At 47.6% G+C, this 56,890-nt stretch carries 61 protein-coding genes and 1 riboswitch (1 of these 62 cut by a window edge); of the genes, 37 read left to right on the forward strand and 24 right to left on the reverse strand.

Annotated elements, in window-relative coordinates; genetic code table 11:
- Positions 1 to 145 precede the first annotated feature (145 nt).
- The 9 genes from HMPREF3119_RS03980 to HMPREF3119_RS04010 all read right to left on the reverse strand — a co-directional run bounded on the left by HMPREF3119_RS03980 (position 146) and on the right by HMPREF3119_RS04010 (position 6,031).
- A complete protein-coding gene (locus tag HMPREF3119_RS03980; RefSeq protein ID WP_070578519.1) occupies positions 146 to 511 on the reverse strand; it encodes a hypothetical protein in 366 nt (121 codons plus the stop codon).
- 18 nt (positions 512 to 529) lie between these two features.
- A complete protein-coding gene (locus HMPREF3119_RS03985) occupies positions 530 to 814 on the reverse strand; it encodes a hypothetical protein (RefSeq protein ID WP_070578522.1) in 285 nt (94 codons plus the stop codon).
- A 2-nt stretch (positions 815 to 816) separates the two neighbouring features.
- Positions 817 to 1,701 carry a DNA cytosine methyltransferase gene (locus HMPREF3119_RS03990; protein WP_210388494.1) on the reverse strand — a complete coding sequence of 295 codons (885 nt, stop codon included), beginning with the start codon at positions 1,699 to 1,701 and terminating at the stop codon, positions 817 to 819.
- Positions 1,702 to 1,732: 31 nt separating this feature from the next.
- Positions 1,733 to 1,876, reverse strand: coding sequence for a hypothetical protein (locus tag HMPREF3119_RS19335; protein ID WP_168162276.1), 144 nt, complete (start codon positions 1,874 to 1,876; stop codon positions 1,733 to 1,735).
- Between the two features lie 15 nt (positions 1,877 to 1,891).
- Complete coding sequence (locus HMPREF3119_RS03995) at positions 1,892 to 2,131, reverse strand: helix-turn-helix transcriptional regulator (protein ID WP_024472865.1); 240 nt, start codon at positions 2,129 to 2,131, stop codon at positions 1,892 to 1,894.
- 40 nt (positions 2,132 to 2,171) lie between these two features.
- Positions 2,172 to 3,224, reverse strand: a complete 1,053-nt coding sequence (locus HMPREF3119_RS04000) for a RecT family recombinase (protein WP_070578528.1) — start codon at positions 3,222 to 3,224, stop codon at positions 2,172 to 2,174.
- A 48-nt stretch (positions 3,225 to 3,272) separates the two neighbouring features.
- Positions 3,273 to 4,970, reverse strand: coding sequence for a PD-(D/E)XK nuclease-like domain-containing protein (locus HMPREF3119_RS04005; RefSeq protein ID WP_070578531.1), 1,698 nt, complete (start codon positions 4,968 to 4,970; stop codon positions 3,273 to 3,275).
- Positions 4,954 to 5,112, reverse strand: a complete 159-nt coding sequence (locus tag HMPREF3119_RS19340) for a hypothetical protein (protein WP_168162277.1) — start codon at positions 5,110 to 5,112, stop codon at positions 4,954 to 4,956. Before HMPREF3119_RS19340 ends, HMPREF3119_RS04005 begins: the two co-directional genes overlap by 17 nt.
- A 328-nt stretch (positions 5,113 to 5,440) precedes the next feature.
- Positions 5,441 to 6,031 carry a helix-turn-helix domain-containing protein gene (locus tag HMPREF3119_RS04010; RefSeq protein ID WP_036407682.1) on the reverse strand — a complete coding sequence of 197 codons (591 nt, stop codon included), beginning with the start codon at positions 6,029 to 6,031 and terminating at the stop codon, positions 5,441 to 5,443.
- Positions 6,032 to 6,162: 131 nt separating this feature from the next.
- Here HMPREF3119_RS04010 and HMPREF3119_RS04015 point away from each other — a divergent pair, with 131 nt between their 5' ends.
- The 25 genes from HMPREF3119_RS04015 (at position 6,163) to HMPREF3119_RS04135 (ending at position 28,327) form a co-directional block, all read left to right on the forward strand.
- Positions 6,163 to 6,381, forward strand: a complete 219-nt coding sequence (locus HMPREF3119_RS04015; protein ID WP_036425894.1) for a hypothetical protein — start codon at positions 6,163 to 6,165, stop codon at positions 6,379 to 6,381.
- Between the two features lie 330 nt (positions 6,382 to 6,711).
- Entirely contained in the window at positions 6,712 to 7,737 is a 1,026-nt protein-coding gene (locus tag HMPREF3119_RS04020; RefSeq protein ID WP_070578535.1) for a DnaT-like ssDNA-binding domain-containing protein, read from the forward strand.
- On the forward strand, positions 7,706 to 8,179 hold the full coding sequence (locus HMPREF3119_RS04025) for a replication protein P (RefSeq protein WP_070578538.1): 474 nt from the start codon (positions 7,706 to 7,708) through the stop codon (positions 8,177 to 8,179). Before HMPREF3119_RS04020 ends, HMPREF3119_RS04025 begins: the two co-directional genes overlap by 32 nt.
- Positions 8,180 to 8,385: 206 nt before the next feature.
- A complete protein-coding gene (locus HMPREF3119_RS04030) occupies positions 8,386 to 8,808 on the forward strand; it encodes a hypothetical protein (protein WP_070578541.1) in 423 nt (140 codons plus the stop codon).
- Positions 8,798 to 9,160 (forward strand): RusA family crossover junction endodeoxyribonuclease, encoded by a 363-nt coding sequence (locus HMPREF3119_RS04035; protein ID WP_070578544.1) that lies wholly within the window; start codon positions 8,798 to 8,800, stop codon positions 9,158 to 9,160. The genes HMPREF3119_RS04030 and HMPREF3119_RS04035 overlap by 11 nt, the downstream gene beginning before the upstream one ends.
- 256 nt (positions 9,161 to 9,416) lie before the next feature.
- Entirely contained in the window at positions 9,417 to 9,797 is a 381-nt protein-coding gene (locus HMPREF3119_RS04040; RefSeq protein WP_070578546.1) for a hypothetical protein, read from the forward strand.
- On the forward strand, positions 9,794 to 10,153 hold the full coding sequence (locus HMPREF3119_RS04045; RefSeq protein WP_070578549.1) for a phage protein NinX family protein: 360 nt from the start codon (positions 9,794 to 9,796) through the stop codon (positions 10,151 to 10,153). Before HMPREF3119_RS04040 ends, HMPREF3119_RS04045 begins: the two co-directional genes overlap by 4 nt.
- On the forward strand, positions 10,150 to 10,494 hold the full coding sequence (locus tag HMPREF3119_RS04050; protein WP_070578552.1) for a hypothetical protein: 345 nt from the start codon (positions 10,150 to 10,152) through the stop codon (positions 10,492 to 10,494). Before HMPREF3119_RS04045 ends, HMPREF3119_RS04050 begins: the two co-directional genes overlap by 4 nt.
- A gap of 24 nt (positions 10,495 to 10,518) precedes the next feature.
- Positions 10,519 to 11,127 carry a hypothetical protein gene (locus HMPREF3119_RS04055; protein WP_070578555.1) on the forward strand — a complete coding sequence of 203 codons (609 nt, stop codon included), beginning with the start codon at positions 10,519 to 10,521 and terminating at the stop codon, positions 11,125 to 11,127.
- 52 nt (positions 11,128 to 11,179) lie between these two features.
- Positions 11,180 to 11,740, forward strand: coding sequence for a terminase small subunit (locus HMPREF3119_RS04060; protein ID WP_070578558.1), 561 nt, complete (start codon positions 11,180 to 11,182; stop codon positions 11,738 to 11,740).
- The gene (locus HMPREF3119_RS04065; protein ID WP_070578561.1) at positions 11,740 to 13,224 is read left to right on the forward strand and encodes a terminase; all 1,485 of its coding nucleotides are present in this window, start codon (positions 11,740 to 11,742) and stop codon (positions 13,222 to 13,224) included. The genes HMPREF3119_RS04060 and HMPREF3119_RS04065 overlap by 1 nt, the downstream gene beginning before the upstream one ends.
- 187 nt (positions 13,225 to 13,411) lie before the next feature.
- Entirely contained in the window at positions 13,412 to 13,618 is a 207-nt protein-coding gene (locus HMPREF3119_RS04070) for a hypothetical protein (protein ID WP_004239577.1), read from the forward strand.
- A gap of 15 nt (positions 13,619 to 13,633) precedes the next feature.
- Positions 13,634 to 15,295 (forward strand): portal protein, encoded by a 1,662-nt coding sequence (locus tag HMPREF3119_RS04075; RefSeq protein WP_070578565.1) that lies wholly within the window; start codon positions 13,634 to 13,636, stop codon positions 15,293 to 15,295.
- Positions 15,292 to 15,615: a Bbp19 family protein gene (locus HMPREF3119_RS04080; protein WP_070578568.1), complete on the forward strand. Its 324-nt coding sequence runs from the start codon at positions 15,292 to 15,294 to the stop codon at positions 15,613 to 15,615. Before HMPREF3119_RS04075 ends, HMPREF3119_RS04080 begins: the two co-directional genes overlap by 4 nt.
- Positions 15,612 to 16,274, forward strand: coding sequence for a peptidase (locus HMPREF3119_RS04085; RefSeq protein ID WP_070578570.1), 663 nt, complete (start codon positions 15,612 to 15,614; stop codon positions 16,272 to 16,274). The genes HMPREF3119_RS04080 and HMPREF3119_RS04085 overlap by 4 nt, the downstream gene beginning before the upstream one ends.
- Positions 16,275 to 16,287: 13 nt before the next feature.
- On the forward strand, positions 16,288 to 17,268 hold the full coding sequence (locus HMPREF3119_RS04090) for a major capsid protein (protein WP_070578572.1): 981 nt from the start codon (positions 16,288 to 16,290) through the stop codon (positions 17,266 to 17,268).
- A gap of 54 nt (positions 17,269 to 17,322) precedes the next feature.
- The gene (locus HMPREF3119_RS04095) at positions 17,323 to 17,754 is read left to right on the forward strand and encodes a Bbp16 family capsid cement protein (protein WP_070578575.1); all 432 of its coding nucleotides are present in this window, start codon (positions 17,323 to 17,325) and stop codon (positions 17,752 to 17,754) included.
- A gap of 8 nt (positions 17,755 to 17,762) precedes the next feature.
- On the forward strand, positions 17,763 to 18,065 hold the full coding sequence (locus HMPREF3119_RS04100; RefSeq protein WP_070578578.1) for a hypothetical protein: 303 nt from the start codon (positions 17,763 to 17,765) through the stop codon (positions 18,063 to 18,065).
- A 49-nt stretch (positions 18,066 to 18,114) separates the two neighbouring features.
- Positions 18,115 to 18,426 carry a capsid staple protein gene (gp10, locus tag HMPREF3119_RS04105; RefSeq protein WP_070578581.1) on the forward strand — a complete coding sequence of 104 codons (312 nt, stop codon included), beginning with the start codon at positions 18,115 to 18,117 and terminating at the stop codon, positions 18,424 to 18,426.
- A complete protein-coding gene (locus HMPREF3119_RS04110) occupies positions 18,426 to 19,031 on the forward strand; it encodes a phage connector family protein (RefSeq protein WP_004239566.1) in 606 nt (201 codons plus the stop codon). The genes gp10 and HMPREF3119_RS04110 overlap by 1 nt, the downstream gene beginning before the upstream one ends.
- Entirely contained in the window at positions 19,031 to 21,493 is a 2,463-nt protein-coding gene (locus HMPREF3119_RS04115) for a phage tail protein (protein WP_070578584.1), read from the forward strand. The genes HMPREF3119_RS04110 and HMPREF3119_RS04115 overlap by 1 nt, the downstream gene beginning before the upstream one ends.
- 3 nt (positions 21,494 to 21,496) lie before the next feature.
- On the forward strand, positions 21,497 to 21,961 hold the full coding sequence (locus HMPREF3119_RS04120) for a hypothetical protein (protein WP_070578588.1): 465 nt from the start codon (positions 21,497 to 21,499) through the stop codon (positions 21,959 to 21,961).
- A complete protein-coding gene (locus tag HMPREF3119_RS04125; protein WP_024472887.1) occupies positions 21,961 to 22,533 on the forward strand; it encodes a hypothetical protein in 573 nt (190 codons plus the stop codon). Before HMPREF3119_RS04120 ends, HMPREF3119_RS04125 begins: the two co-directional genes overlap by 1 nt.
- A gap of 11 nt (positions 22,534 to 22,544) precedes the next feature.
- Positions 22,545 to 25,379, forward strand: a complete 2,835-nt coding sequence (locus tag HMPREF3119_RS04130; RefSeq protein WP_070578592.1) for a hypothetical protein — start codon at positions 22,545 to 22,547, stop codon at positions 25,377 to 25,379.
- The gene (locus HMPREF3119_RS04135) at positions 25,379 to 28,327 is read left to right on the forward strand and encodes a hypothetical protein (protein WP_070578595.1); all 2,949 of its coding nucleotides are present in this window, start codon (positions 25,379 to 25,381) and stop codon (positions 28,325 to 28,327) included. Before HMPREF3119_RS04130 ends, HMPREF3119_RS04135 begins: the two co-directional genes overlap by 1 nt.
- Here the strand turns inward: HMPREF3119_RS04135 and HMPREF3119_RS04140 are convergent, their stop codons facing one another.
- Entirely contained in the window at positions 28,328 to 29,200 is an 873-nt protein-coding gene (locus HMPREF3119_RS04140; protein ID WP_051456263.1) for a hypothetical protein, read from the reverse strand.
- A 108-nt stretch (positions 29,201 to 29,308) separates the two neighbouring features.
- On the opposite strand from HMPREF3119_RS04140, the gene HMPREF3119_RS19070 reads away from it, so the two are divergent.
- The gene (locus HMPREF3119_RS19070) at positions 29,309 to 29,611 is read left to right on the forward strand and encodes a hypothetical protein (RefSeq protein ID WP_139144830.1); all 303 of its coding nucleotides are present in this window, start codon (positions 29,309 to 29,311) and stop codon (positions 29,609 to 29,611) included.
- Between the two features lie 37 nt (positions 29,612 to 29,648).
- Here HMPREF3119_RS19070 and HMPREF3119_RS04145 read toward each other — a convergent pair whose 3' ends face one another.
- From HMPREF3119_RS04145 to HMPREF3119_RS04155, 3 genes are all read right to left on the reverse strand, one after another.
- Positions 29,649 to 30,404 (reverse strand): ORF6N domain-containing protein, encoded by a 756-nt coding sequence (locus HMPREF3119_RS04145; protein WP_071992724.1) that lies wholly within the window; start codon positions 30,402 to 30,404, stop codon positions 29,649 to 29,651.
- A 313-nt stretch (positions 30,405 to 30,717) separates the two neighbouring features.
- Entirely contained in the window at positions 30,718 to 31,575 is an 858-nt protein-coding gene (locus tag HMPREF3119_RS04150) for a hypothetical protein (protein WP_051456265.1), read from the reverse strand.
- 478 nt (positions 31,576 to 32,053) lie between these two features.
- Entirely contained in the window at positions 32,054 to 32,305 is a 252-nt protein-coding gene (locus HMPREF3119_RS04155) for a hypothetical protein (RefSeq protein WP_036425944.1), read from the reverse strand.
- Between the two features lie 157 nt (positions 32,306 to 32,462).
- Here HMPREF3119_RS04155 and HMPREF3119_RS04160 point away from each other — a divergent pair, with 157 nt between their 5' ends.
- Positions 32,463 to 34,661, forward strand: coding sequence for a hypothetical protein (locus HMPREF3119_RS04160; RefSeq protein ID WP_070578598.1), 2,199 nt, complete (start codon positions 32,463 to 32,465; stop codon positions 34,659 to 34,661).
- Between the two features lie 117 nt (positions 34,662 to 34,778).
- Here HMPREF3119_RS04160 and HMPREF3119_RS04165 read toward each other — a convergent pair whose 3' ends face one another.
- A complete protein-coding gene (locus HMPREF3119_RS04165; protein ID WP_070578601.1) occupies positions 34,779 to 35,783 on the reverse strand; it encodes an acyltransferase in 1,005 nt (334 codons plus the stop codon).
- 225 nt (positions 35,784 to 36,008) lie between these two features.
- On the opposite strand from HMPREF3119_RS04165, the gene HMPREF3119_RS04170 reads away from it, so the two are divergent.
- The 7 genes from HMPREF3119_RS04170 (at position 36,009) to HMPREF3119_RS04200 (ending at position 42,613) form a co-directional block, all read left to right on the forward strand.
- A complete protein-coding gene (locus HMPREF3119_RS04170; RefSeq protein ID WP_036425953.1) occupies positions 36,009 to 36,380 on the forward strand; it encodes a putative holin in 372 nt (123 codons plus the stop codon).
- A complete protein-coding gene (locus HMPREF3119_RS04175) occupies positions 36,370 to 36,657 on the forward strand; it encodes a phage holin family protein (RefSeq protein ID WP_036425955.1) in 288 nt (95 codons plus the stop codon). The genes HMPREF3119_RS04170 and HMPREF3119_RS04175 overlap by 11 nt, the downstream gene beginning before the upstream one ends.
- A 3-nt stretch (positions 36,658 to 36,660) precedes the next feature.
- The gene (locus HMPREF3119_RS04180) at positions 36,661 to 37,137 is read left to right on the forward strand and encodes a structural protein (protein WP_051456267.1); all 477 of its coding nucleotides are present in this window, start codon (positions 36,661 to 36,663) and stop codon (positions 37,135 to 37,137) included.
- A complete protein-coding gene (locus HMPREF3119_RS04185; RefSeq protein ID WP_036425958.1) occupies positions 37,137 to 37,631 on the forward strand; it encodes a hypothetical protein in 495 nt (164 codons plus the stop codon). Before HMPREF3119_RS04180 ends, HMPREF3119_RS04185 begins: the two co-directional genes overlap by 1 nt.
- 696 nt (positions 37,632 to 38,327) lie before the next feature.
- The gene (locus tag HMPREF3119_RS04190) at positions 38,328 to 38,972 is read left to right on the forward strand and encodes a hydrolase (protein WP_004237401.1); all 645 of its coding nucleotides are present in this window, start codon (positions 38,328 to 38,330) and stop codon (positions 38,970 to 38,972) included.
- A 107-nt stretch (positions 38,973 to 39,079) separates the two neighbouring features.
- Positions 39,080 to 40,948, forward strand: coding sequence for an amidohydrolase (locus HMPREF3119_RS04195; RefSeq protein ID WP_070578607.1), 1,869 nt, complete (start codon positions 39,080 to 39,082; stop codon positions 40,946 to 40,948).
- A 72-nt stretch (positions 40,949 to 41,020) separates the two neighbouring features.
- Positions 41,021 to 42,613 (forward strand): MFS transporter, encoded by a 1,593-nt coding sequence (locus HMPREF3119_RS04200; RefSeq protein WP_070578610.1) that lies wholly within the window; start codon positions 41,021 to 41,023, stop codon positions 42,611 to 42,613.
- A 75-nt stretch (positions 42,614 to 42,688) separates the two neighbouring features.
- On the opposite strand, the gene HMPREF3119_RS04205 is transcribed toward HMPREF3119_RS04200, so the two are convergent.
- Positions 42,689 to 44,821, reverse strand: coding sequence for an autotransporter domain-containing protein (locus HMPREF3119_RS04205; protein ID WP_004237398.1), 2,133 nt, complete (start codon positions 44,819 to 44,821; stop codon positions 42,689 to 42,691).
- A 1,361-nt stretch (positions 44,822 to 46,182) separates the two neighbouring features.
- Here HMPREF3119_RS04205 and HMPREF3119_RS19630 point away from each other — a divergent pair.
- Together HMPREF3119_RS19630 and HMPREF3119_RS19635 are read left to right on the forward strand one after the other, a co-directional pair.
- On the forward strand, positions 46,183 to 46,746 hold the full coding sequence (locus tag HMPREF3119_RS19630) for a hypothetical protein (RefSeq protein ID WP_015422669.1): 564 nt from the start codon (positions 46,183 to 46,185) through the stop codon (positions 46,744 to 46,746).
- Complete coding sequence (locus HMPREF3119_RS19635; RefSeq protein WP_081263611.1) at positions 46,707 to 47,600, forward strand: phosphatidylinositol-specific phospholipase C; 894 nt, start codon at positions 46,707 to 46,709, stop codon at positions 47,598 to 47,600. The genes HMPREF3119_RS19630 and HMPREF3119_RS19635 overlap by 40 nt, the downstream gene beginning before the upstream one ends.
- 91 nt (positions 47,601 to 47,691) lie before the next feature.
- On the opposite strand, the gene HMPREF3119_RS04220 is transcribed toward HMPREF3119_RS19635, so the two are convergent.
- The 3 genes from HMPREF3119_RS04220 to HMPREF3119_RS04230 all read right to left on the reverse strand — a co-directional run bounded on the left by HMPREF3119_RS04220 (position 47,692) and on the right by HMPREF3119_RS04230 (position 50,063).
- Positions 47,692 to 47,922, reverse strand: coding sequence for a YadA C-terminal domain-containing protein (locus HMPREF3119_RS04220; protein WP_004237393.1), 231 nt, complete (start codon positions 47,920 to 47,922; stop codon positions 47,692 to 47,694).
- A 272-nt stretch (positions 47,923 to 48,194) separates the two neighbouring features.
- The gene (locus tag HMPREF3119_RS04225) at positions 48,195 to 48,917 is read right to left on the reverse strand and encodes a vWA domain-containing protein (RefSeq protein ID WP_004237392.1); all 723 of its coding nucleotides are present in this window, start codon (positions 48,915 to 48,917) and stop codon (positions 48,195 to 48,197) included.
- 99 nt (positions 48,918 to 49,016) lie between these two features.
- Entirely contained in the window at positions 49,017 to 50,063 is a 1,047-nt protein-coding gene (locus HMPREF3119_RS04230; protein WP_070578616.1) for a hypothetical protein, read from the reverse strand.
- An 82-nt stretch (positions 50,064 to 50,145) separates the two neighbouring features.
- Between HMPREF3119_RS04230 and rlmA the strand changes: the two genes are divergently transcribed.
- Positions 50,146 to 50,961 carry a 23S rRNA (guanine(745)-N(1))-methyltransferase gene (gene rlmA / locus HMPREF3119_RS04235; RefSeq protein ID WP_036417684.1) on the forward strand — a complete coding sequence of 272 codons (816 nt, stop codon included), beginning with the start codon at positions 50,146 to 50,148 and terminating at the stop codon, positions 50,959 to 50,961.
- A gap of 51 nt (positions 50,962 to 51,012) precedes the next feature.
- On the opposite strand, the gene mntP is transcribed toward rlmA, so the two are convergent.
- From mntP to HMPREF3119_RS04265, 6 genes are all read right to left on the reverse strand, one after another.
- Positions 51,013 to 51,582: a manganese efflux pump MntP gene (gene mntP / locus HMPREF3119_RS04240; protein WP_004237389.1), complete on the reverse strand. Its 570-nt coding sequence runs from the start codon at positions 51,580 to 51,582 to the stop codon at positions 51,013 to 51,015.
- Positions 51,583 to 51,627: 45 nt separating this feature from the next.
- A riboswitch (yybP-ykoY riboswitch) is annotated at positions 51,628 to 51,786 on the reverse strand.
- 157 nt (positions 51,787 to 51,943) lie between these two features.
- Positions 51,944 to 52,402 carry a DUF986 family protein gene (locus HMPREF3119_RS04245; RefSeq protein WP_004237387.1) on the reverse strand — a complete coding sequence of 153 codons (459 nt, stop codon included), beginning with the start codon at positions 52,400 to 52,402 and terminating at the stop codon, positions 51,944 to 51,946.
- Positions 52,403 to 52,510: 108 nt separating this feature from the next.
- Positions 52,511 to 53,368 (reverse strand): PTS mannose transporter subunit IID, encoded by an 858-nt coding sequence (gene manZ / locus HMPREF3119_RS04250; protein WP_070578619.1) that lies wholly within the window; start codon positions 53,366 to 53,368, stop codon positions 52,511 to 52,513.
- 13 nt (positions 53,369 to 53,381) lie between these two features.
- Complete coding sequence (locus tag HMPREF3119_RS04255) at positions 53,382 to 54,179, reverse strand: PTS mannose/fructose/sorbose transporter subunit IIC (protein ID WP_070578622.1); 798 nt, start codon at positions 54,177 to 54,179, stop codon at positions 53,382 to 53,384.
- 63 nt (positions 54,180 to 54,242) lie between these two features.
- Entirely contained in the window at positions 54,243 to 55,226 is a 984-nt protein-coding gene (gene manX, locus HMPREF3119_RS04260) for a PTS mannose transporter subunit IIAB (RefSeq protein ID WP_210388495.1), read from the reverse strand.
- A 482-nt stretch (positions 55,227 to 55,708) separates the two neighbouring features.
- Positions 55,709 to 56,890, reverse strand: the 3' portion of a protein-coding gene (locus HMPREF3119_RS04265; RefSeq protein ID WP_015422671.1) for an L-serine ammonia-lyase. 183 nt of this gene lie beyond the right edge of the window; the window shows 1,182 of its 1,365 coding nt (coding positions 184-1,365); its start codon lies off the right edge, out of view — the gene reads right to left on this strand; its stop codon occupies positions 55,709 to 55,711.

Consider the following 56,890-nt stretch of genomic DNA (forward strand, 5'->3'; position numbering starts at 1 on the left):
CCGCACACACTAATTCAACATTCCGCACAGCCATTACCTGCACTGCGCGGCTCTCACATTCTTCGAGCGTATAAATATCATCGGTAACAGGCACAGCAGAGCCGTGCATCACCAGTAGTAATACAAATCCGATTGTCATGGGTTGTTATTTCAGTGAAGTTGTCCGCATGAAGTCATAATGAGCAGGGTGGTTTTTATTAAACTCATCCTCTGTCATGTTATTTTCAATTAATAGTGACAGGAACTCTTTTGGTGAGTCCGTATAAAATAAATCACACTCAGCATCCCATGAATAATATTCCTGGTCTATTTCGTTGAATATATTCAGACCATTCATATTTGAGTAATCAGGCTTGATGTTATTGTCATACTGAAACTGGTCGTATGCAGCCAGGGTTTCCATTACTTTCACTGCTTCAGTAACCGACTCAACATCGACATTGAATGCTTCCCCAGGAATCTGTGGAATGTGCCACACCTGTAATTTTGGTCTGTAAATTTCGTTATCCATCACCCCTCCTGAATCTGCTTAATTAACCTTGTTAGCTGAGAATGTTGGCTCATATTCGCGCTCAACTTCAAACATGCCGATATATTTACCGTCAATCCACAGCATGAATAATAAAGGCCAATGACGCTCCCACCCGTCGCATCTGTCGTGAAAATCTTCTGCGCATGTTTCTATGCAAAATTCGAAGTCGTCATCATCAGCGCTGAAATTATGGTCGTCTGATAATTCACAGCGGAGATTCTCAGTGACGGATGCCGGGTCTTCATCTTTTTTACACGCAACGCAATACTGAATTATTGCCATATTCAATCCTCTGTTATCAGCATATAAGCCCTTATGAATTCTTCCGCGACCGGCGCGGCGATGGCATTTCCGTAGGCGCGGAGTTTTCCCACTCGACCGGCAATCCCATCAGCCAGCGGGAATGTTCCGGATTCAACTGGCCGCCACTTGTCATCCCGGCAGAGTAACCAGTCAGCATCTCGCCAGTAGCCGTTCGTCGGACTGGCAGTGTCATTTTTGACTGCTGCGTCAAGCTGCTGCCCGTCATTCCCGGCGTTATTCCAGTTCCTCCCCGTTCTCCATCCGAGGCGCTCGCTGTTGTCCAGCCTGCCAGCTGCGCGGCCGTTTGAATATTCATTCCTCCCTGCCTGCCGCTTGTTCCAACTCCGCGCCCGCTTCCCGCCAAAGGTATCGGCCACCCAGAACAATCTTTGCCTGATATGCGGCGCACCGAAGCCCGCAGCGCATAAATCAACTGCGCCGACGGCGTAGTTCTCTGTTTCCAAGTCAGTCTGAACAAGGTCGAGCCATCCGAGGCCGTCTTTACTTGCAACCTGTTCACCAAAGATAACGCCAGGCTTGCACTCGCTGATGAGGTGGAAGAATGCAGGCCAAAGGTGCCGCTCGTCAGCAAACCCATTTCCTTTGCCTGCCGCGCTGAAAGGCTGGCACGGACAACTTCCTGTCCAGACTGGTTTATCATCCGGCCATCCTGCACGGCGCAGGGCGAGTGACCACACTCCGACACCGGCGAAGAAGTGGCATTGTGTGAATCCGCGTAAGTCATCTGGTGTGACATCTTCAATACTCCTTTCGTCCACTACACCCGGCGCTATATGACCGGCAGCAATGAGATTCCGTAACCACTGAGCAGCGAACGGGTCGATTTCGTTATAGTAAGCAGTCATTGTTATTTCCTCAGCATCCCTGCATTACGCTTCATCCTGAAACGGTGGGGTTATTGGAAGGGGATACAATCAGCTGCCGGGTATCACCATCAATCACGCAGATAACGCCGCTGATGGCGCACCAGAGTGCGATTCCGTGCAGTGACAGGGCGACACTGTTGATATCAATAATCATACGGTTATCTCCGTGTTAATGATTTTGGCGAACAAGTCGATTCGCATCGATGGCATTATCCGGTTTAACCCGGTTGCGCATGCGATTAGCGACCCACTGCCGGACTTCGCTTTCTTCCCAACGGACCGCTCGTTTCGAGAAGTAACTTCTCTTTGGAAAATCACCTGCTTTTTCCAGGTGGTATATGGTGGTTCTGGATAATCCGACGATGCGCTTCACTTCTTTGAAGTCGATAGGTTTTTTTAATGGGATCATGGTGTGTTCTCCGGGCGGGGGATTTCTCCCCCGGTAAAAATTATTGATATTCAGGCTTCATATCACTCAGCGTCATACTGAATTGCTCATACAGTTCAGCGCCGAGCTTCGTTTTACGGGCATTCAGCAGCTGTTCCACTTTCTGAAATGCTTCTGCGGCTTCCGGTGTGCCGGGTTCCGGCAGAGAATTGATCTCCGCTTCCAGCAGGTTGCGTGAATCAATAACGTGATATGCCTGAACCGCTTTGTTTTTCAATTCGGTGAACAGGGTGATGCCCATGGCCTTTTTACCTTCATCAATCCGGCTACGGATATCTTTCACAGCATCCAGTGTTTCGGCGGTATCGATAGCGCGGCGGATTGCCTCAGCGTCGAATTCTTCAACCAGTTCACCGGTGACTTCTTTTACCGGCTCCGGCTGCTGTGGCTTTGTCTGCTGGTGGGATAATTCGCTGAGTGTTACGCGCTCTTTCGGTGGGGTGACGTCTTTCATGGCGCGTTCCTGAATCTCGTCCGGTGTGTAAACGCCCATAATCACTTCCGGGCAATACAGGCGTGACCAGTATTTTATTGCCAGATAGGCGATCTGCTGCTTCGGCATATTTGTCCAGAGCGGTGAGTTGCGCGTCTGGACATCAGCCAGATAAACCGGCTCACCCCAGGTTATTTCACTGTCACCACGCAGCACAGCGCCAACTTCAACATAGAGGCCAGACTCATCGCGGTTTTTGTCTTTTTTCCCGACAATTTTTTCCCATTCGCCGCCGTAGCGGTAATGGAACCGGCCATCAATAGCGGTTGAACTTGTGATTGCGGCATTGACCAGTTGAGCTTCGTAACCGAGTGTTCCGTTAATAACATGGGTTTTCTGACCAACAACGAAAGGGTCCATGCCCCAGCGGGCGGACTGCATTGTTATTGCCAGGCAATCAGAGGGTTTACCCTGTAAATGTTTCGGTACCGTCACGGTGCCGGACGCCATTAACTCGGCAAAGCGCATCAGGCGATCCATTGAATCCGGATTCATCAGCAATGAGGTGTTATTCATAACGGTCGGTGGTGTACTGGATTGAACAGTTGTTACTTCTGACATAGTGAAATCTCCGGCCCGGCTATTGCCGGGCATAAAATAGAGTGGGTATTAAGCGGCATCCATTTGCAGCGATTCCAGGCGGCGCATATCGAAATCGCTCAGGCCGATAGTGAGCGTGGTGGTGACCGGTCCCGGCCATACATCGGTGTCCATAGCCTGGCGGATATCGCGAAGTGTCTTTTTGTATTCCAGGCGGCCGAGTTCCAGTAAATCCGGAGAGGCTTCGACTACCGCGACCCAGTTGTAATTTTCGTCTTTGTTGACGAAGATCCAGAAGAACTGGTCGAGTTCGGCAATATCGCAGTACATGGCCGCACTGACGTGATAATCGCGGTTGAGTATTTCCCGGCGGATCATGGCTTCGATGGCATCCTGCTTGAAACGTCCAAGTGATACCGATTTCATGTCGAACCCGATACGGCTGTCCGTGGTGGAGATTTCAAGGTCTGGCCGGACACGTACCTCAAGGCCGGTATCTTCATCAATACCGTAATAACTGACTTCTACGGCGCGGCCCGGATGATTAATCAGCGGTCTGATTTCAGGGTGTTGGTAGACAGCCTCCTGCATGGCTTTGCCGAGCTTTAACTGATCACCGGTGATTCGGATACGTGATTCATCTGCCTGCCATGCCTGCATTAATTCATCAGCGAAAACGGTTTCCGGGGATACGGCTTTGATTCTGGTGATAAGGTCCTCTTTCTTACCCGAGGTGAGCAGTGGGTCCGGCTTACTGCGTTCTGCTTCCACCAGCTCAGGGTTTATCGCTTCCAGTTCCCGAATCATATCGATACGTCCGCCGGATGTTTTCAGCGGTACCGGCAGGGTGTTATTGAACATTTTTATGCAGGCTTTCATTGCCGCGGCGGTGTGCTTTTCGTGCTCCGGAATGGTACGGAAAGCATCAGGCAACGCAACATAGAGAGAACCGATTTCTTCAGCGTTACCGGACAGAGATAACGGCTGCGGCAGCGTGGCGTTATGCGCCTCAATCTCTGCTTTCAGTTCGTCGTTGCTCATCACCGACGCCAGACCGGCGTTATAACTCTCTATCCATTTTTTCATAGAGTCGGTATTGGTCAGTGCATCAGCCGGGATAACCGGCGGCAGGCTGAATTCCGTGTCCAGCTTTTCCGGCTCCAGCACCAGAGTATGAAACAGGCTACCGAAATCCAGCGCCTCTGAGCGTTCACGCTGAATCACTTTCGTGATATGGCGGCGCTGGTAATACATCAGGCTGATCCGTGCATCTTTCAGCATGGTGCTGCTGATGCCGTTCGATGCGTGATACGTTTCGTTAGGGATATCAGGATAGCGGCCCGGTTCAAAGTGTGGTGGCTCTGCGGCTACCTGACAGTCATTATCGGTCATCACCTCATCCTGTTGATAAACGGTTTGTTTATCATTTTTTGCAGCAGAATGATCAGCGGCCACGCACAGTGATTCAAAATACTGCTTTTTGTCGCTGGTGGCAGGGTACTTATCCATATTCATGATGACATGTGCCAGCGCTTCAATGCATTGCTCATCCGGCAGTGATTGTAAGCAGGTTGATGATGTGGCAGCGAGGCCAACACGGAAAATAATGTTGTCGTATTTCTCCAGTGCCTGGTTCGATTTATCACCGTTTATACGGGCAATCAGGTCTGTCGTTGCTTTCACTATATCAATGCATGTCTCGCTGCTGGCCAGCATTATCGCCGCAGCTAAATTGGCGTCCATACGTTCTTTATTGGTTGTTGCCATTGTGCTCACCTATAAGTTGATCTGTCCGTGCGGCGGTTTTGGTGGTGAAAGCCCACTTAATGCCAGCGCGGAATGATTTAAACTGCTGTTGTTTGCCGCACACGATAAAAACGTGCAGGCCGTTGAGAATAAAAAATGTCATGTTACCCACCATTTGAATAAACCATTTGTTTATGTTTTGGCGTATAGCAAAACCGGCGGTTATCGCCAGTTCATGTAATTTTTCACGTTCCGATCCCGCGTTCCGGTTCTACGGGTTAGCGAGGACATTCTGCTGCATCAGAATTAGGGATTGTGTTGCAGTCTCGATTGTTAAAGAGCATGACCAATATGGTCAACTCGATATGAATAATAACCCGTAACTGGACGTTGTCAACAATAAAAAACAATAAAAGATAAACAAATTGATTATCATGACAACGAAAAAAAGCCAGCTCGAGGCTGGCCAATTTCGCATCTGTCTGAGTTTATTACCGGTTTTTCTTTATGATGAACTCGATAAAGTCCTGGATCTGTTCTTTCTCTGCCGGTGACAGTGCGGCATACCGTTTCTGGTCATACTTAATGACGTCGGTATCGTTGGACGGGATCAGCAGCTCATAGGCTTTACGGCCCAGTGCCTTGGCAATGGAGTCCACGCTGTCCACGGTGGCACTGGTTTCATTCTTCACGATACGGTTAATCGTTGACTGGCCCAGCCCGCTTTTAACAGACAGCTGAGTCTGTGACTTCACGCCGTCTGTCAGCATAAAGGTACTGATGTTATCTGCCAGTATTGCGCCGATCTCGGTCGGTGAATAGATATCGTCGGTGCTTTCTGCCGGCCGGTTGTAATGGTCGGTATCCATCCAGTATTTTTGCACCCGCGTGACATGTTCTATCTTCCTGGCAACCGCGTCACTGATATTACGGTGGCTCTTCAAATCGGATGAGGAAAGATAGCGTGAAATGATGTTCGGGGCGAAACCCAGCGCATCGGCCAGCGCTTTCTGTCTGCCGTCGTAATACTTCTCCAGAATGAAGATGAGGTTATCTCTCCTTATCTCATTGATATTTTTCATATGGGTTGCCTGATTAAAATGTATTCGTAAATGTTTATCTGATTCCGCCATTAAACAGAATCATGACCTTGTTGGTAAATGACCATGTTGGTTATTATTCTCAGAATGTTTAACGATAGAACAGGAAAAATATGGAAGATTTCAATTTTCATGCATTCTGGAATGGTCTTAACAAAGAAGATCGTGTTGCGTTCGCAGAGAAAGCCGGAGTAACTGTCGGTTATATCAGGACACACCTGAGATACGCCCGCAGACAGCCGGGACTGAAAACTATCAGGCGATTACACCAGGCATGTACTGAGCATGGTGCAGCAGTGACAATGGAAGAGCTGATACGGTTCTTCGAGTGATGAATATATGAGGCCGCCTTGTGCGGCCTTTTTACTTTCTGGTTATATGCAATAAACAATTATGCATTTAAGGTTGATCTATTTTTAAAATATGACTAGCATTTACACATACACACAATTCAGCGGGGTAATGATGGAAATTATCAGCAGGAAAGAAGCGGCATCAAAAGGGCTTAGTAAGTTTTTTACGGGCAGGAAATGTAAAAACGGCCATGTTGCAGAGCGCTACGTTTGTAACGGGGTATGCGTTACCTGCAATTTTGAAAACTCGACAACCTATCGCTCTGTATTAAAGCAGTTAATCAACAGTGCTAAGTGAGTGGTGCTTTTATGCGTGACTACGGGAAAGTTTCACCACAATTCTGGATAGGGAAGACCGGTAAAGAGATCAGGGAAAAAGGTCACGAAGCTCTTATTGTTTCTATGTATTTGCTTACAAATCCTCATGCCAATATGACAGGTATGTATTACCTCCCGGTCATTTACATGGCGCATGAAACCGGGCTGGGTTTGGAAGGGGCTTCGAAGGGGCTTCGAAGGTGCATCGAAGCGGGGTTTTGCCACTACGATGAGGATGCCGAAGTGGTCTGGGTGATTGAAATGGCAAAGTACCAGATCGCACCGGCGCTTAAAGCATCGGATAACCGCTGTATTGGCATACAAAGAGAGTATGACAGTCAGCCTAAAAATCAATTTTTATCAATGTTTTATCAGAAATATAAAGATTGCTTTCATATGTCGTCTGAAAGGAAGCCATCAGAGAAAAAAGAAAGGGGCTTCGAAGGGGCTTCGGAGTCCCTCGGAAGCCAAGAACAAGATCAGGAACAAGAACATAAAACAACTCTCTCTGGCGCGCGCGAAAAAAGTTTCATTCCGGATCCCGATGTGGAAGAACCACCGGCAGGGAACTGGTCAGATTATCCGGGTAAGTTCGCGATGACCGGTCACTGGCAGCCGGATCCGGATTTCAGCCGCAAAGCGGCACAGTGGGGAGTGATGCTGAATGAGCCGTACCGGCCTGAGGAACTGGCCGAGTTCATCACGTACTGGCAGGCGGAAGGGAAAGCCAAACACCATGCACAGTGGGAAATGGCGTTCGCAAAAAGCATTCATCAGCAGCGCATGAAAACCAACGGGGGAAACAATGGGACAAATAAACACAATCAGACCGGCAGTCCGTTTGCCGGAAAATCCAGAGCCATGCAGAAATTCCTGCAAAGCGTCCACGACAACCACGGACCAGAGGCTGTTGCAGCTCTGGTGGAAAATGATCGAGCTGTACGGGGACAAATGGACCAGGAAGAACAGCGAGGAACCGTCATCGATGTGGAAGCGAGCAACCGCCGGATTGAGTGATGACCAGTTTGAGATGATATTCACATTCTGCCTCGACCGCTGCATGAACGGTAACCCGTGGCCGCCTGAACTTTCTGACGTGATTGTGATGCTGTCGGATAAGCTGGTGGATTCAAATGCATTCGGGATCCCGTTTGACGACATGCTGCGTGACTTCCTGAAATACCTGGCGGAGCGGGGATATTACCGCAGTGCTGAGATGTACCCATTCAGGCACCCGGTGCAGTACTGGATCTTCACGGAACTGAGAAACAAGGTGCATGACCTGCGACTGACTGAGCCGGAAGTTGAAAAGCGCCTGGCAAAGATGATCCGGCAGTGGGCGGACCGTGTAGACAAAGGCGAACCGATACCCCGTCCGGTTCTGCGTGTGGAAGATAAAACCCGTCCGCCTCCTGCGTGGATGGAAATGCTCGAAAGAAAAAAACAACGATCTGCCTGAGTGCATGAATCATCAAAATCGTAAGCCAGTACAACGCAGCGAGGTTTTAACTATGCGGTCAGTACGTTTTCATGATGTGGTTTTAAAAGTCTCTCATAATTCGATACAGGGCTTTTTAACCGCATGCGGCATATTGGTATTTTTATTCTTGAAAAGATAAACAAGATGGTTATATTTGCCTGTAAGGTAATTACCATGGGGGCTATATGCGGGTTCAGGACTACATCGTGCTGGTTCTTGCGGATAAGCCGGATCTCACTGCCATGCAGCTGGTGGTCGCCATCAGGAACGACCACAGACGGAAGGTCGGAATATCTGCGGTGCGGTATGCGCTCGACCAGCTGTATCGCTGGAATGTGATAGGGCGCAAAAGAAACTCATACAACTTCGTCCACTGGCTTCGGTATGACCACCGGGAAGGGCTTGAAAATCAGGCGCAGACCAGGCGCGAGAATATCGCTAAAGCTCTCAGGCGCAGCCATGAGCGCAGCGAGGAAACAGCGGCGAAACCACGGGTGACAGAGCGAAAGCCGAGAGTACGCCAGCCGATTGAGCAGTATGGCGAACCAGCACGGATGCAGAAACTGTTTGATTCACTACTGAAAAAGGCCAGGAACAATGCGGGTTAACGAGTTCGATATCACGCCGGTACCAAAGCCGCGTATGACACAGCGGGACAAGTGGCAGAAACGGCCTGCGGTTATGCGTTACAGAGCATTCTGTGATGAAGCACGGTTGCGCCGCATAACGCTGCCGGAATCTGGTGCTGAAATCGTTTTTCAGATGCCGATGCCGAAAAGCTGGTCTGGAGTGAAGAAGCGCAGCATGGACGGGCAGCCGCACCAGCAGAAGCCGGATGTCGATAACCTGCTTAAAGCCCTGATGGATGCCTTGTTTGATGATGATTGCAAGGTCTGGAATGTGGCGGTTTCCAAGGTGTGGGGTGAGGCCGGGAAGATAACGGTAAGGTTACCGGAATAACGGCGGAATCGTGAACTTATTACCATCGGGTAAGTAAGTGATTGAAATTGTTAATTGATAAATGAATAGGGTAAGAAATTATGAGCCGGAATTTACGGTGCCGGAGATGCAGAAAAATGACTCAGCGCTCCGAGCTGGCACTGGTACAGCGAAAGCATTATATCGAGTTGGTCTGTCCGTCCTGCGGCTGTAGAAATTTTGATGTAGTGATTAATCGTGACATGTCACGGCAAATTAATTAACTGCCGGAGGGGTGATGGAAACAAAAATTATCCACGTAAATTTCAAAGACGAAAATAAGCCGGTACTCAGTACCGAAGTGGAAGATAAAAAATCCAGACCACAGGAGATCTGCCGTCACCACGGTGTGACCATAAATGAGCAATATCGCCAGGTAACCTGCAAGCACTGCAATTGTGTTGTTGATGCATTTGATGTGCTGCTTTCCCGCGCGAAAGATGCTGAACATGTTGTCCGTGAAATTGGTGATCTGATGGATAAACGTGCGGAACTTCGTAAGTCAGTTGATGAACTACTGAAAGCGGAAAAGAACACCAAGGCCAGATTACGCAGCGCCAGAACCGATCTGCTTTTTACTGAAAATAAAATGGCTCAACTTAAAGGGGAGGTCGGATGAAAACTGTAAAAACGAGTGAGCTTTCAGGCCGGGCGCTGGATTGGGCTGTGGCGCAGGCAATTGGTATGCAGGTTAAAATAGGCTCTGAGTACATCGTTGATGCCAATAAATGCGTTTACGTGCCGTCAAGGTCGTGGGTTATCTGTGGTGAGCTCGTTGAGAAATACTCTATTGAGCTTGTAAACGAGCTGATCCCGGATGAGCAATGGGGCGGGCGCATGGTCTGGTCAGCTTCCTGTAATTACGTGCAGGATGGCTATGAAGACGGTGATACACCGCGTATCGCAATATGCCGTGCTGTCGTGGCGGTGAAGATGGGGCGTGAGGTTCGTGTGCCTGAGGAACTGCTGAAATGACAGCCAAAACCCCCGCCGAACGCAAAGCCGCACAGCGTAAACGCCAGCGTAGCGCTGGCATGGTAACCCCGCAGTGGCAGATTGAGGCCGAAGAACATGAGATGATCAAGCGTAACTGCGCTCTGCGCCGCGCCGGTCGTGAACCATACGACGAAGCCGAGTATATCCAGATGCTGATACGCAACGACGATGCACGGCTTAAGCGTGAGATTGCTGAGTTGTCAAAGCGCTGCTGTGGTAAGTGTGGTGAGGCGTTGCCGGTCGCTGAGTGCTGCCTGTCCGGTGATGCAGAATGTTGGAACACCAGAGGGTGGCATGAGATGAAATTGAAGGTAGAATAACAATACTTAGAATAAGGAGATTATATGTCATTGGAATTAACAACGCTACCAACCACTGCTTTGATTACATCAACAATTGCTGTGTCATTGTTTATATTAAAGGAAATATTAGAATATATAAGAAAAAAGAAGGAGAAAAAAAAGAATATTAAAGCAATAGATGCATTGATTGCAATACAAGGAATTAATATAATAAAACAATTGCTATTCATTGTTTATTTGTCAAATCAGGTAAAAGTTAATTCAAAATATTCTTTTTCAACTGATTATCTTGGAAGAGTTAATTTTGTTAAGTTTGATGAATTTGAACAGTTAGCTGTACCTGGTAATATAGAAAAATTCAGTCATGACACGATATTGGATGTTACAAGAATGGCAATTAACAAATTTCATATACTTGTAAATGTTAACGGGGCTAATGAGTTATTAAGTAATTCAATAGATGCATTTCTTTGCCATATAAAGAATGAGAAGGTTGATATGCTTTCAGATGAATTAAGCCATAAGGAATTTACAAAAAAAATAGTCAAAGATTGCCGTGAAATATTACAACCAATAGAGAGTGTAATGAAAATAAATGTATCCTATGAGAAGTTGATTAATTGCTTAGATGATGAACTGAAAAAACTCTGATGAGTTGAAGTTTACTTTTTTAGTGGTCATAATAAACAAAAAGGTAATTATTATGACCATCAAAAGACCCCGCAAACTACCAGCACGAAAGCCTACACCGCTGAACGCTCAGATGGAGCGTTTCTGTCAGGAATATCTCAAAGCGCCTGATAATCAGACTGATGCCGCCATTTCTGCCGGGTACGCTCCTGGTAGTGCCTGTAAACGTGCATCGGTACTGATGGCAGATCCCCGCATTCAGGAACGTATCGCCCAGCTTATGCAGCAGAGGAACAAGCGCACCAAGATGAGCGCCGACACCGTTCTTAAGCGGTTGGTGGATATGCTGGACGCGGATATCGCGGACATTCTCACTGATACTGGGGATATCAAGCCTATTAAGGATTGGCCTGCTGTGTGGCGTAAAAGTATCGCATCATTTGAAATTGCAGTCGTTGATGAAAATGTCACCGTTAAAAAGGTGAAGCTGCTGGATAAGTTGCGCGTACTTGAGCTGGTAGGTAAGCACGTAGACGTGAATGCCTTCCGGGAGCGCGTACAGGTTGACGTCAATATCTCGCTGGCGGATAAATTGGCCGCAGCACGGAAACGGGCAGCAGAGGGTATTGAGTAATGACAGATGCCGCCACCACGTCACCGGAAGAACAGCTGATTGATGATATTGCCATGTTCACGCATGACCCGCTCAGTTATGCGCTGTACGCATTTCCGTGGGGCGAGGCGGGCACTGAACTGGAAACGGCCGGCGGTCCGCGTCAGTGGCAGGCAGAGGCACTGGGTGAAATAGGTCAGCATTTGCGCAATCCGGATACGCGGCATCAGCCGCTGCTGCTGGCACGCGCATCCGGGCACGGCATCGGCAAATCGGCATTCATTTCCATGGTAATTAAGTGGGGCATGGACACCTGCGAAGATTGCAAAGTCGTCGTCACCGCCAACACCGAAAACCAGCTGCGAACCAAAACATGGCCGGAGATTGCCAAGTGGCAGCGTCTTTCCATCACCCGCGACTGGTTCACCTGCACCAAAACAGCTATCTATTCCAACGATCCGAACCATACCAACGCATGGCGGGCTGATGCCGTGCCATGGTCAGAGAACAACACCGAGGCATTCGCCGGGCTGCACAACCAGGGCAAGCGCATCATTCTGGTGTTCGATGAGGCATCCAACATTGCCGATCTGGTGTGGGAGGTTGCCGAGGGGGCGCTGACGGATGAGAACACGGAAATTATCTGGATTGCCTTCGGGAACCCGACCCGTAACACCGGGCGCTTCCGTGAGTGCTTCCGCAAGTTTAAACATCGCTGGCGCACAAAGCAGATAGACAGCCGGACGGTGGAAGGCACCAACAAAGAGCAGATCAAAAAGTGGGAAGAAGATATGGGTGAAGACAGCGACTTCTTCAAAATCCGTGTGCGCGGTATTTTCCCGTCAGCATCTGAAACTCAGTTTATCCCGACCGGCCTTACCGATGCTGCCATGAAACGGACGGTAACCGCTGCTGAGGTGGCTCACGCGCCGGTAATCATCGGCGTTGACCCTGCCTATTCCGGTGCGGATGATGCGGTGATCTACATGCGACAGGGTCTGTACTGTAAATGCCTGTGGACGGGTAACAAGACCACCGATGATGTGGTGATGGCAAAACGTATCGCGGATTTTGAAGACAGCCTCCAGGCGGACGCTGTGCATATCGATTTCGGCTACGGTACTGGTATTTACTCCGTTGGTATGAACTGGGGGCGCGACTGGCAGTTGGTACAGTTCGGCGGAGCCTCCACCGATCCGCAGATGGCTAATAAGCGCGGTGAGATGCACAACAGCGCTAAAACGTGGCTTAAGATTGGCGGGGCATTGGACGACCAGGAAACCGCTGATGATTTATCTGCTGCGGAATACAAAGTCCGCCTGGACGGAAAAATACTGCTGGAATCCAAAGACGATATTAAAAAACGCATAGGCCGCTCCCCAGGTAAAGGTGATGCGCTGGTGCTGACGTTTGCTTATCCGGTCACCAAAAAAGATCCGCAATTTAAACAGAACATTTCTCACGGCTCAGTTGTGGCTGACAACGATTACGATCCCTACGCCTGAATAACAGATAAAAAAATGCCCTCACGAAGAGGGCAAAAGCTGTAGCACTGGCAACACCTGTTATGGAGGGTAAAGAGAATCACGGCTGAGTGATAAACAAAATGTTAGTTATGTTTATTTCAAATGTCAATTAACATGATATACAATCCATATAAAGTAATTTTGTTTATCTTATTGAGGTGTGGATATGTGTGGATTCAGTAAGCCGAAAATCAGTACGCCGCCACCGGTTCAGGCAGCACCACAGGAGCAGGACGAAGCTGTCACCAGCAGCCGTGATGAAGAAATGCGCCGCCGCCGTGCAGCATCAGGCCGCAAGTCAACCATGCTGACCGGTTCTCAGGGTGCCACCGGTGCCGCGTCCACCAGCGGTAAAACGCTGTTAGGCCAGTAATCACAGGGGCGGATAATGTCAGATAGCCTGAAGCAGCAGTTAAATAAGCAACTCTCTCAGCTGAAAGCCGAGCGACTCTCTTTTGAGCCGCACTGGCGTGAGCTGTCTGATTTCACCCGCCCGCGCAGTACCCGCTTTACCGCCTCGGAAGTTAACCGAGGTGATCGCCGCAACAGCAAGATTATTGACCCGGCTGCCGTTATGGCGGCGCGTACCTTATCCAGCGGCATGATGTCCGGCATTACCAGCCCGGCGCGTCCGTGGTTCCGCTTGGCAACACCTGACCGTGATTTGATGGACTACGGTCCGGTGAAACTCTGGCTGGAAACTGTCGAACAGCGCATGAACGAAGTGTTTAACCGCTCCAATCTCTACCAGTCACTGCCGCTGATGTACGAGGATTTAGGTACGTTCGCCACCGGTGCAATGGCTGTTGTCGCTGACCCGCAGCGGGTGATCCGTACCGTACCGTTCCCGACCGGCAGCTTTTACATTGCCAACGGCGCGGATCTGAGTGTCGATACTGCCGTCCGTGAATTCAGTATGACCGTGCGTCAGGTGGTCACTGAGTTCGGTACGGATGCGGTCAGTGACACAGTGAAATCACAGTGGAACAGCGGTCAATATGGGCAGTGGGTGAATGTAGTTCACGCTGTCTATCCGAACCTTGATCGCCAGACCGGCAAACTGGAAGCGAAACACAAGGCGTACAAATCCGTTTATTACGAGGCTAACAGTACTGACGACAAGCTGTTGCGTGAATCCGGTTACGACGAATTCCCGATCATGGCCCCACGCTGGGAAGTGAACGGCGAGGACGTTTACGGTTCATCCTGTCCAGGCATGGTGGCACTCGGTAGTGTGAAAGCTCTGCAACTTCTGCAGCGCCGCAAAGCGCAGATGATCGACAAAATCACCAACCCGCCGTTACAGGCTCCGGCCTCTATCAAAAGCCAGAGAATTTCTACTATCCCCGGCGGGATTAACTATCTGCCGATGGCTGACGTGAATAACCAGATCAAGCCGCTGTTCCAGATACCGGCTAATGGCACCAATGGCCTGCTGGAAGATATCCAAGACACCCGCCAGATTATCGATCACGCCTATTTCGTTGACCTGTTCCGCATGATGCAGACCGTGAATACCCGTTCAATGCCGGTCGAAGCCGTGGCGGAAATGCGGGAAGAAAAACTGCTGATGCTGGGGCCGGTATTACAGCGTCTGGATTCCGAGCTGCTGGATAAGCTGATTAACCGCACGTTCAGCGTAATGGCTGAGAACAACCTGCTGCCGGTACCGCCGGATGAGATGCAGGGTATGCAGCTGAAAGTCGAATATATCTCAGTGATGGCACAGGCGCAGAAAGCGATCGGCGTCAGCAGCATTGAGCGTTTCATTGGCTTCACTAGCGGCATAGGTCAGTTCAAACCGGATGCCCTAGACAAAATCAACGTGGACGAAACTATCGATGCCTACGCGGCATCAATCGGTGTTCCGCCGTCCGTGGTGGCAACCAATGAGCAGGTGGCGCAAATCCGCGAGCAACGCGCACAGCAGCAGGCGATGGCACAACAGATGCAGATGGCGCAGGCCGCTGTCGGTGGCGCTCAGACGTTGGGTAATACGCCGCTGGATGATAACAGCGCATTGGTTGCGCTGGCCGGAGGTGGTCAGTGACAGACGCACAGGAAACCTATCTGCTCACTCCGCAGGAACAGGCCGCACACGATATTGCACAGCGCGAGCAACAGAAACGCGCTGATGATGACCTGAAAGCGGTTATGTCAACAGAGGAAGGCCGCCGGTTTATGTGGCGGTTGCTGGGTGAAAGCAATGTGTTTGGCTCATCTTTCTCAGCAGATCCGTATCTGACAGCCTTTAAAGAGGGCTGCCGTAACTTTGGTTTACAGATGTTTGAAGGGCTTCATCGTGTCTGCCCTGAACTCTATGCACTGATGGCTGATGAAGCCGCGAAACAACAGGAGAAACAATCATGAACTTATGGCAGCGCTTAATGATGCGTCGCTTGTGTGAAGAGCAGAGCGCGGAGGGTGGTGACAATGGCGGAGCGGCTCCGGGTACAAAAGGCACACCGGCTGGTACAGAAACACCACCAGCGAATAGCGGCGGTACTCCTGCGGGTAATGAGCAGGATAAAGGTACTGAGCAACCGGCCAAAGACCCGAAAGCAGATCTCGGTAAACCCGCTGTAGCGGCCCCGGAAAAGTATGAATTCAAACCCGCAGAAGGTCAGGAACTGGATGCTGAAGCGGTAAAAGCTTTTGAGCCGATCGCCAAAGAGCTGAACCTGAGCAACGAGCAGGCGCAAAAGCTGGTGGATGTGTACGGCAGCAAGATTATGCCGAAGCTGGTTGAACAGCAGGCGGCACAGTGGCAGCAGCAGATCGAACAGTGGGCTGAGCAGGTTAAGGCAGATAAAGACCTCGGTACCGATGCTTCCATTGGCGCAGCGCAGAAAGCCATGGATAAGTTCGGCTCACCAGAGCTGAAACAGTATTTGAACGAAACCGGCCTCGGAAATCACCCGGAGCTGGTGCGTATTTTTGCCAATATCGGCAAAGCCATGTCAGAGGACGGTCTTGTCACTGGCAATAGCGGCGGCACGAAGAGTGCCGCTGATGTGTTATTCGGATAATTAAGGGGAAACCATGCCAGCACTTACGCTACTTGACTGGGCTAAACGACAAGGCCCTGACAGCAAACAGGCGAAAATTGTCGAACTGCTGAATCAGACCAACGAGATCCTCGACGATATGCTGTTCGTTGAAGGTAACCTGCCGACCGGCCACCGCACTACGGTGCGTACCGGTTTGCCGTCAGCCACATGGCGCTTACTGAACTACGGTGTTCAGCCGAGCAAATCAACCACGGCACAGGTCACCGACACAGTCGGTATGCTGGAAACCTATTCCGAAGTGGATAAAGACCTGGCTGATCTTAACGGTAACAAAACAGAATTCCTGCTTTCTGAATCCCTGGCGTTTCTGGAGTCCATGAACCAGGAGATGGCTGAAACACTGATCTACGGTGATACCACGGTACACCCGCAGCGCTTCACCGGACTGGCTGCCCGTTTTAATGATTTGGGCGCCAAGAGCGGCGCTAACATCATCGACGCTGGAGGTACCGGCAGTAACCTGACCTCTATCTGGTTGGTGGTATGGGGTGAAAACACCGTCCACGGCCTGTTCCCGAAAGGCTCTAAAGCTGGCTTACAGCAGGAGCACAAAGGACAGGTGACGCTGGAAGATGAGAACGGCGGCCGCTATGAAGGTTACCGTACCCACTTCCAGTGGAAAAACGGCCTGACCGTCCGTGACTGGCGTTATGTGGTGCGTATCGCCAACATCGATATGAGTAAGCTGAAGAAAGACCCGGAAGCGGCGGACACGCTCGACCTGGTTGATCTGCTGATTCAGGCGATTGAGAAGATCCCTAACCTCGCTATGGGTCGTCCGGCAATCTACTGCAACCAGGCTATCCGCAGCTGGATGCGACGCCAGATTAAAAATTCCAAGAACGTCAACATTTCCATGCAGGAAGTGGCAGGGAAGAAAGTCGTGTCGTTCGATGAGATCCCGGTGCGCCGCGTCGATTCCATTCTGGCGACAGAAAGCCAGGTTAAGTAACCGCGTATGCCGGACGGCATCAGCCTCCGGCAACCTTTTAACAGGGGTAACACAATGATTTTAGATAAAGAAGCGATGTTCTCCGTCGATCAGGCGGTTACAGCATCAGCAGCCGGTACCGGCACTATCGACCTCGGCCCGCTGCGTAATGATTTCCGTGATATCGGCATCGGTGAGCCGCTGGAGCTGTTCGCACAGGTGACAGAGCAGGCCAAAGCCGCCGGAGATGCCACGGTGCAGATCAAACTGGAAACCGCGTCTGATAAGGCATTCACAGATGCTAAGGCTATTTTTCTGTCTGAGGCTATGCCGATTGCATCACTGAATGCCGGTAAGCGCATTGTTGCCAAAGTGCCGCAGGGCAGTCTTAAATTCCTGCGTCTCCAGTACATCGTGGGTGATGGCCCGTTAACGGCGGGTAAGTTCACATCAGGCATTATCCTGAATGTGGATGCTCATCTGGTCTATGAAGCTGTCAGTAATTAAGGTGTGACATGTCACGATATAAAGTGTTGAAGAAATCCTTTATCAATGGCCGCCTGCTTTATCCCAGTGAAGAAGTTGAGTTCACAGGTATGGCCGGAAGTAACCTGTTTCTGATTGAAATCGGTGAGCGCGTAGCTGCGAATGAAGGTGCCAATGCCGGTGACGATAATCACGATGGCGGTGCCAGCACTGAATTAACAGCGCTGCAGGATCAGTACCAGCAGTTGTTTGGTAAGAAGCCGCATCACAATGCCGGTGCCGAAAAACTCCGCGCGGATATCGACGCGAAACGTAAAGAGCTTGGGGTTTAACCCCCGATTCCAAAGGGGGCGAAAGCCCCTTTTTTATTGGAGACAGACAATGAAAATGGTCAACCTGAAAACCAGCACTGAAACCTACGAGAACGCCAGCGGCAAGAAAGAAACCCGTGATGAATACCCGTACGGCCTGCGCATTTCCCTGGAAAACGACACGATAGAAAAACTCGGTACCGCCGTGCCGGATGTTGGTGAAAGCATTGAGCTGCATGGCGTGGCTAAAGTTCTGTCGAAATCCGTCAATGAACGCGAAGGAAAGAAGTCTGTTTACGTTGAGCTTCAGATAACAGATATGGCGTTAGGGTCCGGCAGCGAAAAAACAGCGGCTGATGTGTTGTTTGACGGAGGTGAATAGTGGCCTCAGAAATCGAAATCTGCAATATCGCGCTCAGCCGTATCGGTAACAGCCGATCTATCAACAGCATGACCGAGGCCAGTAAAGAGGCCAATCAGTGCAGCCTGCACTATGAGCAGTGCCGCGACGCGGTTCTGTCAGACTTCCCCTGGAACTTCGCTGTTAAGCGCGTGGCGCTGGCTGATACCAATAATCCGCCGCCTGAATGGAAATATGCCTACCGTTACCCTACGGACTGCATGAAAGCCATTGCGATTATCCGTCCCGGTGAAAAGTATCACCGCCCTGATACCGCGATTCATTTTCAGGTCGGTGCTGATGAAGAAGGTACCGGGAAACTGATTTATACCGATCAGCCGGAGGCGTGGCTGCAATACACCGCCCGGGTGACAGACGTCAACATGTATGACGCGCTGTTTAAAGATGCACTGGCGTGGCGTCTGGCTGCTGAACTAGCGCGACCTCTGGCATCAAATGCTGGTATCGGTAATGAGGCTCTGCAACTTTACCAGATGACGATCGCCGGTGCGGCAGCTCACTCCCTGGGGGAATCATCAGAGCCGGTCGATTACATGGATGAGTTTACCGCAGCGAGGTTATCGTAATGGCCTACAGTATTATTCAGCCGTCATTCTCCGGCGGTGAAATCGCCCCGAGCTTATACGGACGCGTCGATATGGCGAAGTACGCTACAGCATTGCGCAAGTGCCGTAATTTCATTGTCCGGCAGTACGGCGGGGCAGAAAACCGTCCGGGTACACGTTTCATTGCTGCAGCTAAATACGGCGACAAAAAATGCCGCCTGATCCCGTTTCAGTTCAGTACGGTTCAGACCTATGCGCTGGAGTTCGGCGATCGGTATATCCGTGTGTTCAAAGACGGCGGGCAGGTGCTGTATGCCGATGGTGAGCACAAAGGTGAAGTGTTTGAACTGGCGACACCATATGCAGAATCTGAACTGTTTAAGCTGAAATTCACGCAGTCTGCTGACGTAATGACCATCGTTCACACCGATCACCCACCTATGGAACTACAGCGTTACGATCACGATGACTGGCGGCTGGCGGAAGTGGAGACAAAGAACGGCCCGTTTGAAGACATCAACACCGACAAGGCGATCAAAGTGTACGCCAGCGCCAGTACCGGCACAGTAACGCTGACAGCGACACACAATATCTTCGGCGGTGAACAGGTGGGAAAACAGTTTTACCTGGAACAGCGTGCTGTTGATGAAGTGCCGGTGTGGGAAACAGATAAAGAAACTGCAGTTAACGATCAGCGCCGTGCCGGCAGTCACTATTACCGCGCCAATACCGGAGGTAAAACCGGTACGCTGCGTCCGTCTCACACTGAGGGCATGAGCTGGGACGGATGGGGCGGTGATAACGGCATCCAGTGGGAATACCTGCACAGCGGGTTCGGTATTGTAAAAATTGAATCTGTCGGCAGTGACGGTAAAACCGCCACCGGGAAAGTCATTTCTTATCTGCCGTCCAACGCCGTCACAGCGACCAATGCCAGCCACAAATGGGCACGGGCAGCCTGGAATAAAGAGCTGGGTTATCCGAGTACCGTGACCTATTACCAGCAGCGCCTGTTCTTTGCCGGATCCCGTTCACAACCACAGACCATATGGGCCAGCCGCAGCGGCGATTATAAAGACTTCGGGCGCAGTAACCCTATTCAGGATGACGACCGCATTATCTACACCTATGCCGGGCGGCAGGTGAATGAAATTCGCCACCTTATTGACGTCGGTTCGTTGGTGGCGCTGACCTCCGGCGGAGAATATCAGGTTACCGGTGATCAGAATAAGGTGCTCACCCCGGCCAGTTTCTCTATGTCGTCACAGGGTGCCAACGGATCCAGTAATCTGCCGCCGATTGCCGTGGCGAACATTGCGCTGTATGTGCAGGAAAAAGGCAGCGCTGTCCGTGACCTGGCGTATTCATTCGATGTGGACGGGTACCAGGGCACAGACTTAACCATTCTCGCCAATCACCTGTTCCAGAAACACCAGATTGTTGACTGGGCTTTCTCGACTGTTCCTTACTCCGTTGCCTGGTGTGCCCGGGATGATGGCGAAATGCTGGCGTTAACCTATCTGCGCGAACAACAGGTTTTTGCCTGGGCGCCGCAGCATACCGACGGTGAATTTGAATCTGTATGTACCATCAGTGAGGGTGCGGAAGATGCGGTGTACTTCGTGGTGAAGCGCAAAGTCGGTAAAAAGACGGTCCGTTATGTCGAGCGCCTGGCGAGCAGGTTATTCACCAGGACGGAAGATGCGTTCTTTGTGGACTCCGGCCTGAGTTATGACGGCCGTAATACAGATCCGGATAAAACAGTCGTTATTACCGGCGGTGATGGTGACTGGTCGTATCAGGAAGAATACCGCCTGTCTGTGCTGGCTGACAACGTGTTCAAAGAGAGCGACATCGGTAACGAGATCCACATTGATTACACCGAGGATGATGAGAACAAAATACTGAAATGCCGCATTGTCGAAGTCATTAATAGCAAAGAGGTTACGGTGTCACCTAACCGTAATGTGCCACCAGCGTTACGCAGCACGATGACAGAGGCGTGGGGCTTTGCCCGTAAATTCTTTACCGGTATCGGGCACCTGGAAGGAAAAACCGTGAATGTGCTGGCAGATGCCAATGTAGCGCCGTCGGTTGTTGTCTCCGGTGAACGGGTGGAAATCGACACGCCGTCAGTAGTAGTGCATATCGGTCTGCCGGTTACCAGCGAACTGGAAACGCTGGACATCCACATTAACGGGCAGGAAACGCTGCTGGATAAAAAGAAACTGGTGAAAGTTGCCAGCCTGATCGTTAATTCCAGCCGCGGCGTGTGGGCCGGTACCGACAAAGATCACCTGTATGAATACCCTCAGCGTGAGTTTGAGTATTACGACAACCCTGTTGATGATGCGACCGGCATTGTGGAAATCAATCTGGATTCCAACTGGAGCAAAAACGGGCGTGTCTTTATCCGGCAGGAAGATCCGCTGCCGCTGTCCATCCTTGCGGTTATCCCGCGTCTTGATGTCGGAGGGTTTTAACCGATGGCACACGTACAGATTATCCCGGCAACGGCTGAGCATATTCAGCAGCTTCTGCCTTATATACGCCAGGCTGATCATGATGAGTTCTCGGCATTCTCCGGTCAGACGGCAGAGCAGGTTCTTACCCGTGGTGTTACCTGTTCGACAAAGGCGTGGTCTGGTCTGATTGATGGTCAGGTCGTTACAATATTCGGTGTGGCTCCGGGGTCTATCCTGAGCGGTGTGGGGATCCCGTGGCTGGTGAGTTCATATCACCTTGAAACGCATCAGAAAATATTCCTGCGTCGCTGTAAACCAGTACTGAAAGCCATGCTGTCGATCTATCCGTCACTGGAAAACTATGTGGATGCGCGTAACCACGTTGCGAAAGCCTGGCTTCACTGGCTGGGTTTCCGGCTGGAACCGGCGGAACCGGTCGGTTTAATGAAACTGCCTTTCCATCACTTCACCATGAGGGCGAAATAATGTGCGAACCAACCATGCTGGCGGCCGCCGCAATCGGTACCGGCGCTATGCAGGCATACAGCCAGTACACATCCGGTAAATTTAACGCCGATGTCGCAAACCAAAATGCCAAACTGAATGAAGCTGCAGCGGATGATTCCATTAACCGGGGTAATGCCGAGGCAGCAAAACAGCGCTCACGCGCACGGCAACTGGCAGGGACTCAGGCGGCCACTATGTCGGCCAATGGTGTTGATCTCGGTGCTGGCGGTGCGCTGGATATCTTCGGCGATACTGCGGCCATGGGTGAACTCGATGCGCTCACCGTGATGAACAACGCTTCCCGCGAAGCATACGGCTATAAGCTGCAGGCGGCTAATGACCGGCTCAATGCGAAGATGTCACGCCGTCAGGGCAATATTGGCGCAGTCGGTACGATACTGACCACGCCGCTGAATGCATGGGGTGCGTACAAAGTGGCAGGCGGTACCGGCAGTATATTTGGCTCAGGTGCGACTAAAGCCGCATCTGGAACTGGATCAAACCTGTTTGATGTGACCCGCCAGACCGGCAATTACGGACGATTCTTTTAACGGAGGGCGCTATGCCGACAGTACCAACCTATAACGAAAGACAGGTCAGCAGCAGCCCGTTACCTTCAAACGGATTCAGCGCACAGTCATCACCTGAACACTTCGGTGCCGAGCTGGCACAGGCCGGCGATCAGTATATCAATGCTTTTGCAGAGGCAAAGCAGCGCGCTAATGTGGCGTTGTCGCAGGATGCACTCCTGCAGGTGCAGGAATATGCAGATGATTTATTTAACAATCCAAACACCGGGCTGTATACCAAGCAGGGTAAAAATGCCGTTGGTCAGTCAGATGAAATAATGGCGAGCATTAGCGCTAAAGGGCAGGAGCTTTTCATGCAACTGCCAGAGGGATCGCGCGAAGATGTTGTTAAACAGTTCAATGTTGTGAAGCGCCAGTATGCGAATCAGGCGAAATCCTATGAACTGAAAGAAATTCAGTCGTTTGAAACGAGCAGAAATAACGGTGCTGTCGCTGGGTATGCGAAAAGCGCCTCTGATAATTTCAATAATCCGCAGGCATTTATCAGTTTTATGGCTCTTGGCCGCCATAACATTATTGAGTTTAACCGCTCCCGTGGTGTGAGCGAGGAAGAAATATCGGCAAAAATCGCCGAATTTGATAATCAGGTAGCATGGACTGCGGCACAAAACGCAATGGCTACAGATGCCATGGGAACCATTGGTGCTGTTGGTGAGCCGTCAGACCTTGGTGGTTCGATGCGTGTTACCGGCGGGCCGTCAGGTGATCGTGGTTCACGTAATAATAACCCCGGTAATATTCGTATCTCAGATAATAACTGGGAAGGTCAGGTCGGTGATGATGGTGAGTTTGTCCGGTTTGCCAGCCCGGAGCATGGCGTCCGTGCGCTGGGGAAAAACCTTATCACCTATCGTAATAAGGGCGTTGTTACTATAAATCAGATCATCAGCCGCTGGGCACCCAAGAAAGACGGTAACGATACAGAGGGCTACATTAAATTTGTCTCTGGAAAAATGGGTGTTGATCCGAATGTGCCGATTGATGTTACTGATATTAACACTCTGAAAAGTATCACTACCGCGATTATGCAGCAGGAAGGTAATCACAGCATTAGCGGCGAACAGATTGACGCCGGATTGCAGGCTGCTCTCGGGCTGACAAGACTGCCGGAACCGGACCCGTCACAGTATCAGTCGCGGGGGCAAACCGGAAAAGCGGTTAATGCTGGTGGTAATGCATGGTGGCCAATGCTGACGCCAGTTCAGCAGTATCAGATCAGAAAGCAGGGGGAGGCGATTGATAAAGAGCAGCGGCGCGAATTAGCAGAAGATGTTTCTTTGACTACAGAAAACATATATGCAGCAACCAACGAGGGATTACAGCCAGAGAATGTGCCAAGCGAGTCCACATATATCAGAGCCTTTGGTTTGAATAAAGGCCAACGGGCGTATGCTGATGTGCAGGAACAGCTTCGGTATGGAAGTGTAATCAGTGCCGCAAGGGATTTAAGTCCGGATGGACGGGTTGACGTTTTGGAACAGCATCGTCCTAAGGATCCTGATGCCCCTGATTTTGCCGCTGCACAGCAACGATGGGAAAGGATGCGTGTGAAATTTGACGCATTTGATAAGGAATGGGAAGCTAAACAAGGCGTTGAGATGGTTACCAATGCTGTTAATCATGGCGTTCCCCTTGATCCGAATAATAAAAGCAATAAAGCGGCCACTGATAGCTATTATGCTGTTAATTTCAGCAACCTTGATTTGAAAGATGAAAATCAGGTAGCGGGGGTAATTAAGCTGGTCGGTAGTACAGGCATCATACCTACACAACTTTTATCAAACCTCAACGCTGCGGCAGTAACACAGGATCCTAAAGTGGTACTGCCTGCTGCTGACCTCGTCAGTCGTTTATATGAAAAAAACCCAACAGCAATAACCGGATTATCAAATGAAAAGCAGGCCTTTTATTTGAATATAAAGCAATACCAGGATGCTGGGGTTGATGGTGAAAAATCGATAGAACTTGCATATAACCTGGCCTATAACCAAACCGATGCTTTGAAAATGCAAATTGCTGCGGAACAATCAACGCAACCGTATAAAAAAGAACGAATGAATGCGGCGGACGATTTCGTCAGTAAACAATCATCTATTTTTAGAATTGATCCTTCCGCAACAGATACGACACCAGAGGCAAAAAGATATCTCAGTGATTATGAATCATTATTTGATATCAATTTTAGGGTAACTGGTGGCAATGCCGATATAGCAAAAAAAATGACACATCAACAGATAGCCAGGCGATGGTCAATTACCGAGGTCAACGGTAAAGCCCAGCTAATGAAGTATGCGCCAGAATCTCTTTACCCCGGAGGACCAGCGGGATGGCAGGCAAGGCAGTGGGAAGAAGAAAAATGGAAACTGAAATATGGTGAAGAAAAAGAGAAGCTTCGTTCTATAAAAGGGAAAACCAGTGAAGTAACTGGTCGCGTCATTGGTATTTCTGATGATACACCAAAGCCGAAAATTGGTGGCGATATTATCCTTATTGCAGATAAAGACACGCCAAGAAATGGTGATTATGCAATTTTCATTAGACAGGATAAGGACGGCATACCTAATGATCAGCCTTATTATGATCATGCTGGGAAAAAGATGAGATACAAACCAGATCTTGAAAGCTACCAGCCTTATCAGGAATTAGTTGCACAACTTAATGAAGAAAAAATTAAGTCGATGCAAAAAGGGGCTGCGCGTCGTGAGTTTTATGATCGTCATGATGAGTTAGATAAACAGTATCAGCAGGCACATGAACAGCGTGTAGAAAAACAGAAAAATTATTTCTCATGGGGAGGCAATAAATAATGCCTGTTTATTCAGAGCCAGAAAATATCGCTAACACTTTCAGTGTTCCGTATTCAGAGGGTTGGGATACACCACATCAGGAGGGCGTAAATCCACAACCACAAACAGAAGATCGGTCAGTGCTTGGTGCCGCGTTCCGTCAGTATAATATTCTTTCAGGTCTGTTTAACCCAGCGCCTGACTTTGAACAGCAGGACGATTATAACCCTTATACTGACCCCGCCGAGTTAAATGGATATGAGACATGGGGTACTAAGTTTGCTGACTCACGGTCACCTCAGGAGACAGCATGGATAAAGCAGCAGATAGATAACGAAAATCAGGATCGGCAGTTTCTGTCTGAATCTGGGTGGCAGGGGGTATTCGCATCATTTTTTGCTGGTGGATTAGATCCGGTGACATTGGGTAGCTTTTTCATTCCCGGTGCGCAGGGAGGTTTTTTAGCCAAGGTGTCTTCTATGGCTGCCAACGTTGGGTTGAGTACAGCCGTCGGCGAGGTGGTTTTACACCAGCAGCAATACACCCGTACAGCGGAGGAAAGCCTGATCAATACAACTGCCGGGGCTTTATTTGGCGGAATGATAGGTAGTGCGTCACACCTGATAAGCGCCAAAGCAAAAACAGCAGCAACCAATGAAATAGCAGATTCGCTATCTATGGCAGTATCTGGCGGTAGTGTCGGCGCTCAGAAAGTCGGGGAAACCACCCTGGCTCAGGAGGCCATGCGCGGGCCGGGATGGGCTAATTCCGTGATGAAAATGACGCCTATAGGACGAGCCATGAATTCAGAGGCAGTTACGGTAAGGCGGGTTGCTCAACAACTGGCGGAAAATAACTTCACTACAGAAAAAAATCTTGAGGGAATAGCCACGCCTGCGGCCGTTGAAACAAAAGTCAGAACATGGATGAGGCACGAGGCTGCTGCTGTCGTAACAACCAACAGCGGGTTTGCTAAATACCGAGCTCAGGGCGGCACAGGTAAACGCTTTGATTTTGCCTCAGACGTTGGTAAGGCAATGAGACGCGGCGATAGCAGTACCAATCCGGTTGTTCAGGAGACAGCAAAGGCGCTGCGGCCTATTCTGGATAATGTTCGGGATGAAATGCAGGCTGTCGGGCTGCTGGGTGCTGATTTAAAGGTTGTTGGCGCACTAAGTTATTTTCCGAGAATGTACCGTGTGGGTGAAATATTATCCAAGCGCGATCAGTTTAAAAATATTCTGATTAATTACTGGTCAAGGGGGAATCAGGTAGCGAAAGAAGATTTAGATATAGCGGCAGACGAGGTTGTCAATAAAATCACCGGAGCGCTCAGGCCGCAGGATTTCACCAACGCTTTTTCTGTAAAATTACCGGGCTCAACAAAATCGCGCTCACTGACCATTCCAGACGAATTAATAGAAGATTATTTAGAGTCGGATGTTCGATATGTTTTACAGCACCATATCCGTGACGCGGCACCGAACATTGAACTGACACGGGAATTTGGTGATTCTGCAATGACTAAGGTTATAAAAAGCATTGAGGATGAATATGATGACCTGATGAAGGGAAATCCGGCACAACTACGCAAGGATCTTGAAATAAAGTTTTCTGATAAAAAAGCAACAATGTCAGAAAATGAGTATTTTAATTTCATTAATAAAGAACTAGATATTGCCCAGGATAAGGTCATCAAAGAGCTGGAAAAATCAGGCCGGATGAGGAAGCTGAGTAAACAAAAAAAACAGGATCTCGAGGATATCATGGCCATGCGTGACCGTATGCTTGGTATCTATAAGCGGCCAGATAATCCGTCTAATACATTTATTCGGGCCGGAAATGTTCTTCGCAACCTTAATTACCTTACTAAACTTGGCGGAATGACAGTATCTGCAATACCCGATGTTGCCAGGGCAATAATGGTGCACGGATTTACAAAAACCTTCACTGCCTATGGAAAATGGCTTTCCAGAAGTCCAGCATGGAAAGCTGGGAAAGAAGATTTGAAAAAAATGGGTGTCGGCCTGGATATTGTCCTTTCTGATCGTAGCAGGGCAATAGCTGATATTGCTGATGGATATGCGCAGCGGTCTGCGATTGAGGCTGGCTTGGACTATATGACAGGCAAATTTGGCAACCTGACATTAATGAACCAGTGGAACGCATTTCATAAATCAATTAACGGTATCAATACAGCTGATATTATTCTTGGTGCGGCCAAATCAGATACCCGTCTGGCTAAGTTGGGTATTGATGAAAGTATGCTGAGTCGTATTCATCAGGAATTTGCGAAGCACGGTGAAACGGTCGACGGATTGCGAATCAGTAATAGCAACAAGTGGGAAGATCCGGTTGTACGCGGTGCTTTTGAGTCAGCAGTAATGAAGGATGTGAACAACACGATTGTTACTCCGGGGGTTGGCGATACTCCTTTATGGTCAAGCTCTTTGTGGGGTAAGCATGTGTTTCAGTTTAAATCATTTATTTTCGGGTCATTCAATCGCGCCACCATCGGTGGTATACAGGCGGGTGAGGCGCAGTTTTATTATGGTCTTGCAATGCAGATTATGCTTGGATCTATGACTTATGCTATCAAAGAAACATTGGCAGGCCGAGAAGTCGATTGGTCTCCGGAGAAATTAATTATCGAAGGCATAGACCGATCGGGTGTACTGGGTCCGTTAATGGAGTTCAATAATACTATTGAAAAGGTCAGCGAGGGAACGATTGGACTTGGCCCTGCGCTGGGTACCGGAACACAATCCAGATATGCCAGCAGAGGCGTCCTTGGATCGATAGCTGGGCCAACGTTCGGCACGCTGGAAAATCTGCGGGAAATATCCAGTGGCATATTGAGTGGCAACTTTGACAGTGGACCTATCAGAGCCACACGGCAGTTAATACCTGGTCAGAATCTATTCTGGGCAGCTCCGATACTGAACAAGGTTGAGGATAGTATCAAGTAATCAGTGTTTTTTACCCCAACAGTAAAAGAATATCATTAACACGATTATACCAATTACGCCGGCGGCTATAAGAAGGGAAAATTGCCCCGGCGTATCGATACCAAGAACTTCACGTCGTGCATCAATTCTTTTCTTAATTGCTTCTGTTTCTTGCGGCGACTGGGAAGATATAAATTTATCTGCCCACAATTCATATCCTTCAAGGCCATGTGGATCGCTAAATGGATTGTAATCATTTACTGCTTTATAAGTTGGTATAACAGCAAATGCATCACTGAGTGTCAGTGGGGGCTCCGGCGGTGCGGGGTTTACCCTCGGTTCATGTTGAGAATTGAGATTCACACCAATGGGGTCGAACGCACTATTTTCATAGCTATCCGGCGTTGGGTAAACACCGGATAATTTTTTGTTTATCTGGTCTGTTTCTGGTTTTGTTGTGGTGGGGTTGTCACAGGATGTGATTGTTACTATATCGTAAACGGAGCCATCATTGAAAATATAGTCATACTGAACCTCACCACCTAGGTTGATAAATGCACGAATTTTCCTATTTTCACATATTGTTTTTCTGCTGACCTTTTTGTTGATAGCTCTTGCTTTGGCTATGAACTCTTTGTCTCCGTCAGCCATATTGATCAGCGTGTCGAGGTTATAGGATAGTGACGCTGTCAAAATAACTCTGCGTTGTTCGGCTGTTGCTGTGGTTATTACCATGTTTTCTGTTATTTTCACAGGTAGCTCTTTTTGCATCGCCGTTGTTATTTTTTTTGCAGAAACGCACATATCTTCTTTGATGAGGTTTGGAATGCATGAGTTATTAGCAAATGCCACCGCTGGAAAAATAAATATGAGATAGAATAATGTTATTTTCATTCATTGACACCGGAATTGGGGTATGTAGTATTTTAATTATCTGATTAAATTACTGATTTACCATCTTGTTAAGGTCATTTTTTCTATAATAGTACAAAAGAGGAATGCATGGCTAATCCATTGTCCTACATTGTTTTTGGGGTATTTGTATGGGGAGTATGCAAACTTTGTGAAAAATATCAATTAGTTGGTGTGGCTGTTAGAGGTGTGCTCAGGTATCTTTTTTGCTTTATGTGGCCGATCATTTTTTTTACCACATCGCTATTATATTACGGAAAACGTTCAGAGGGCATGGCGCTGCTATTTGCGATTCTTGGTGTTGTTACTTCTGTGGCGGCGGTGGTTGTTGCGTCGAATGACCCAGGGAAAACATATCGAGCAATACGGGCGTTTATCTCTCGATTTTTCTGAAGAAAAAAGCACCGGCCTAAACCGGTGCCCGATCACATTATAACTTACTGACAGCGTGTTCAATGTACTGAGCATGGGTAATGATGGTGTTGATGGTTTTTCCCATATCGCACATATAGTCGCGGAGCCACATCAGTACGCGCTCGGCTTCTTCCACATTGTGGCCATCCCGTTTCAGGTAGGCCAGAAGCTGGTGGAGCGTGTCGTCTTCCGGCGACCGGAGGAAGTCATTGAGGATCTGCGAACGTGACTTCTTCGTTTTCGGGAAGCTGTATTCCTGCGCCACCTGCCCGGCAGGGATGAACTCACCTTCATGAATGGTACGTTGCAGTTGATCCACCAGCGCCAGCAGTTCCTCGGTAGAGGCATTGCGGGGTAATGATTTATTGATCCGACCGGTGCCGCGGTACTTGGTGAAGTAGTTGTCTTCCAGAATCTCAAATACATCCCAGGCGCGATCGGTGTCCAGCATTTTGGCATGACGGGCAGCGCCGCGTTCGGTCCAGAGGATGAGGTGACTGGCCATTTTATTGACGTAACAGTTTTGTGGTGCCATACCATTTTTAACCAGGTTACTTTGAGTAACTTGCTTCTTAAAATCTCTTAATATTGAACCAGTTAACTTGAAGTAATGCTTTCCTTCGGTAAAGCGATTTTTGTTTCTTGAGTGGTTTGTTTTAATGTTCTGGATTTCTGTTTCATAAACATCTGCGAGTAGTTCAGTAGTGATTACTGGCATATTGTTATGAATGATAGACGGAAGATTTGATACAGAGATGCTGAGGTTATTCATGATTACTGCTCCACTTAGAGTTATGTAATCACCACGAGCAACGCCAATTACTGGTGGTGAACTGTGCGGGGTTGGCGTACCAGCCTAAGTGGACACTGGCGCATCTTTCGATGCCCCCGCACAGCCACCATTGAAAAGATGCAGCTATGCTTTGACATAAAAAAACCGCTTTCGCGGTATATGCCGCCACTTAGAAAGGTTCGGGACGCCAATCCCGGCACCAGATTTTGCTGGTGCATATTCACTATGGCGCATAATTTGGGGGTTGTAAATATACCAATTTGGTCATGTTTTTGGAAGGGGAATGTGGTGATTATCTTAATCTGAGGGATGATCTTACTTTGGAATTCTTTTTGTGCTTGGGACCAGACCCATTAATTGAATCATTTATAGTCTCAAACAACTCAAAATCAAACCAGGAAATATGGGTAATTTCATCAGTTGAAAGGATTATATCCAGTTTGTTGGTTACGGTCTTTTTGGTTCTGACTGTAGGGGCTGAGCGAACAGTTTTGGTGCTGGGATAGATGTTCGTAAACTCTACCAGCAGAGTATCTTTATTACGATAACCAGACATTATCGGGAAAATAGATATAAATTTGTTGGGTCCTTCTTTTTCATTGGGATCAGATAACCCGTTTACGAGGCCAACATAAACTTTTTTGGATGATAAATTAATTAGAACGGAACGCTTTGGTTCTGATTCCAGCGCATCAAAGAGAAGGGCATCCATCGTGCCTGATGACAATGTCTGTTTCAGGATGCGGGCATTTTTAGCCTGGCGGACTTTCGTATACAGAGCACCATGCTTTCTTTTATAGCGGCATCCTTTATACGTATTTTTTATCCAGGTAATAAAAACATAAAACAGTGCGAAAACTATGGAAGTGAAAGACAGTAAAGTCAGCCAGATGTAGATCCTGTCACTATCTTCATTACCTGTAACTTTGAACTGAGTAACCAGAACTTTTACAGGGTGAAATTCGGGAAATTTCCACTTTATTAATCCGGCTATGATTGTGGATGCAATCAGGCAAAACGTACCATACGTTGCTACCTTGAGGTAAAGCAACTGGCCGTCATGCCTGTGCAACCTAAAATAATGATATGGGTTAGCAATTACCATGATGTAACCGCTAACCAAGATAGGGATTAAAAGCAGTGCTAACAATTTACATCCTTATAAATTAGCGGCTTCTTGCTTTACAGACTATTGATCTTGCGAGCCTCTGCATTTCGATAACTTCAGGAAGCTCTGCCAGCTCGCTTGAAGGAATGTGAACAGCTCCGCGCTTATCAACCCGCACAGAAGCAGTTGCGCGTCTGTGTGCGCGTACTTCTGGTTTTGAAGTACTTGATCCGCCACCCTGAGGATTAGAGGGCGAATCAGCGAAGTTTCTGGTGCTCCAGAACCAACTCCGAATTGTGCTCATATTTATCTCCTCAATAGTGAATGGCCCATGAAAAACGCCATTGTTTATGTGTGATTATCGGTAGCGATTATCGGCACAGATTACCTGTCGGGTCATTAAAGTATACACATTGAAAAGCGGAAAAGTAAAACATACGGTGTAAATTTAAGATATCCATCTATATGTAGTATTTTTTACAGAAAGGCACCTATATATGGTGCCTTGTTAATATATTAATTATTTATTTAGCTCGGATAATACAAATTCCAAATGAGTTTTTACCGTCTGTAATTGTTTTTCAGAATAGTTTACATAGTTCTTCAGCGCCACCAGTTCCGTCATCGGCCCTGATACATCATGACCATCCTGATCCATTTCCCGCAGTAACTCCTCGATCATCGATGTGATGGAAAGCTGCTTAATCCCGTCATTGTCATTTACTTTTTCTGCATAGTTTTCAGGCGACTGATACACATATTTCTGTTTCATTTCAGATTCCTTTATTGTGCATGATTGCCTTTGTTATCATATCGATATGAAATAAATACGTTTATGCTATTGGTCATTTTTTTAATAAAAACAAAACCATTATTCCGTATATGGTTTGTTTTGGCTATCCTGTCAGTATTGACCAGGAGAAAAAGCCATGACCGTATCGACCGAACTTAGCCATGAAGAGTACACCGGTAACGGTGTCACCACAGATTTCGACTTCCGTTTCCGTATCTTTGAAGCCAAACACCTCGTTGTGTCCGTAGCCGATCAGGGAGGAACAGAACGCATCCTGACGAACGGCACCGACTACACGCTGCGCGGGGTGGGTTCGTACCGTGGCGGAAAGGTAATTCTAAAAATGCCGCTGGCGACCGGCTGGAAAATCGGTATTGCCCGTGACCTGCCTGCAGTCCAAGAAACCGACCTGCGCAACCAGGGGAAATTCTTTGCAGAAGTGCATGAGGATGCTTTTGACTACCTCACCATGCTGATCCAGAAGTCGCTGGGCTTCCTGTCTCTGTGCCTGCGCAAGCCGAGTTTTATTTCCGATCACTACGATGCCAAAGGTAATAAAATTTCCAACCTCGGAAAGCCGGTAAAAGACGGTGACGCAGTTGATCTCGGTACGATGAAGGAACACGTCAGCGCGAAAGATAAACGCTCTCTGCGCGTAGCTGATAAGGACATACCGGCGCTGCCTGGTGCGGCGGTACGCGCCAATAAGCTGCTGTCGTTCGATGACAACGGGAATCCGGTTGTTATTGTGCCTGAGTCCGGTAGTGCTGCTGATGTGCTGGCTGAATTGGGTAAACCGGATGGATTCGGACTGGTCGGTGGACTGACAGAAAACTACCTTCGTGTGTTCGATAATGTCGCTGCAATGGTAGCGGAGACATCACTGCCACTTGGGGCAACAGTCAAAACGCGCGGATATTACTCCCCTGGTGATGGTGGTGAGGGCATTTACGCAATCACAAATAACCAGCCTGACGCTCTCGTAAACGTCAATCTGGATAACGGACTGACAGCAACGCTGGATGTGACAAACGGCGTTGATATCCTCTCTGTTGGCGCTCAGGCGAATACAGACATCGGACGTATTCTGGTTGGCCTTCAGGAAATTGCAGCAGCAAACACTATCCTGATCCCTAAAATGTCATTTGATTGTAACAGCCAGGTCAAGGTTAAGAAAAACTTCCGTTTTTCTCCAGGCGCACAATTTATTAACAGGTCTCTGCGTGATGACTGGTTTGTTTTTGAAACTGATAATATTGAATTCAGTACAGATGGGTATGGCAATAAGGCGCGAATAGCTGTCGATAACAACCTTACCGGCTGGAACCATTCCGTTGCGTTGGTTATTGGTAAAAACAACTTAAGGAATTTAGCTGTATGCAATGTAAATCTGGTTGGCTGCTATACTGACCACTCAGGAACAGCGCTGACTCTTCGTGCTGACTTGAGTGGAGATGGCAGTAACGATACTACCCCTAACAGGCGCTGGAATAGTATAACCTGGTGTAAATTTAATAATCTGTCTCTTGAGTATTGCAGGATTGGTCTTTCGGTGAGAGCTTTTGAGCCTAAGAAGGAAGACTCTGGCGGCGCTGAGCGATATATGTCATGGATAACATCTTGCCAGTTCAGGGATTTAAAAATAGCAAGTGCAGTAAGGGGGGTTGAGTTACTGTGCGTCCCTATAGAGACTGGAACATACCCAAAAAATACGCAGATAGGTGAAATACAAATTGACTTTGTCCAGCAGTGGATGAATGACTCAAAAGAGGCAGTGTATATAGATGGCGCTGGACAAAATAAAATTGAATTCTTTGCTTGGGACTACGATGGGTACACAACCAAACCAAGTGATGCCGTAATAGTCAAAGGTTCTGACGGTAGAGATAATTTCATTTCAGGAAATATGGCTCTAAAACACGTATTGTTTTCATCTCCTGAGAACTCGTATCAGTTACTTTACAAATCAAAAGAGCAAAATCCAATACTTCATCGTAGAATTTGCGCGATAAGGCATACCGGAGGCGGGAATTATGAAATTGAAAAATCATATAGAATACCTTTCGGGATTAATGGTGTAGAAAAAGACCCAAATGATTCGTATGCCTTGATTGTTAATTACGATAGAGGGTTTGGCGGGTTTCAAATGCCTTATATTATCTGTCAAAATTTAAATAATACTAATGGATATAGTCTTGAGCCATTTTATAACTTATCTCAATCATCAACCGGTAAGGCTAATTTTTACATAAGGAAACCAGGAGGGGCATCAGTATCACCGCTAAATGAAGTGCCAGTGGGTGCTATTTTTATCATAGAGATCATTTGCGTATAAGACTGTTGTCGGGTGTCATTGTGACACCCGCGTTATTGTACACAGCCCCCCCCCGACTAGGACGGGGGATATTTATTGCACACAGAAACCATCGTATATGTCGTGTAATATTTATTACTAAGATACAATTCTCCATCTATCAAAAAATCTAGTCACCTCAGAAAGAGCTAGGCATACAATTATCAATGTTATTGATATTAATGGTATTCCTACTAACGAGTTTATATCACTGTATGGAAATATAGACTGAATAACCAACAACAAAGGAGCGTGAAATCCATATATAGCGAGAGATCGAGAAGATAATAAATTAGTTATTTTATTCTTGACTTTTATTGATTTAAGTATGATGAATACTGACACAGCAGAGAAAAAAACCAACGGGGAATTAAAGTTATATGACACCTCTATTATTTTGTTTTCACTTTGGCTTATGATGCTGGTTGGTATAGAAATTAACGCAATTGATACTACATACATCAAGACAGATAAAGATAAGTAACTATTTTTTACTTTAATATGCTTTATGTATGCACCAGATATAGCATACAAAAGGTAAAATATGAAATCACCATCCAACATAAAGTAAAAATAAGAATTAATACCAAGGGCTGTAAAAATCAAGCTTGCTGTGTTTTTATTAAAAAATACAAATATCAATGCAATTATTAGTAATGCGCGTATTGAATCTTTTTCTCGTATTTTTACCAGGCTTGATATTATATAGATACCAATTAATGGATATAGAAACCACAAGTGATAATAAGATGGTGTTTTAAGTAAGTTTAGGTATATAGGGTATGGTGATGTACCCATGTAAATAGTTAGTAATTTTATTATGAAAATTGAAACTAGGCTATAAAAAACAATGATGATTGGTATTTTTATAAAGTTCTTAAGTTTTGGTTCTTTATTATTGAAAAATATAAACCCAGATATCATATAAAATAATGGAACAGCTACCCGGCTCATTGAGTCTACAATATTTGCAAAATTCCAGCTAACACCATATCCATTGCTCAGCATTGAGACATAATACCCACTCACATGAATTAGTACCACAGCTACAGCACCGAACGCTCGTATTGAATCGATGTAATCAATCTTAACGTTTTCTTTCACTATGTTATCACTCTTCTGTTTTCTTCGTATTGGTTTATCTATAACGAAAATTGATGCGTGAGTTTACCATTCCTGTAAAGATAGGTCAGCATGTACGTGACGTGATCACTCCTTCTAATACTTAAGAAGCAGACCCTTGGTTTAGTTATTAAACCAATAACGCATTTTTGTTTATCTTTTTTCTGATGTAGCATCATGGTCATTTAATAATCATGGTGCTACGCAATGCATGAAGACCTCTCTGTAAAAACTACGCTCAGCCTTGCCGCGTTCTTCAGCTACTTTGCCGGGCTGCCTGCCGAGGTGGTGATGGGGTCCCTGATGGGGGCCATCTACTTCATCACCGCCGCAACGGAATACACACTGCTGCGCCGGTCGATACTGGCTCTGGTCAGCTTTATTTCCGGCCTGCTGTTTTTCAGTCCGGCAGCGGCGATGTTCATCAAAGTAACCAAGATATTCGAGATCCCACCTGACGCCTACAGCATCGATAGCATCGACGCCGTGGGCGCTTTTGTATCTGCATTACTGTCGGTGAAGCTGAGCATTAAAGCGTACCGAAAAGCGGATAGTCCGCAAGGAGGCAATGATGTTTGAGAAAGTATTGATCATTCTGAATGCCGTCATCTGCTCAGTGATTTTTGTCCGGGTGTTTTCGTTCAGACGAAACGGCCGGCAGCACTGCGCAAAAGGGGCATGGATAGCCTGGATTGTACTTTCATACTCAGCGAATGTGCCGGTGCGGACGGCGCAGTTTTTCCTATTCGATTCACCTTATTACGCTGATATCACCAGCGTGATTTCAAATCTTCTTATCTGTGCTGCGGTGCTGGTGTATCGCGGCAATGTCATGTCATTTTTTAAAGCGGGGTGATTTATGCCGGAACAGGTTAAACAAAAAATCTTTAAAGATGGTTTCGTTAATACAGGGGCGCGAGGGATTCGAAATAATAACCCGGGGAACATCCGTCACAGTAATTCAAAGTGGCAGGGACTTGCAGCGACACAGCCGGATAGTAAATTCTGCGCATTCATTTCTGCCGAGTTCGGCATCCGTGCGCTGATGAAGCTCCTGCAAACGTACTCAAAGTATCAGGGAAAGCCCGGTGTCGGCTGCGGCAAGATCGATACGGTGGAAGAAATTATTGAGCGGTGGGCGCCGTCTGGTGATAACAACCACACAGAGAACTACATTAAACGGGTCTGTAAAGAAACCGGCTTTGGCCGTCACGACTGTTTAAATCTGTATGACAAAGACACGTCACTCGCAATGGCTAAAGCGATTGTTGCTGTCGAAAACGGCCAGCAGCCATACGTTGATGATGTTTTTAAACGAGCCTGGACGCTGGTCTGATGAAAAACATAGCCATTGCACTGATCGCTCTGGCTGTCTCTTTCGCTGCTGGCTGGTGGGCCAGCAGTACCCTGCATGATAACCGGCAGATGAAAGGGAAGATCGCCGGTCAGCAGCAGGATGAGAAAGATGTGGCCACAAATATCGAACTGCGCCGGGAGGCAGACGAACGGCAGCAGGTAAGCATCGGGGAATATCAGGATGGAAAAAAGAGTGATACGATACGCACAGAGGCTCTGCTTGATCGGGTGCTTAATCATTTTGACCGCATGCAGCAGTCAGCCGGTACCGCGAAAGCAGAAGTTGCAGATCCCGGCCACGCCGATACCTGCAGAACTGAGAGAGACAAAGCCGGTGAACTTTCTCGACAACTACGAAGCACACTTGAAAAGTATGGGCGTGAAGCTCAGCGGGCTGATGAGAATACCCGGCTCCTTAATCTCTGTATCATTGACCTGAAAGCGAAAGAAAAACTGCTCGAAAATTACCGGTGAAAAAGTAGACAGTTTTGTGTGTGACGGTATCAGTGACGGTATATTTCCATGTAGTTAAAAATAAATACAAATAAATCAGCGCATTACGACAATAGAATATAATTGAGTGGGAATGATCCTGCAATAAGAAATTAGCTGGCAGTGGCTGGCAAAATAATGAGTTAAGCCCATGTAAAAATGGGCTTTTTTATTTTTGGCGGTTGTTGTATCTGGTACTTATTAGCAGCGCCAAGCACAAGTTGAATGAGGTATTAAAGTCGGTATTATCGCATCTTTTTACCGTGATACTTACATTATGGCTGGTATAAAAAGATAAAATAAGAAAAGAGTGATGAAGGACAAAATGAGATATTTTTGAGGATCATCTGAATAACGAATGATCATCAACATACGACGATCAGTAGATATCATTTCATTCCGGAACAATAAAACAAAGAAAGAATTAATATGCTGTTTTTTAGTTAAACTATAATGAGCATATTGTTATAGGTGCATAAAGCGATTGCCATTTACTCCGAAAAAACCAGCATAAAAAACAATATAATCAACAAATAACAAATATCGTTCATTTTTTTTGACTTCTAAAGTCAAATTTGGCATCTGGTCATTATCCGGTGCCGGCCTATTATGTTTCCTGTCAGTGAGCAAGATTAATATTTATTTTTATCAATTTAACCAATTGAACAGGAACGCATTATGTCTAAATTAGAACTGTTAAACCCACAAAATTCTGCCGTTATTTTTATTGATCATCAGCCGCAAATGGCCTTTGGTGTGGCAAATATCGACCGCCAGCAGCTGAAAAATAATACCGTTGGCCTGGCAAAAGCAGCAAAAATTTTCAATGTGCCGACAATTTATACCTCCGTTGAAACAGAAAGCTTCAGCGGATATATCTGGCCTGAATTACTGGCCGTCCATCCTGAATCAAAACCTATCGAACGTACCTCCATGAATTCCTGGGAAGACCCGAAATTTGTCGAAGCCGTTAAAGCCACCGGACGTAAAAAATTAGTGATGGCGGCATTATGGACAGAAGTCTGCCTGAATTTCCCGACCTTAATGGCGATTGAAGCCGGTTATGAAGTTTATATTGTGACAGATGCATCCGGCGGTACCTCAGTTGATGCGCATGAACGTTCTATTGATCGTATGGTGCAGGCCGGGGCTATTCCTGTGACCTGGCAGCAGGTATTGCTGGAGTACCAGCGCGACTGGTCCCGTAAAGAAACCTATGACGCAGTAATGGGGCTGGTTCAGGAGCACAGCGGTGCTTACGGCATGGGTGTCGATTACGCCTATACTATGGTTCATAAAGCACCTCAGCGCGTTATTAAGTAACAGCGTAACAACCGGAGAGGTCGCTCTCCGGTTATTTTTTCCTATACCGCTTGCCGCAACAGTATTTGATAAGCAGTGAGTTCCTCATAAACAGGAAACACATCATCATGAATAAACGCTTCGCATCAAAAATATTTATCAACGGTGATATTCATACACTCGATCGTGAAAATCCCGTTGCTCAGGCCGTTGCTGTCCGTGACGGCAAATTTATTGCTGTCGGAACCAACGATGAAGTTATGCAGTTACGGAATGAAGAAACAGAGATTATTGATCTTAAAGGGCTGGTGATTATTCCCGGCCTGAATGATTCGCACCTTCATCTTATCCGCGGCGGACTGAATTATAACCTCGAATTGCGCTGGGAAGGTGTGCCGTCATTATCGGATGCCCTGGCGATGTTAAAAGCACAGGCTGATGTGACGCCGGCGCCGCAGTGGGTCCGTGTTGTGGGTGGCTGGAGTGAATTCCAGTTTGCCGAAAGACGGATGCCGACATTAGATGAAATCAATGCGGTTTCACCGGATACCCCGGTTTTTGTGCTGCATCTTTATGATAGCGCGCTGCTGAATAAAGCGGCACTGCGTGTGATCGGTTATACCAGAGATACCCCGAACCCGCCGGGCGGTGAAATTCAGCGGGATGAGCACGGTAACCCGACCGGCATGCTGATTGCAAAACCCAATGCCATGCTGCTGTATTCCGCGCTGGCGAAAGGCCCGAAACTGCCGCTGGATTATCAGGTTAATTCAACCCGTCAGTTTATGCGCGAACTTAACCGTCTCGGGGTAACCAGTGCGATTGATGCCGGGGGCGGATTCCAGAACTATCCGGAAGATTATGAGGTTATCGCGGAGCTGGCAAAACAGAATCAACTGACTATCCGTATCGCCTATAACCTATTTACCCAGCGTCCGAAACAGGAACTGGAGGATTTCCGCGAATGGACATCGATGGTGTCGCCGGGAGAGGGAACCGATTTTTTCCGTCACAATGGTGCAGGGGAAATGCTGGTATTCTCTGCGGCTGACTTTGAGGATTTCCTGCAGCCGAGACCGGATCTGCCGGATAGTATGGATGCGGAGCTGGAAGCCGTGATCCGCCACCTGGTTGAACACCGCTGGCCGTTCCGTCTGCATGCCACTTATGATCAATCCATCAGCCGTATGCTGGATGTGTTTGAAAAAGTAAATAAAGAGATCCCGTTTGACGGCCTGCACTGGTTTTTCGATCACGCGGAAACCATCAGTGAACGAAATATTGAACGGGTAAAAGTGCTGGGCGGCGGATTGGCAATTCAGCACCGAATGGCATTCCAGGGCGAATACTTTGCGGACCGCTATGGTCATGAAGCGGTGAAACACACGCCGCCGGTGGCTAAAATGCTGAACGCGGAAGTGCCGGTCGGCCTGGGAACGGATGCGACGCGCGTAGCCAGTTATAACCCGTGGACAGCGCTTTACTGGCTGGTGTCGGGCCGGACAGTCGGCGGTATGAAGATGTATGACGACAATAGCCGGTTAGACCGGGATACCGCGTTAGAGTTATGGACTATCGGCAGCTCCTGGTTCTCTGATGAACAGGGTAAAAAAGGGCAGATTAAATCAGGGCAGTTTGCAGATTTTATTGCCTTATCTGACGATTATTTCCGTGTGCCGGAAGCGGAAATTAAAGCGATAGAATCCCTGCTGACGGTGGTGAACGGCGAGGTTGTTTACGGCAACGGTATTTTCGGGCCGCTGGCACCGCCGTCAATTCCGGTATTACCTGACTGGTCACCGGTTATTAAAGTGCCGGGACACTACTCTTATTTACAGCAGGAAAATAAAGCTGCGATCCTGAATCAGTTACACCAGTGCTGCGGTTCGTGTCATGTTCACGGACACCAGCATGATATCGCCCGTAAATCGTCTGTGCCGGTTGCGGATGATAATGCCTTCTGGGGCGCGCTGGGCTGTTCCTGCTTTGCATTTTAATTATCGCTGTACATGTTAATACTGTGGCTGGTGGTAAAACACCGGCCATATTAAACCGGAGATCATATTCACATGACTAATCCGCAATCATCAGCCTGGTCGCCGCTGCGTAACCGTATTTTCTTTGTGTTATGGATGGCGACATTATTTTCTAACATCGGAACATGGATGAATGATGTCGGTGCGGGATGGCTGATGACCAATCTGAGTCCTGATCCTGTCATGATTGCCACCATTCAGGCGATGACCACACTGCCGGTCTTTTTATTGGCCTTACCGGCCGGGGCGATTGCCGATATTTTCGATAAGCGCAAGCTGCTTATTTTTGTCAATATCATGATGTTTTTTGCCGCTGCATTACTGGCTGTTCTGGTCTATTTCAATGTGGTCAGTATCGGCTGGTTATTGTTAATTACCTTTATTCTCGGATCCGGTGCGGCTTTTTTAGGCCCGGCATGGCAGGCGATTGTCCCGGGTATTGTGGCTCCGCATGAATTAAAAGCGGGGATCGCACTGAACAGTATGGGGATTAATATCAGCCGTGCCATTGGCCCGGCTCTGGCCGGTGTGCTGATTTCACAGGTAGGGCTTTATCTTCCTTTTATGCTTAATGCACTCAGTTTTATTGCCATTATTGTGGCGGTATGGTGGTGGAAAGGGGAGAAACACCAAGAAAATACCTTACCGGCGGAATCTGTTGTCGCCGCGATGATTTCCGGGTTGCGCTATGCCCGTTACAGTCCGGCATTGATTAAAACCATTATCAGAGCCGCTGCCTTCTTTGTGTTCGCCAGTGCTTACTGGGCGATGCTGCCGCTGGTTGCCAGAGTGTCGCTTCAGGGGGATGCAACGTTATACGGGATTTTAACCACCAGTATCGGTATCGGGGCGGTCGCCGGGGCATTCAGTTTATCTGCGCTGCGGGCCAGGTTCAGTACCGGAATATTAGTGACTGCCGGGACTGCCGGAACGGTCATTGTGCTGGTGATCTTTGCCGTGACCACATCAAAATATCTGGCAATCGCCGGCAGTATTATTGCCGGGTTCAGCTGGCTGATCACGCTCTCCACGCTGATGGTGTCAGCGCAGACAGCACTGCCGGACTGGGTCAGAGCGAGAGGGCTGGCGCTGTATCTGACGGTATTCTCGGGGTCAATGGCACTGGGGTCATTAATCTGGGGGCAGATTGCCTCACACACATCAATAACAATCGCGCTGCTTGCGGCGGCAGCAGGTATTATTGTTGTCTGGTTATGTGTGCTGAAAGTGAAAATTGACCACGACAATATCAATCTATCACCGTCTGAACATCTGACAATGCCGGAGGAATTACCGTATTCTGAGGAAGATAAAAAACCGGTGATGGTGTGTATTCAGTATAAAGTGGATACGGAACATCAGGCGCAATTTTTTGCACTGATGGCGCAATTAAAACGGATCCGGTTACGGGATGGTGGTTATTCCAGAGGGCTGTTTTCTGTTCCCGGTACGCAGGATGAATTTATGGAGACATTTATGGTGTCATCCCCGGCAGAACATCACCGTCAGCATAAACGGGCAACCGTGGATGATCGCCGGATTGACAGTCAGTTAAATGCTATTATCCGGAGCAAAACGGTTGTGCATTATCTCTCATATTCTGCGGATACGGAAAAACAGAAATAAAACAGGTTGTACAGATAATAAAAATCCGGCAATAAATAGTTATTGCCGGATGATTTTAATTAACTGAAACAGTGGTTACCAGTGGTATGAATAGCTGAGACCAATCTGCAAACCATCATTACGGTAATCCGTGGTGTGATAACCAATATCGCCGCGAAGGGTGGAGTTCTCCGTGATAAAGTAATTCACACCGGCACGGGCATACGGTTTTACACTCTGGCTGTTGCCGCGATCATAAATATAATCAGCATCGTTCACATACTGAATATGGCCGGTAAAGGCATCACGCTGGTGACTGAGTTTAATATCCGCGCCGATACCTGCATCCAGTTCTGTGCTCTTATTAAACTGATGTTTCAAATCCACGCCGAGTTGTAAATCAAGGTTTTTATTTCCGGCACGGCCATAGGTTGCCGGGAAATCAATACCATTTGATTCTGTATATCCGGCACGGGTGACATTATGATATTTAATAGCAGCCAGTGGTGTCACCAGGGTATTTGCACTCACGGTAATGCCATAACCGGTGGTGAATTTTACATAGTAACCTTTGATATCAGAATTGCCTTTTCCGGTTTCAGTGCCCCGTTGTGCCTGACGGGTGATTTCCAGACCCTGCTGTAAAAATGCAGCGGAAAGCTCACTGTTAAAGCCGGAGTTATCTTTATTTTCCTGATAACGCAGCCATGCGCCAACACCGGGATGATTATTGCCGCGGGTGTCGTAGCCATCGGCCAGACGGGTATTTACGGCGAAATTCAGTGACGCGCCCAGCGTCCAGTTTTCTGCCGGTAAACGGAATGAACCAAATACGCCGGTGGCCACACGGCTGTTCTGATGCACATTGTCATATTGGGTAAACAGGCCGGCGCAGTAATTATCGTCACCCATCTGGCAACGGCTTTCCGCGAGGTTATACAGGGCGGTCTGGTATAAATCCAGAACCTGATAACTGCTGTTTGCCAGTTTTGTTACTGTATTGCGGGTTTTAATAATATCAACAGGATCAGAGACCGTGATACCGCCGTTATCAGCCGGGTCAACCGGTGTCAGCGGCAGGATTGGTTTGACTGGTTTGACCGGCTCTGATGGCTCAAGCGGTGTCAGTGGTTCAGACGGATCAACCGGTTTTGACGGCTCAAGCGGGGTCATTGGTGGTTTATAGTCCAGTTTCCATAGAACAGCGGATGTTTCATTATTGTCATTCTGCACATAACCGGCGACCACTTTGCCATCCGCAGAAATGGCTTCCGCACTGGATTCACCTTCAAAGCTTTCCTGTAGTGGTTTCAGTTCGTACATCTTTTTTTCACCTGAAACATAGACAAAGCCACGTGCGATATCATCTTCGTTATCGGATGAACCCACAATAAATTGTCCGTCACTTGAAACAGATGAAGCACTGGAATAGCCGCTGTTATCTTTCTTCAGGGTGCCGAGATCACGCATACCGTCTTTATCGGTATGACTCATCGCATGTGTTTCATATTCACTGATATTTGACCAGCCTACGGTAACAAGCCCGTCAGCGGATACGGCATTAGCGCCGGATTCCCCCGCATTCTCTTCTCTCAGGGTGCCCAGTGAAACCATGCCTTTATCACCGGTATATTTAAATGCCTGACCACTGCCGCTGATGAAGCGGCCGACAATTACACTGCCGTCATAATTAACGCCGTTTGCGGTGGAGGTTGCTGTTTCTGACGGATCTAATAATGTAATGCCGTCCTGTCCGCTAAAGCGGAAAGCTTTTTCGTCTGCAATGCCGATAACGGTTTTACCGTCACCGGAAATACCCAGGGAAGCGACACTGGCAAATGCCTGCTGATCAGGGATATTCACCGTATCGGTATTGGTATCATAAATATACATTTTAGAGTCAGATTTATTATTTACATCAACGATATAACCGATGGCGATATTACCGTCTGCTGAAAGGCCGGAGACATAAATACTGTTATTCCCGGCTGCATATTTACTCAGATCAACTGCATTGCCATCAATAATAATGAAAGGACGGTAATTATCATTTGAGATTTCATAAGTACCGGCAACTACACGACCATCTGCTGATATAGCGGCAGACTGACCAATGTTTTTTATCTTTGAGACTTCATAATCCATTGCGGAAAATGCCAGTGTGCTTTGTGACGTCAGTAATAATGCCAGTAATGTTTTATTAAAGTGTTTTTTATGTGCGTAAGCCATGATGATATTTATTCTTTTCAGGTAATACGATGAAGTGACTTATTGCAGTGTCAGCAATAAACCCGGTGTTGAATCAAAAGTTTTGTTAAAAAATCAGATTAGTTAATTATATTAATAATATATGTCCATCATAAAAATGGGGATGCAAACCAGATCGTGTCAGGCACGCGTGTGCCGTTGCGGATGACTGCATGAAAATTTTGGGTTAAACCAATTTGATGCGTAATTTATTGGGTTTTCGATCTTAAGGCAAATGAAAATTGCGCTCAGACACATTTTTTTAGTAAAAAAAACAGATGAACTGCTTCTGGGGAGGTTGAAAGGGTATTTCCGGATTATAAATCTGGTTATTTTGAATAAGTTGAAATTAATTGCAATTGACGTTGTATTTATGGCAGATCTGTTTTATGAAAGGCATAGTGTTGTAAGGGTAAAAGCTGAGTAATAACATGATGATACCGTGTTTGTTGCGTTACGTCATACTTTCAGTGATAAAGCATTATCAACTGATTGGCAGCATCCGATGAATTGTTTCAGTTCGGTTGCGGGAATGTGTTTTTTCCCCGGTGAAGAGCAAAACGGATAAAAAATACGTCAGATCTGAATGCAGAGCGCTGCCTTGTCTGCTGAGCGGGTGACACTGATGGTCATCAAAAAAAGAGTCCGGTAACAGTATATTTATTGACTAAATGAATAAGTAATATCATTATATCGTGATGGGTTTCACATAACTAAAAATAAAATGAGTAAAATGATGGATCTTGAACGAGATGGGTAACAAACACGGACTGGTATTTCTTGAACAGACGGTGAAGGGGATATTCAGGGTATTACTCGCGGCGGTTGTAATTGTATTTTTATTTTCGGTTATTCTCTTTTCTGTGCTTTAAATAGCTCCGGTTCAGTCTCGGTACTGAGCAACCAAAACGGATATGTCACCCTTAGTTTATTCAGATATTGATATGTCGACTGAATCGACATATCAATATCTTGTATTTTATTAAGCCACACTATTTATAGTGAAGTTTATTTCTAATTTTCACTTCTTATTGGGAGGTGATTTAATTTAATTAAACTATAATCACGGTGGTGAATTTAAATATTAAAAGGTGCAGTGGTTTTACATGATTTTATGATGAATTATTATATTCTGTTTTATTACCCCTGCGTTAAAATTCACTAATGAAAACATATGTTAAAATATTTTAATTCTATCTTATTGACTTTTTTTAATAAAAAACAGACCATTTCTAATGGAGCGCATAATAATTGGTGCTAACATTATTTCTATGAATGATTTAATGTAATCTGCCAAATATAAATATGGCAGACTCCCTCAATGATTGGAGATTGGTATAAAAATGAAGTTAGGAACGTATGAACGACCAAAATATTGGGGTGTTGATGGTGTTATCGGTGATATCTACTACTATCCGGATTATACTTTATTCTTTAGATTAAAATATAATGGCAGTCCATCTGATAAAAACTGGTATTATCCGAAAAAAGAAGTCAATAATCAGTTCTGGGATTGGGTTGGGTATTACCCCGGAACGATGTCAGAGCCCAAAACTTGGCGTGAACCCGGAATCGAGGGTTGCATTTACTATGAGCCGGAATATGGTTATTTACGTTTGAAAAAAGACGGTAATCCGTCTGAACATAAATGGTATTTTCCATCTGATGGCAACTCAAATGAATATTGGGATTTTATCGACTTTAGGGCAGGTAATCCTGTGGATCCTAAATCTTGGGATGTAGATGAAGGCCAGGAAGGTGATTATTTCTATAGTGCGAGACTGAATTCTTTTTTTATTTTTAAAAAAAATGGTAAGCCATCTTCTTTTAACTGGTATTTTCCGGAAAATGGACAGGATAATACTTATTGGCACTATATGGGACCTTTGAAAAAAAATGTTGGCTGAAGTTCATTGATGGAAAATTGCCTATTAACCAGATATCATTACCCGGTACACATGATTCAGCGACAGGTACATATAGTGAAGGGATAGGTGAAGGCGGGATGGTAAAAACACAGGATGATTCTGTTTATGAGCAACTTAATTCAGGGATCCGGTTTATTGATGCACGTTGTCGTCATATAAGTAATTCATTTGCTATGCATCATGGAATAATATACTTAAATAAAATGTTTGGTGATATCCTGAATGAATGTAAGCGTTTTTTGCAGGAAAACCCGAGTGAATTTATTCTTATGTCAGTTAAACGTGAACATACAGAAGAGCAATGTACCCGGAGTTTTCAGGAAACCTTTGAGAAGGAATATTATGATTCTTATTGGTGGTTTGGGGAGGACCGTTTCCCTCTGCTGGAGGAAGTCAGAGGCAAAATTGTTCTTTTCAGCCGCTTTGGCGGACCCCACGGAATACAAACGTCCTGGAAAGATAATGCAACATTTGATATTGACGAAAGAATACATGTACAGGATGAATATAATCAAACAGATGAAGTCAAAAAATGGCATGCAATAGAAAATGCATGGAGTTTTGCAGCCTACAGAGGCAATACTGAATGGATGACAATTAATTTTACCAGCATTGCAGCCGGATTTTGGGGTACAAGGAGTATAAGGGATTATGCTGAAGATAAAAACCCGGAACTGGCTACTCATATAATGTCCCGTGGTGAATGCTGTGGTGTCGTCGTTTCTGATTTTCATAATATCGCTATGCTTTCTAATGGTGTTATTATGACTAACTTTCGGAATATGCTAAATCCGGCAAGAGGATTGTTTTTAGCTTTTTTATTAATATCATAGTGAATATGATTATCACCCTATAGAAAAAGAGCCGGTAATACCTTACCGGCTCTTCACTATAAAAATATGTTATCCCGTATATGCCGGTGTGTTACCACTCCAGGTTCATACCGGCACCATACATGACATCACCGCCGTTTGATGTTGAGGTTGCCAGGCTGGCTTTAACTGCCACATTTTTATTGAAACGGTAGCCGCTGCCGACAGCAACCGCATTTTCGGAGTTATATCCGCCGACAGCTGCACTGAGGTTAAATTTACCGACATTATACGGCTGGAACAGGTTTGACGTGGCGGCTGACATTGCAAAGCCGCGCTGCATCTTGTCATTCAGCTCATCATAACGCAGCTCCAGTTTATCAATACGGGCCGAGTTGTGTGTTGCCAGATTATACGCATTATTCGCGGTATTATTGGCTTTCTGCGCCGTGGTGTTAGCATTAATATAGTCAAATTGGCGTATTTATCCGGCTGAACTTCAGTCATTTGATGTTCATGGTAAGCAGAGTTGCGGGGAAAAAAGAACGGCGGGATGAGAAAATAAAACAGTACGGCGGACCGTACTGTTTTGGTGAATAAATAAGAGGTGTTTTGTTATTTTTTACTGCGTTCGTTGTTATCTTTTTCGACTTCAGATTTCCATTCGGAAGTAATTGGTTTTGATTGCTGTTTTACTTCAACTGCTTTATTTACGGCGTCATACGCTTTGCCGTAACCGGCTTTATCCTGCACATAACCGGTGGCGTTGTCACTTTTAATCCCGATATTACCGGCTTCTGCGATAGCATCAATATTGGCGCCGAGGAAAATAAAGTCCCACTTATCTTCTTTCTCTGCAGAATTAATCATTGATTTAATCTTATCACGACTATATTCATTGCTGCTGTTTTCTGCACCGTCAGTAATAATCACAAATAACACATTATTATTTTTGGTAATTTTGCGGTTTTCACGGATTTTATCAATAGTAATACCGACAGCGTCCAGTAACGCGGTATTACCACCGACAGAATAATCATCCAGTGTCAGGTTTTTGACTTTGCTGATAGGCTCGCGGTTATGCAGCGTACTGTTTTCGTGGTTGAATAAAACGGTGGTGACGTAAATATTGCCTTCTTTTTTACGGTTTTCGGCAAGAACGGAGTTATAACCACCGATGGTGTCCTGTTCAAAACCGGACATGGAACCGCTTTTATCCAGAACAAAAACCAGATCCAAATCTGCCGGTGCCGCAGGCTTGGTTTCGGCTGCCGCAAACAGCGAGGCGGAAAATAACAGCAGGAGTGGTGCAATAAAGGTGCGGGAGAGTCTGAACATAGATATTCCTTATACTATTTCTGACAGGGTTATACGACGGATAATGATGTATTCTGAGGTGAACAAAAAATATTCACAGCAGATTTATCTGATTAACTATCACGCGGTTTCTTCCGTCCGCTGCAAAATAGCAGTGAGGTGCCCGGTGTCTCCGTGGCGGCGCAGATAACGGGAAACATCCTCTTCCCATGAACGGCCGTCGCCCAGTATTGCCCGGCTGCGGGTGGAGTGCCGCCCGTAGCGGTTCTGATACAGGCTGATTAATGTCTGGTTGATCCCGCGGATATCCGGATGCGGATTTTTATCCATCTGATGCGCTATTGCCTGCTGCACTTTTGCAATCGCGGCAGGATCCGGCTCATAGCTGCATTCATGGTACTGGCTGAGCACAATAAAGGAAGGCGGAATATTTTCGTCATACGCCGCCTGCAACCGCAGATGGCCATCGAGTATAATGTAGGATGCCAGGCCGCTGATGTACCAGATCAGCACCGGCGGCAGTTTGCCTTCGCGGGCAACTTTACGCCAGTATTTCAGGCGGCTGCTCTGCGGCTCAACCGCGTAACGCGGCAGCAGCTGGTAACCGCCGAACCACCAGTCCGCAAATATAACCCGTCCGGGGGATTGCAGATCCGGCAGGTCTTCGCTGTATAACAGCCAGTCCGCATTACTGATATCTTTGGAGGACGGTGAACGGAAACACCATTTTTCCCGGGGACAGGGGGCATTGACAACATAAGGGGCGGACGGCGGTCTGATATTCATCGGGCGCAGCAGCCACTCTCCGGCCGCAAGCAGCGGGGAAGGGCGCTCCTGCAAATCACGGGCGAAGTAACGGCACCACTGCGGGGTTTGTTCTTCTGCCGGCAGAGCGGCGATTTTCTCAGCCTGTTGTGAGCGGAGCGGCGATAACAGATTCTGCTGAGCCGGATGGTCCTGATTATAAATCAGCCAGACACCACAGTGATCTCGCAGTACGGTTGCCCAGAACAGCGGATAACCACGCAGCTGCAGCTGCATCCGGCTGTTATGGCCGCTGAGCAGCGCAGGGGCATCGTCATTTACCGCTTCAGGATTAACCCTGACAAGCAGGCTGTGCCATTGCTGATAATCATTAATTTTATCCTGCCACCAGTAGGTTTTCATGGTATGGTTTCGCCTCAGATTTTCCGTCACCGGCACAGGCCGTTGCCGGTTGCACCCTTACATTATTTCACAGTGAATGATTATGTCTTACCAATGTCCGCTTTGCCAGCACCCGCTGACGCACCGCCCCGGCAGTTACAGCTGCGAAAACCACCATCAGTTTGATCTCGCGAAAGAGGGGTATATCAATCTCCTGCCTGTCCAGTTCAAGCGCTCGAAAGAGCCGGGTGACAGTAAAGAGATGATGCAGGCGCGCCGGGCATTTCTGGATAATCACCATTACCGCCCTATGCGGGATCAGGTAATCGCGGCATTTGAACAGCATTTACCGGCACAGGCGGAGCAGGTACTGGATATCGGCTGCGGCGAGGGGTACTACACCGGGGCACTGGCGGAAAGCCTTGCGGCACGGCAGGTGACGGTGTACGGGCTGGATGTGGCGAAGGTTGCTGTCCGCTACGGCGCAAAACGCTATCCACAGGTCAGCTTCAGTGTGGCATCCAGCCAGCGGCTGCCGTTTGAGGATAACAGTCTGGATGGGGTGCTGCGGATCTATGCGCCGTGTAATCCGGATGAGTTAACCCGTGTGGTGAAACCGGGCGGCATTGTGATTACCGTGACCCCGGGGCCGCGTCATCTGTATCAGCTGAAATCCCTTATTTATGATGAAGTTCATCTGCACCCGCTGAAGGAAGAGCATTTCCCGGGATTCGGTCCGGCACAAGAGCAGCAGGTGGCTTACCCGATGTTGCTGAACGGTGCGGACGCACTCGCGCTGCTTTCAATGACACCGTTTGCCTGGAAAGCGACAGAGGCTGTGAAACATCAGTTGGCAGCAGAAACCGCCTTTTCCTGCGAAACAGATTTTCTGATCCGGGTTTACCGCCGGGAAGCCTGATTCAGAAACAAAAAGACCCGCCGGAGCGGGTCATCAGAAGTGATTAAGCGATTAACCAATATGTTCATACAGAATGGTAAATCCGATCAGGATCAGTACAATCCCGCCGACAATTTCTGCACGCTTACCCAGCATCGGGCCGATATAACGCCCGAGGATCATCCCTGTGGTGGCCATAATCATGGTCATCAGCCCGATAGTCATCGCGGTATGGACGATATTGACTTCCAGAAACGCAAGGCCGACACCAATCGCCATCGCATCCAGGCTGGTGGCAACCGCTGTGGTGGCAAGATGTAATGCACTGTGGCGCTGTGGTTTTTCATGGCGGGCGCAGCAGTCATCACCGGCGGTGACGCTGTTGTAAATCATGCGGGCGCCGAGAATAAACAGCAGTGAGAAGGCAATCCAGTGATCCCATTCCATCACGTAGCGGCTGGCGTAAATACCGATAGCCCAGCCGATCAGCGGTGTCAGGGCTTCAATCACACCAAAGATAAATCCGGTGCGCAGTGCTTCGCGTAAAGGTGGTTTGTGCAGGGTAGCGCCTTTGCAGACAGCAACGGCGAAGGCATCCATAGACAGGGCCAGGGCAAGGACGAGGGTGGCGTAAAAACTCATAAACTCAGTCTCGGTCGGGTAGCTTATCCATATACACACAATCCAACCCCGACCTCCGGTGAACTGCGTGTCTATGGTCTTGCCAACCGAAACGGCATCCGCACCATGCTGATATAATATCACGCAAGTATGTTGACACGGATTTTCTGTTATTTCCCTGAGAGGTTAATAACAGAACAGGCTACTCCCCAATGACGTGACCGGAAAGATATCACAGAAAATAAAAAAGGCAAGAATATATATTTTAGTTTTAAAAGATGCTAATGAGAATGATTTTCATTACATGGTATTTTAATAAGATAATAAAGACTAATATCATCATTAGTCTTTATTTCTGTAGGGGGATAAAAAGAAGGGGTTATTATTTATTATTAATCATAAAATTATAAATTTTTTGTAAATCATCAAGATGCGTGACTTTGATGTAAATTTTACGATTTTCCAAACCCACAAGAAGAATGCCGTCTTCTGATAAATTCATTGTTTTTATTCTATCATATTTAATATATGCATTGGCGTAAAAAAATCCGTCCTGCTTAAAATATAACTTCGGTGAACGAATAAAAGCCAGATAAATAGCAATGATAATACAGCCGGAAAGTAAATAAGTTGTTAACGGGCTGCCGTGTCCGGTTATATTATTATAAATAACAATACCGATAAGAAGGATAAAGATCACAGCGTCAGCGCGGTGATTACGGCGCAGTTTTATCCGCAACTGTGTTTTGCCTTTCAGTGTGTTCACAATAAATTCGTCGTAGACGGCAAACAGCAGCATCAGCACAATCACAGCCAGCAGAACAATATCATTTACACTCATTGTGGTTCTTTTCCCCTGAAGTGAAACAGAAAACGGGAGGCGAGCCTCCCGTTTAAACTACCATACTCTTTCTGAAAATACGCGTTCGTCAGAACGTATTTTTACCGGTTACAGTCCCAGGAAACCAAAGACATAACCCAGAATACCCAGTATAAAGAAGCCGATAATAATCAGCAGGGCATTCACTTTATGACGCAGCAGCCACATACAGCCGAATGTCAGCAGCAGCGGCATCAGGCCCGGCATCAGCTGGTTGAGGATGGTCTGAACAGTGGTGATTTCCATCTCGCCGGTGGTCGGGTTTTTAATTTCCGACACCACCAGCGGGATATTCACTTTTGTCCATTTGTTCACCAGCGCACCCATAACAAACAGACCGAGGATTGATGCCCCCTCTGTCAGTTTCTGCAGGAAGCCGCCGCCCATATCCTGAACAATATCCAGGCCTTTTTTGTAGCCGTAAGCCACGCCGTAGTAACGGGTTGCCAGGCGGACCAGGTTAAACAGGAAGAAGAACAGTAACGGCCCGAGCAGGCTGCCGGTCATGGCAATCCCCGCACCGAGGGCGGCGAAGACCGGACGCACGGTACCCCAGAAAATCGGGTCGCCGACACCGGCCAGCGGCCCCATCAGACCGACTTTGATACCGTTGATGGCACCGTCGTCGATAGCCGCACCATTAGCACGCTGCTCTTCCATCGCACAGGTTACACCGAGGATAGGTGCAGCCATATACGGGTGGGTGTTAAAGAACTCCATATGGCGTTTGATAGCCTGTCTGCGTTCTTCATTATTTTCCGGATAAAGACGGCGGATCACCGGTACCATGGAAAAGGCGTAGCCCATTGCCTGCATACGTTCAAAGTTCCATGAACCCTGAAACAGGTTTGAGCGGATGAAGACACCCCGGATATCGCTCTTTCTTAACTGTTTTCTGCCGGTTACGTTGCTTGTAGTATCAACCATGTTGCTCACCTTCTTAGTCTAACTCGTTATCCAGGTCGTTTTTGCTGCCGGCAGCGACAACGACTTCCGATTTGTTGTATTTCGGACTGAGCTGAATATACAGCACAGCCATAACCGCACCGATGACACCCAGCGCAACCAGGTTGAAATCAGTAAATGCCGCGGTAACGAAACCCAGATAGAAGAATGGCATCAGGTAGCCGGCACGCATCATGTTGATAACCATCGCGTAACCGACCACAACAATCATGCCCCCGGCGATATTCAGACCGTTGGTGACCCAGTCAGGAATCGAGTCAAGCATTTCACGGACAACATCAGTACCGACAGACACGGCCACAATAACCGCCGGAATAGCGATACGCATTGCCTGTAACAGCAGGGCACCGACGTGGATCATCCCCAGCGCGGTGAGATTTCCCTTATCAGCCGCACGGTCACCCATGTGCTGGAAGGCCACGGTGATGGTACGGACGATAATGGTCAGCACCTGACCGGCAGCCGCCAGCGGAATAGCCAGCGCGATACCGGCACCGATGTTCTGGCCCCCGGCGATAACCAGGATAGTGGAAATGATGGATGCCAGCGCCGCATCCGGTGCCACTGCCGCACCGATGTTCATCCAGCCGAGTGCGATCATTTCCAGCGTACCGCCGATCATGATCCCGGGTTTCATATCACCCAGTACGATCCCCATCAGCGTACAGGCGACCAGCGGGCGGTGGAACTGGAATTCATCGAGGATTGACCCCATACCTGCAACACAGGCAACGATGAAGACCAGGACGATTTGTACAACGGAAAGTTCCATTGTGTTTCTCCTTTAACCAGTCATTTTGCAGACAACAAATTTTGTATTGAGTAATGGGTCAAATTAACTTTCAGCTTTGCTGATTAAATCCATCATTTTTATTTTTGAATCGGTGGAAACTTTGCGGACTTCCAGCTCGATGTTGCGGTCATTCAGCGCTTTGAATGCCACGATATCGTTTTCATCGATAGAAACCGCATTGTTAACCTGTTTTTTACCTTCGGGGAAAGCCATCCCGCCGATGTTGACTGATTTAATCTCCACGCCGTCTTCCACCAGGCGCAGAACATCTGCCGGGTTGGTAAACAGGAGCATGCAGCGGTCATTGGCGTATTTCGGGTTATTCCAGACACGCACCATTTTCGCCACATCCACCACGTGCGCGGTTACACCCGGAGGAGCGACCTGCTTGAGCAGTGTTGAGCGGACGGTGTCTTTGGCAACCTCGTCACTGACGACAATAATGCGTTTGACGTTGGTTTCTTTGGTCCAGCGGGTGGCGACCTGGCCATGGATCAGACGGTCATCGATACGGGCGAGGGCGATAGTCATGTGTCCGCCCGGGCCTGCCGGTGCCGCCGGTTGTGCGGCCGGTTTTGGTGCAGGTGCCGCTTTCGGAGCTGGTTCGTCCTGTGCTTTCAGGGCGCGGATCCCTTCACGGCCGGTTTCCAGCGCCACCGCAACCAGTTCCTGCAATGACGGATTATCATCACGGCACATAAAGGTCTCGACCAGCATCGGCACGTTAACGCCTGTGACTATCTCATAATTGCTGTTGCCGCCTGCGGCCTGATCCTGCTCAGTCACAATACGGTTTGCTGCGTTGAACGGGCTGCCGCCCCAGGTATCAACGAGGAATAATACCCCGTCAGCGGTTGATAAACCGGGCAGCTTCTCATTGTACTTCGCATATAGTGTGTCGGCATTTTCCCCCGGTACGAAATCGATGAAGGAGACGTTCTCCTGTTCACCGATCAGCATTTCCGTCGTGCGCAGTAACTGCTCAGCGGCTTTGCCGTGGGTGCCAATCATAATGGCTATACTCACCTCTGTTCCCCCTTAACATCAGTCAGGATGGTTCTTGTGTATTACACAGAATCTTTTATGGGTCAGGAAAAAACCGTAAGACTCCGGTGTAAAGATAGTCTCAGGCCCGTGATACCGCTAATTATTTACGTTTAAACAGCGATAATTAATTTCGGGGCACTAATTAAATAGAAGGTTAACATTCTATGAAGGTAAAAAAACTTGCTTTCCGTCAGAAAACAACAAAACAGAAACATTAAACACTTAATTATAGTTAATTATTGTGTTGAATGAGCTATTTGTCAGAGTGATGAGGTGTTGTTTGATTATTTTACAGAGTTATATACTATGATATTTTACATATTATAAACATTTGCATCTGAAAATATCACAAATTGATTGAAAAGTGACCGGTGCTGATGCGCTTCAGGTAAAAAATATCCCTGCAATGTTGCAGGGATATTAATGTCAGCGAATTATGTTTTGTGAGTTAAATCACGAAATCAGTCGCACTGAACCTTGATTGCAAGACCGCCGCGTGATGTTTCACGGTATTTGGCGTTCATGTCTTTCCCGGTTTCATACATGGTTTCGATGACTTTATCGAGAGAAACGCGCGGTGCGCTGGTACGGCGCATAGCCATACGGGCGGCGTTGATCGCTTTCACTGAGGCAATCGCGTTACGTTCGATGCACGGTACCTGAACCTGACCGGCAACCGGGTCACAGGTTAAGCCCAGGTTGTGTTCCATACCGATTTCAGCGGCCACACAGACCTGTTCCGGGCTGCCGCCGAGGATTTCAGTCAGACCGGCAGCCGCCATTGAGCAGGCCACGCCGACTTCGCCCTGGCAACCGACTTCCGCACCGGAGATAGACGCGTTCATTTTGTACAGAATACCGACCGCGCCGCAGGCGAGGAAGTAGCGGAGATAGGTTTCCGGAGTGACTTTCTCGATGCAGTGATCATAATACGCCAGTACCGCAGGGACGATCCCGCAGGCACCGTTTGTCGGTGCGGTAACCACACGGCCGCCCGCTGCGTTTTCTTCGTTGACAGCCAGAGCAAACATATTGACCAGGTCAACCACGTTCATAGGATCTTTGGAGAGTTTACCGGCGGAGTTGATCAGGCGGTTCAGTGCAGCGGCACGGCGTGGTACACGCAGCGGCCCCGGCAGAATGCCTTCGGTTTCCAGACCGTGAGCGATACAGTCAGTCATGGTTTTGTAGACATCGGCAAAATACGCGTCGATCTCTTCACGGCTGTGCATATCCAGCTCATTTTTCAGCATCAGAGAGGAGACGGAAAGCCCGGTCTGATGGCAGTGATTCAGCAGCTCTTCCGCTGAGGCATACGGGTAGGATACCGGTGTTTCGTTGGCGTTATCCTGACCGAAATGCTCGGCATCGACGATAAACCCGCCGCCGATGGAGTAATAGGTTTTGGTGTACAGCTCTTCATCACCGGCAAATGCGGTGATACTCATGCCGTTTTCGTGCAGCGGCAGGTTACCGGTGTGGAAATTCATGCCGCCTTCACGCGGGAAGTCCACAGTCTGCTGGCCATTGGCCAGGGACAGACGCTCAGTCTCTTCGACATCGCGGATAAAACCGGCGATACCATCGATATCGACAGTTGCCGGCAAGTTACCGGCCAGACCCATAATGATAGCGATATCGGT

The sequence above is a fragment of the Morganella sp. HMSC11D09 genome, assembly GCF_001807955.1.
Lineage (GTDB): Bacteria > Pseudomonadota > Gammaproteobacteria > Enterobacterales > Enterobacteriaceae > Morganella > Morganella morganii.

Coding starts and splice junctions, on each gene's coding strand:
- HMPREF3119_RS03980 (WP_070578519.1), bottom strand. CDS start 511: ATGGATAACGAAATTTACAGACCAAAATTACAGGTGTGGCACATTCCA.
- HMPREF3119_RS03985 (WP_070578522.1), bottom strand. CDS start 814: ATGGCAATAATTCAGTATTGCGTTGCGTGTAAAAAAGATGAAGACCCG.
- HMPREF3119_RS03990 (WP_210388494.1), bottom strand. CDS start 1,701: ATGACTGCTTACTATAACGAAATCGACCCGTTCGCTGCTCAGTGGTTA.
- HMPREF3119_RS19335 (WP_168162276.1), bottom strand. CDS start 1,876: ATGATTATTGATATCAACAGTGTCGCCCTGTCACTGCACGGAATCGCA.
- HMPREF3119_RS03995 (WP_024472865.1), bottom strand. CDS start 2,131: ATGATCCCATTAAAAAAACCTATCGACTTCAAAGAAGTGAAGCGCATC.
- HMPREF3119_RS04000 (WP_070578528.1), bottom strand. CDS start 3,224: ATGTCAGAAGTAACAACTGTTCAATCCAGTACACCACCGACCGTTATG.
- HMPREF3119_RS04005 (WP_070578531.1), bottom strand. CDS start 4,970: ATGGCAACAACCAATAAAGAACGTATGGACGCCAATTTAGCTGCGGCG.
- HMPREF3119_RS19340 (WP_168162277.1), bottom strand. CDS start 5,112: ATGACATTTTTTATTCTCAACGGCCTGCACGTTTTTATCGTGTGCGGC.
- HMPREF3119_RS04010 (WP_036407682.1), bottom strand. CDS start 6,031: ATGAAAAATATCAATGAGATAAGGAGAGATAACCTCATCTTCATTCTG.
- HMPREF3119_RS04015 (WP_036425894.1), top strand. CDS start 6,163: ATGGAAGATTTCAATTTTCATGCATTCTGGAATGGTCTTAACAAAGAA.
- HMPREF3119_RS04020 (WP_070578535.1), top strand. CDS start 6,712: ATGCGTGACTACGGGAAAGTTTCACCACAATTCTGGATAGGGAAGACC.
- HMPREF3119_RS04025 (WP_070578538.1), top strand. CDS start 7,706: ATGTGGAAGCGAGCAACCGCCGGATTGAGTGATGACCAGTTTGAGATG.
- HMPREF3119_RS04030 (WP_070578541.1), top strand. CDS start 8,386: ATGCGGGTTCAGGACTACATCGTGCTGGTTCTTGCGGATAAGCCGGAT.
- HMPREF3119_RS04035 (WP_070578544.1), top strand. CDS start 8,798: ATGCGGGTTAACGAGTTCGATATCACGCCGGTACCAAAGCCGCGTATG.
- HMPREF3119_RS04040 (WP_070578546.1), top strand. CDS start 9,417: ATGGAAACAAAAATTATCCACGTAAATTTCAAAGACGAAAATAAGCCG.
- HMPREF3119_RS04045 (WP_070578549.1), top strand. CDS start 9,794: ATGAAAACTGTAAAAACGAGTGAGCTTTCAGGCCGGGCGCTGGATTGG.
- HMPREF3119_RS04050 (WP_070578552.1), top strand. CDS start 10,150: ATGACAGCCAAAACCCCCGCCGAACGCAAAGCCGCACAGCGTAAACGC.
- HMPREF3119_RS04055 (WP_070578555.1), top strand. CDS start 10,519: ATGTCATTGGAATTAACAACGCTACCAACCACTGCTTTGATTACATCA.
- HMPREF3119_RS04060 (WP_070578558.1), top strand. CDS start 11,180: ATGACCATCAAAAGACCCCGCAAACTACCAGCACGAAAGCCTACACCG.
- HMPREF3119_RS04065 (WP_070578561.1), top strand. CDS start 11,740: ATGACAGATGCCGCCACCACGTCACCGGAAGAACAGCTGATTGATGAT.
- HMPREF3119_RS04070 (WP_004239577.1), top strand. CDS start 13,412: ATGTGTGGATTCAGTAAGCCGAAAATCAGTACGCCGCCACCGGTTCAG.
- HMPREF3119_RS04075 (WP_070578565.1), top strand. CDS start 13,634: ATGTCAGATAGCCTGAAGCAGCAGTTAAATAAGCAACTCTCTCAGCTG.
- HMPREF3119_RS04085 (WP_070578570.1), top strand. CDS start 15,612: ATGAACTTATGGCAGCGCTTAATGATGCGTCGCTTGTGTGAAGAGCAG.
- HMPREF3119_RS04090 (WP_070578572.1), top strand. CDS start 16,288: ATGCCAGCACTTACGCTACTTGACTGGGCTAAACGACAAGGCCCTGAC.
- HMPREF3119_RS04095 (WP_070578575.1), top strand. CDS start 17,323: ATGATTTTAGATAAAGAAGCGATGTTCTCCGTCGATCAGGCGGTTACA.
- HMPREF3119_RS04100 (WP_070578578.1), top strand. CDS start 17,763: ATGTCACGATATAAAGTGTTGAAGAAATCCTTTATCAATGGCCGCCTG.
- gp10 (WP_070578581.1), top strand. CDS start 18,115: ATGAAAATGGTCAACCTGAAAACCAGCACTGAAACCTACGAGAACGCC.
- HMPREF3119_RS04115 (WP_070578584.1), top strand. CDS start 19,031: ATGGCCTACAGTATTATTCAGCCGTCATTCTCCGGCGGTGAAATCGCC.
- HMPREF3119_RS04120 (WP_070578588.1), top strand. CDS start 21,497: ATGGCACACGTACAGATTATCCCGGCAACGGCTGAGCATATTCAGCAG.
- HMPREF3119_RS04125 (WP_024472887.1), top strand. CDS start 21,961: ATGTGCGAACCAACCATGCTGGCGGCCGCCGCAATCGGTACCGGCGCT.
- HMPREF3119_RS04130 (WP_070578592.1), top strand. CDS start 22,545: ATGCCGACAGTACCAACCTATAACGAAAGACAGGTCAGCAGCAGCCCG.
- HMPREF3119_RS04135 (WP_070578595.1), top strand. CDS start 25,379: ATGCCTGTTTATTCAGAGCCAGAAAATATCGCTAACACTTTCAGTGTT.
- HMPREF3119_RS04140 (WP_051456263.1), bottom strand. CDS start 29,200: ATGAAAATAACATTATTCTATCTCATATTTATTTTTCCAGCGGTGGCA.
- HMPREF3119_RS19070 (WP_139144830.1), top strand. CDS start 29,309: ATGGCTAATCCATTGTCCTACATTGTTTTTGGGGTATTTGTATGGGGA.
- HMPREF3119_RS04145 (WP_071992724.1), bottom strand. CDS start 30,404: ATGAATAACCTCAGCATCTCTGTATCAAATCTTCCGTCTATCATTCAT.
- HMPREF3119_RS04155 (WP_036425944.1), bottom strand. CDS start 32,305: ATGAAACAGAAATATGTGTATCAGTCGCCTGAAAACTATGCAGAAAAA.
- HMPREF3119_RS04160 (WP_070578598.1), top strand. CDS start 32,463: ATGACCGTATCGACCGAACTTAGCCATGAAGAGTACACCGGTAACGGT.
- HMPREF3119_RS04170 (WP_036425953.1), top strand. CDS start 36,009: ATGCATGAAGACCTCTCTGTAAAAACTACGCTCAGCCTTGCCGCGTTC.
- HMPREF3119_RS04175 (WP_036425955.1), top strand. CDS start 36,370: ATGATGTTTGAGAAAGTATTGATCATTCTGAATGCCGTCATCTGCTCA.
- HMPREF3119_RS04180 (WP_051456267.1), top strand. CDS start 36,661: ATGCCGGAACAGGTTAAACAAAAAATCTTTAAAGATGGTTTCGTTAAT.
- HMPREF3119_RS04185 (WP_036425958.1), top strand. CDS start 37,137: ATGAAAAACATAGCCATTGCACTGATCGCTCTGGCTGTCTCTTTCGCT.
- HMPREF3119_RS04190 (WP_004237401.1), top strand. CDS start 38,328: ATGTCTAAATTAGAACTGTTAAACCCACAAAATTCTGCCGTTATTTTT.
- HMPREF3119_RS04195 (WP_070578607.1), top strand. CDS start 39,080: ATGAATAAACGCTTCGCATCAAAAATATTTATCAACGGTGATATTCAT.
- HMPREF3119_RS04200 (WP_070578610.1), top strand. CDS start 41,021: ATGACTAATCCGCAATCATCAGCCTGGTCGCCGCTGCGTAACCGTATT.
- HMPREF3119_RS04205 (WP_004237398.1), bottom strand. CDS start 44,821: ATGGCTTACGCACATAAAAAACACTTTAATAAAACATTACTGGCATTA.
- HMPREF3119_RS19630 (WP_015422669.1), top strand. CDS start 46,183: ATGAAGTTAGGAACGTATGAACGACCAAAATATTGGGGTGTTGATGGT.
- HMPREF3119_RS04220 (WP_004237393.1), bottom strand. CDS start 47,922: ATGCAGCGCGGCTTTGCAATGTCAGCCGCCACGTCAAACCTGTTCCAG.
- HMPREF3119_RS04225 (WP_004237392.1), bottom strand. CDS start 48,917: ATGTTCAGACTCTCCCGCACCTTTATTGCACCACTCCTGCTGTTATTT.
- HMPREF3119_RS04230 (WP_070578616.1), bottom strand. CDS start 50,063: ATGAAAACCTACTGGTGGCAGGATAAAATTAATGATTATCAGCAATGG.
- rlmA (WP_036417684.1), top strand. CDS start 50,146: ATGTCTTACCAATGTCCGCTTTGCCAGCACCCGCTGACGCACCGCCCC.
- mntP (WP_004237389.1), bottom strand. CDS start 51,582: ATGAGTTTTTACGCCACCCTCGTCCTTGCCCTGGCCCTGTCTATGGAT.
- HMPREF3119_RS04245 (WP_004237387.1), bottom strand. CDS start 52,402: ATGAGTGTAAATGATATTGTTCTGCTGGCTGTGATTGTGCTGATGCTG.
- manZ (WP_070578619.1), bottom strand. CDS start 53,368: ATGGTTGATACTACAAGCAACGTAACCGGCAGAAAACAGTTAAGAAAG.
- HMPREF3119_RS04255 (WP_070578622.1), bottom strand. CDS start 54,179: ATGGAACTTTCCGTTGTACAAATCGTCCTGGTCTTCATCGTTGCCTGT.